Origin of the sequence: Sciscionella sediminilitoris (assembly GCF_000737195.2) — a bacterium.
Taxonomy (GTDB): Bacteria; Actinomycetota; Actinomycetes; order Mycobacteriales; family Pseudonocardiaceae; genus Sciscionella; species Sciscionella sediminilitoris.
In genome coordinates this window covers 57,672-112,887 of the sequence record NZ_JALM01000081.1, presented here as the reverse complement: position 1 = coordinate 112,887, position 55,216 = coordinate 57,672, and the positions used below count along the sequence as shown (strand labels likewise).

Annotated in this window: 54 protein-coding genes (2 of these 54 only partly in view); 26 read left to right on the top strand and 28 right to left on the bottom strand. The window is 69.2% G+C overall.

Annotated features, from left to right (window positions below):
- On the top strand, window positions 1-659 hold the 3' end of the coding sequence (locus AD72_RS27835; RefSeq protein WP_031469581.1) for an MATE family efflux transporter. 718 nt of this gene lie to the left of the window's left edge; 659 of the gene's 1,377 nt are visible here — the last part of the coding sequence; its start codon lies beyond the left edge, outside the window; the stop codon is at window positions 657-659.
- A 38-nt stretch (window positions 660-697) separates the two neighbouring features.
- On the opposite strand, the gene AD72_RS27830 is transcribed toward AD72_RS27835, so the two are convergent.
- Together AD72_RS27830 and AD72_RS27825 are read right to left on the bottom strand one after the other, a co-directional pair.
- Entirely contained in the window at window positions 698-1,129 is a 432-nt protein-coding gene (locus AD72_RS27830) for a nitroreductase family deazaflavin-dependent oxidoreductase (protein ID WP_031469580.1), read from the bottom strand.
- 43 nt (window positions 1,130-1,172) lie between these two features.
- A complete protein-coding gene (locus tag AD72_RS27825) occupies window positions 1,173-2,096 on the bottom strand; it encodes a LysR family transcriptional regulator (RefSeq protein WP_063890808.1) in 924 nt (307 codons plus the stop codon).
- 106 nt (window positions 2,097-2,202) lie between these two features.
- Between AD72_RS27825 and AD72_RS27820 the strand changes: the two genes are divergently transcribed.
- From AD72_RS27820 to AD72_RS27800, 5 genes are all read left to right on the top strand, one after another.
- Window positions 2,203-2,592: a RidA family protein gene (locus AD72_RS27820; RefSeq protein WP_051899093.1), complete on the top strand. Its 390-nt coding sequence runs from the start codon at window positions 2,203-2,205 to the stop codon at window positions 2,590-2,592.
- Complete coding sequence (locus AD72_RS27815; protein WP_031469577.1) at window positions 2,582-3,559, top strand: serine/threonine dehydratase; 978 nt, start codon at window positions 2,582-2,584, stop codon at window positions 3,557-3,559. The genes AD72_RS27820 and AD72_RS27815 overlap by 11 nt, the downstream gene beginning before the upstream one ends.
- A complete protein-coding gene (locus tag AD72_RS27810; protein WP_037347531.1) occupies window positions 3,556-4,533 on the top strand; it encodes a quinone oxidoreductase family protein in 978 nt (325 codons plus the stop codon). The genes AD72_RS27815 and AD72_RS27810 overlap by 4 nt, the downstream gene beginning before the upstream one ends.
- Before the next feature lie 69 nt (window positions 4,534-4,602).
- On the top strand, window positions 4,603-6,039 hold the full coding sequence (locus AD72_RS27805; protein ID WP_037347530.1) for an amino acid permease: 1,437 nt from the start codon (window positions 4,603-4,605) through the stop codon (window positions 6,037-6,039).
- A 65-nt stretch (window positions 6,040-6,104) separates the two neighbouring features.
- Window positions 6,105-6,467: a helix-turn-helix domain-containing protein gene (locus AD72_RS27800; RefSeq protein ID WP_031469574.1), complete on the top strand. Its 363-nt coding sequence runs from the start codon at window positions 6,105-6,107 to the stop codon at window positions 6,465-6,467.
- A gap of 13 nt (window positions 6,468-6,480) precedes the next feature.
- On the opposite strand, the gene AD72_RS27795 is transcribed toward AD72_RS27800, so the two are convergent.
- Window positions 6,481-7,071, bottom strand: coding sequence for a ClpP family protease (locus tag AD72_RS27795; RefSeq protein WP_031469573.1), 591 nt, complete (start codon window positions 7,069-7,071; stop codon window positions 6,481-6,483).
- Window positions 7,068-7,694, bottom strand: coding sequence for a ClpP family protease (locus tag AD72_RS27790; RefSeq protein ID WP_031469572.1), 627 nt, complete (start codon window positions 7,692-7,694; stop codon window positions 7,068-7,070). Before AD72_RS27790 ends, AD72_RS27795 begins: the two co-directional genes overlap by 4 nt.
- Window positions 7,695-7,884: 190 nt before the next feature.
- Here AD72_RS27790 and AD72_RS27785 point away from each other — a divergent pair, with 190 nt between their 5' ends.
- Both AD72_RS27785 and AD72_RS27780 read left to right on the top strand, forming a co-directional pair.
- Window positions 7,885-9,168 carry an NAD(P)/FAD-dependent oxidoreductase gene (locus AD72_RS27785; RefSeq protein WP_031469571.1) on the top strand — a complete coding sequence of 428 codons (1,284 nt, stop codon included), beginning with the start codon at window positions 7,885-7,887 and terminating at the stop codon, window positions 9,166-9,168.
- Between the two features lie 22 nt (window positions 9,169-9,190).
- Entirely contained in the window at window positions 9,191-11,260 is a 2,070-nt protein-coding gene (locus AD72_RS27780; RefSeq protein ID WP_031469570.1) for a prolyl oligopeptidase family serine peptidase, read from the top strand.
- Between the two features lie 39 nt (window positions 11,261-11,299).
- Here AD72_RS27780 and AD72_RS27775 read toward each other — a convergent pair whose 3' ends face one another.
- From AD72_RS27775 to AD72_RS27735, 9 genes are all read right to left on the bottom strand, one after another.
- Complete coding sequence (locus AD72_RS27775) at window positions 11,300-12,550, bottom strand: helix-turn-helix domain-containing protein (RefSeq protein ID WP_031469569.1); 1,251 nt, start codon at window positions 12,548-12,550, stop codon at window positions 11,300-11,302.
- Between the two features lie 126 nt (window positions 12,551-12,676).
- A complete protein-coding gene (locus AD72_RS27770) occupies window positions 12,677-13,384 on the bottom strand; it encodes a class I SAM-dependent methyltransferase (protein WP_031469568.1) in 708 nt (235 codons plus the stop codon).
- A 59-nt stretch (window positions 13,385-13,443) separates the two neighbouring features.
- The gene (locus tag AD72_RS27765; RefSeq protein ID WP_031469567.1) at window positions 13,444-13,782 is read right to left on the bottom strand and encodes a DUF190 domain-containing protein; all 339 of its coding nucleotides are present in this window, start codon (window positions 13,780-13,782) and stop codon (window positions 13,444-13,446) included.
- Window positions 13,783-13,789: 7 nt separating this feature from the next.
- Window positions 13,790-14,101 carry a DUF190 domain-containing protein gene (locus tag AD72_RS27760; protein WP_031469566.1) on the bottom strand — a complete coding sequence of 104 codons (312 nt, stop codon included), beginning with the start codon at window positions 14,099-14,101 and terminating at the stop codon, window positions 13,790-13,792.
- Between the two features lie 71 nt (window positions 14,102-14,172).
- Entirely contained in the window at window positions 14,173-16,242 is a 2,070-nt protein-coding gene (locus tag AD72_RS27755) for an amylo-alpha-1,6-glucosidase (RefSeq protein WP_051899090.1), read from the bottom strand.
- Between the two features lie 2 nt (window positions 16,243-16,244).
- Window positions 16,245-17,282, bottom strand: a complete 1,038-nt coding sequence (locus tag AD72_RS27750) for a glycosyltransferase family 4 protein (protein WP_031469564.1) — start codon at window positions 17,280-17,282, stop codon at window positions 16,245-16,247.
- On the bottom strand, window positions 17,267-17,476 hold the full coding sequence (locus AD72_RS27745) for a hypothetical protein (protein ID WP_156365399.1): 210 nt from the start codon (window positions 17,474-17,476) through the stop codon (window positions 17,267-17,269). Before AD72_RS27745 ends, AD72_RS27750 begins: the two co-directional genes overlap by 16 nt.
- Before the next feature lie 96 nt (window positions 17,477-17,572).
- Window positions 17,573-18,466, bottom strand: coding sequence for a universal stress protein (locus AD72_RS27740; protein WP_031469562.1), 894 nt, complete (start codon window positions 18,464-18,466; stop codon window positions 17,573-17,575).
- Window positions 18,463-19,029 (bottom strand): universal stress protein, encoded by a 567-nt coding sequence (locus tag AD72_RS27735; RefSeq protein ID WP_051899089.1) that lies wholly within the window; start codon window positions 19,027-19,029, stop codon window positions 18,463-18,465. The genes AD72_RS27740 and AD72_RS27735 overlap by 4 nt, the downstream gene beginning before the upstream one ends.
- A 251-nt stretch (window positions 19,030-19,280) precedes the next feature.
- Between AD72_RS27735 and AD72_RS27730 the strand changes: the two genes are divergently transcribed.
- Window positions 19,281-20,048, top strand: a complete 768-nt coding sequence (locus AD72_RS27730) for a GAF and ANTAR domain-containing protein (protein WP_051899088.1) — start codon at window positions 19,281-19,283, stop codon at window positions 20,046-20,048.
- Window positions 20,045-20,785: a GAF and ANTAR domain-containing protein gene (locus AD72_RS27725; protein WP_037347529.1), complete on the top strand. Its 741-nt coding sequence runs from the start codon at window positions 20,045-20,047 to the stop codon at window positions 20,783-20,785. Before AD72_RS27730 ends, AD72_RS27725 begins: the two co-directional genes overlap by 4 nt.
- Here the strand turns inward: AD72_RS27725 and hypD are convergent.
- A complete protein-coding gene (gene hypD, locus AD72_RS27720; protein ID WP_031469558.1) occupies window positions 20,757-21,842 on the bottom strand; it encodes a hydrogenase formation protein HypD in 1,086 nt (361 codons plus the stop codon). The two genes, AD72_RS27725 and hypD, sit on opposite strands and share 29 nt — an antisense overlap.
- A 158-nt stretch (window positions 21,843-22,000) precedes the next feature.
- On the opposite strand from hypD, the gene AD72_RS27715 reads away from it, so the two are divergent.
- Window positions 22,001-22,999 carry a zinc-binding alcohol dehydrogenase family protein gene (locus AD72_RS27715; RefSeq protein WP_031469557.1) on the top strand — a complete coding sequence of 333 codons (999 nt, stop codon included), beginning with the start codon at window positions 22,001-22,003 and terminating at the stop codon, window positions 22,997-22,999.
- A gap of 4 nt (window positions 23,000-23,003) precedes the next feature.
- Here the strand turns inward: AD72_RS27715 and AD72_RS27710 are convergent, their stop codons facing one another.
- A complete protein-coding gene (locus AD72_RS27710; protein ID WP_031469556.1) occupies window positions 23,004-23,483 on the bottom strand; it encodes a CGNR zinc finger domain-containing protein in 480 nt (159 codons plus the stop codon).
- Window positions 23,484-23,585: 102 nt separating this feature from the next.
- Here AD72_RS27710 and AD72_RS27705 point away from each other — a divergent pair, with 102 nt between their 5' ends.
- The 5 genes from AD72_RS27705 to AD72_RS27685 all read left to right on the top strand — a co-directional run bounded on the left by AD72_RS27705 (window position 23,586) and on the right by AD72_RS27685 (window position 29,161).
- Window positions 23,586-24,458, top strand: a complete 873-nt coding sequence (locus AD72_RS27705; RefSeq protein ID WP_031469555.1) for an alpha/beta fold hydrolase — start codon at window positions 23,586-23,588, stop codon at window positions 24,456-24,458.
- 34 nt (window positions 24,459-24,492) lie between these two features.
- Entirely contained in the window at window positions 24,493-25,059 is a 567-nt protein-coding gene (locus AD72_RS27700) for a TetR/AcrR family transcriptional regulator (RefSeq protein ID WP_031469554.1), read from the top strand.
- Window positions 25,060-25,126: 67 nt separating this feature from the next.
- On the top strand, window positions 25,127-26,482 hold the full coding sequence (locus AD72_RS27695) for a dihydrolipoyl dehydrogenase family protein (RefSeq protein WP_031469553.1): 1,356 nt from the start codon (window positions 25,127-25,129) through the stop codon (window positions 26,480-26,482).
- Window positions 26,479-27,630 (top strand): low temperature requirement protein A, encoded by a 1,152-nt coding sequence (locus AD72_RS27690; RefSeq protein WP_051899087.1) that lies wholly within the window; start codon window positions 26,479-26,481, stop codon window positions 27,628-27,630. Before AD72_RS27695 ends, AD72_RS27690 begins: the two co-directional genes overlap by 4 nt.
- A gap of 178 nt (window positions 27,631-27,808) precedes the next feature.
- Window positions 27,809-29,161, top strand: a complete 1,353-nt coding sequence (locus AD72_RS27685) for a nucleobase:cation symporter-2 family protein (RefSeq protein WP_031469551.1) — start codon at window positions 27,809-27,811, stop codon at window positions 29,159-29,161.
- Here AD72_RS27685 and AD72_RS27680 read toward each other — a convergent pair.
- Genes AD72_RS27680 through AD72_RS27665 form a run of 4 tightly spaced genes read right to left on the bottom strand, consistent with a single transcriptional unit; the run spans window position 29,148 to window position 31,565 of the window.
- Window positions 29,148-29,756: a TetR/AcrR family transcriptional regulator gene (locus AD72_RS27680; RefSeq protein WP_037347564.1), complete on the bottom strand. Its 609-nt coding sequence runs from the start codon at window positions 29,754-29,756 to the stop codon at window positions 29,148-29,150. The genes AD72_RS27685 and AD72_RS27680 overlap by 14 nt on opposite strands.
- Before the next feature lie 42 nt (window positions 29,757-29,798).
- Complete coding sequence (locus tag AD72_RS27675) at window positions 29,799-30,563, bottom strand: class I SAM-dependent methyltransferase (protein WP_031469549.1); 765 nt, start codon at window positions 30,561-30,563, stop codon at window positions 29,799-29,801.
- Window positions 30,560-30,946, bottom strand: a complete 387-nt coding sequence (locus tag AD72_RS27670; RefSeq protein WP_231644992.1) for a GNAT family N-acetyltransferase — start codon at window positions 30,944-30,946, stop codon at window positions 30,560-30,562. Before AD72_RS27670 ends, AD72_RS27675 begins: the two co-directional genes overlap by 4 nt.
- Before the next feature lie 10 nt (window positions 30,947-30,956).
- Window positions 30,957-31,565, bottom strand: a complete 609-nt coding sequence (locus tag AD72_RS27665; RefSeq protein ID WP_031469547.1) for a TetR/AcrR family transcriptional regulator — start codon at window positions 31,563-31,565, stop codon at window positions 30,957-30,959.
- Between the two features lie 67 nt (window positions 31,566-31,632).
- Here AD72_RS27665 and AD72_RS27660 point away from each other — a divergent pair, with 67 nt between their 5' ends.
- Together AD72_RS27660 and AD72_RS27655 are read left to right on the top strand one after the other, a co-directional pair.
- Window positions 31,633-32,598, top strand: coding sequence for a patatin-like phospholipase family protein (locus tag AD72_RS27660; RefSeq protein ID WP_051899086.1), 966 nt, complete (start codon window positions 31,633-31,635; stop codon window positions 32,596-32,598).
- Between the two features lie 12 nt (window positions 32,599-32,610).
- On the top strand, window positions 32,611-33,450 hold the full coding sequence (locus AD72_RS27655; RefSeq protein ID WP_031469545.1) for an SDR family oxidoreductase: 840 nt from the start codon (window positions 32,611-32,613) through the stop codon (window positions 33,448-33,450).
- Between the two features lie 11 nt (window positions 33,451-33,461).
- On the opposite strand, the gene AD72_RS27650 is transcribed toward AD72_RS27655, so the two are convergent.
- Window positions 33,462-34,781 carry an MFS transporter gene (locus AD72_RS27650; protein ID WP_051899085.1) on the bottom strand — a complete coding sequence of 440 codons (1,320 nt, stop codon included), beginning with the start codon at window positions 34,779-34,781 and terminating at the stop codon, window positions 33,462-33,464.
- Between the two features lie 136 nt (window positions 34,782-34,917).
- A complete protein-coding gene (locus AD72_RS27645) occupies window positions 34,918-36,141 on the bottom strand; it encodes an ROK family transcriptional regulator (protein WP_031469543.1) in 1,224 nt (407 codons plus the stop codon).
- A gap of 151 nt (window positions 36,142-36,292) precedes the next feature.
- Here AD72_RS27645 and AD72_RS27640 point away from each other — a divergent pair, with 151 nt between their 5' ends.
- The 4 genes from AD72_RS27640 to AD72_RS27625 are packed head-to-tail and all read left to right on the top strand — an operon-like array spanning window position 36,293 to window position 40,857.
- Window positions 36,293-37,453, top strand: coding sequence for a Gfo/Idh/MocA family protein (locus tag AD72_RS27640; protein ID WP_051899084.1), 1,161 nt, complete (start codon window positions 36,293-36,295; stop codon window positions 37,451-37,453).
- A complete protein-coding gene (locus AD72_RS27635; RefSeq protein ID WP_031469541.1) occupies window positions 37,450-38,385 on the top strand; it encodes a sugar phosphate isomerase/epimerase family protein in 936 nt (311 codons plus the stop codon). The genes AD72_RS27640 and AD72_RS27635 overlap by 4 nt, the downstream gene beginning before the upstream one ends.
- Window positions 38,382-39,893: a GMC oxidoreductase gene (locus tag AD72_RS27630; RefSeq protein ID WP_031469540.1), complete on the top strand. Its 1,512-nt coding sequence runs from the start codon at window positions 38,382-38,384 to the stop codon at window positions 39,891-39,893. The genes AD72_RS27635 and AD72_RS27630 overlap by 4 nt, the downstream gene beginning before the upstream one ends.
- A gap of 31 nt (window positions 39,894-39,924) precedes the next feature.
- Complete coding sequence (locus AD72_RS27625; RefSeq protein WP_051899083.1) at window positions 39,925-40,857, top strand: sugar phosphate isomerase/epimerase family protein; 933 nt, start codon at window positions 39,925-39,927, stop codon at window positions 40,855-40,857.
- Window positions 40,858-40,883: 26 nt separating this feature from the next.
- Here the strand turns inward: AD72_RS27625 and AD72_RS27620 are convergent, their stop codons facing one another.
- The 4 genes from AD72_RS27620 to AD72_RS27605 form a co-directional block, all read right to left on the bottom strand.
- Window positions 40,884-44,189 carry a type ISP restriction/modification enzyme gene (locus AD72_RS27620; RefSeq protein WP_037347527.1) on the bottom strand — a complete coding sequence of 1,102 codons (3,306 nt, stop codon included), beginning with the start codon at window positions 44,187-44,189 and terminating at the stop codon, window positions 40,884-40,886.
- Between the two features lie 751 nt (window positions 44,190-44,940).
- The gene (locus tag AD72_RS27615; protein ID WP_031469537.1) at window positions 44,941-46,017 is read right to left on the bottom strand and encodes a nitrilase-related carbon-nitrogen hydrolase; all 1,077 of its coding nucleotides are present in this window, start codon (window positions 46,015-46,017) and stop codon (window positions 44,941-44,943) included.
- Window positions 45,990-46,802 carry an alpha/beta hydrolase gene (locus AD72_RS27610; protein WP_031469536.1) on the bottom strand — a complete coding sequence of 271 codons (813 nt, stop codon included), beginning with the start codon at window positions 46,800-46,802 and terminating at the stop codon, window positions 45,990-45,992. Before AD72_RS27610 ends, AD72_RS27615 begins: the two co-directional genes overlap by 28 nt.
- 70 nt (window positions 46,803-46,872) lie before the next feature.
- Window positions 46,873-47,844, bottom strand: a complete 972-nt coding sequence (locus AD72_RS27605) for an AraC family transcriptional regulator (protein ID WP_031469535.1) — start codon at window positions 47,842-47,844, stop codon at window positions 46,873-46,875.
- Between the two features lie 115 nt (window positions 47,845-47,959).
- Here AD72_RS27605 and AD72_RS27600 point away from each other — a divergent pair, with 115 nt between their 5' ends.
- From AD72_RS27600 to AD72_RS27585, 4 genes are all read left to right on the top strand, one after another.
- On the top strand, window positions 47,960-48,769 hold the full coding sequence (locus AD72_RS27600) for an SDR family oxidoreductase (RefSeq protein ID WP_031469534.1): 810 nt from the start codon (window positions 47,960-47,962) through the stop codon (window positions 48,767-48,769).
- A gap of 4 nt (window positions 48,770-48,773) precedes the next feature.
- Window positions 48,774-49,991, top strand: coding sequence for a styrene monooxygenase/indole monooxygenase family protein (locus AD72_RS27595; protein ID WP_031469533.1), 1,218 nt, complete (start codon window positions 48,774-48,776; stop codon window positions 49,989-49,991).
- On the top strand, window positions 49,988-51,673 hold the full coding sequence (locus tag AD72_RS27590; RefSeq protein WP_031469532.1) for a flavin reductase: 1,686 nt from the start codon (window positions 49,988-49,990) through the stop codon (window positions 51,671-51,673). The genes AD72_RS27595 and AD72_RS27590 overlap by 4 nt, the downstream gene beginning before the upstream one ends.
- A 63-nt stretch (window positions 51,674-51,736) precedes the next feature.
- Window positions 51,737-53,428, top strand: coding sequence for an ABC transporter substrate-binding protein (locus tag AD72_RS27585; protein WP_051899081.1), 1,692 nt, complete (start codon window positions 51,737-51,739; stop codon window positions 53,426-53,428).
- A gap of 5 nt (window positions 53,429-53,433) precedes the next feature.
- On the opposite strand, the gene AD72_RS27580 is transcribed toward AD72_RS27585, so the two are convergent.
- The 3 genes in view from AD72_RS27580 to AD72_RS27570 are tightly spaced (each overlapping or abutting the next) and all read right to left on the bottom strand, a layout consistent with a single transcriptional unit that may run on beyond the window.
- Window positions 53,434-54,159, bottom strand: a complete 726-nt coding sequence (locus tag AD72_RS27580) for an SDR family NAD(P)-dependent oxidoreductase (protein ID WP_231644991.1) — start codon at window positions 54,157-54,159, stop codon at window positions 53,434-53,436.
- Window positions 54,156-54,992 carry a polysaccharide deacetylase family protein gene (locus tag AD72_RS27575; protein ID WP_031469529.1) on the bottom strand — a complete coding sequence of 279 codons (837 nt, stop codon included), beginning with the start codon at window positions 54,990-54,992 and terminating at the stop codon, window positions 54,156-54,158. Before AD72_RS27575 ends, AD72_RS27580 begins: the two co-directional genes overlap by 4 nt.
- On the bottom strand, window positions 54,989-55,216 hold the final stretch of the coding sequence (locus AD72_RS27570; protein WP_231644989.1) for a C45 family autoproteolytic acyltransferase/hydrolase. Its footprint extends 921 nt past the window's final position; the window shows 228 of its 1,149 coding nt (coding positions 922-1,149); the start codon falls outside the window, past its right edge — the gene reads right to left on this strand; it ends in the stop codon at window positions 54,989-54,991. The genes AD72_RS27575 and AD72_RS27570 overlap by 4 nt, the downstream gene beginning before the upstream one ends.

The window sequence follows — 55,216 nt, the reverse complement described above, 5'->3', positions numbered from 1 at the left end:
GGCGCGCCGAGCGGCAGCGGGTGGCCGAGATCGTCCGGCTCGGCACCCCGGCCTGTCTCACCTATGGTTCCGAGGCGGGCATCACCTCGGTGGCCACCCTGGTGATGGGGAACTTCGGACCGGTCGCACTGGCCGCGCACAACCTGGTCAACCAGATCACCTACATCGTGTACCAGTTCAGCATCGGGATCTCCCAGGGCGCCTCGATCCTGGTCAGCCGTTCGGTCGGGCGTGGCGACCGGGCGGAGCCCCGCCGGATCGCGTACCGGGCCTTCGCGCTCGCCGGGGCACTGCAGCTGGTGCTCGCCGCGGTCTACCTGCTCGCCCCGCGATCGGTGCTCGGCCTGTTCCTCGGCTCGAACGACACCGTCGTGTTCGGCACGGCGACGACCCTGCTGCTGCTCGGCATCATCCAGCAGATCACCAAGGGCGGGCAGAACATCGCGGTCGGGTTGATGCGCGGGCTCGACGACACCAAGGCCGGATTCCGCAGCAGCCTGGTCGGCTACTGGGGCGTGGGGGTGCCGGGGATGCTGCTGTGCGCCTATGTGTTCGGCTGGGCGGCAGCCGGGGTCTGGGTGGGGCTCTGCCTCGGATTCGGGGCCACCGCGGTACAGCTGCTCGTGCGGTTCACCCGGGCGGAGGTCCCGCAACGGTAGCCGGTCGGCGGCGGGACCTCCGCCGCCGACCGGGAGGATCACTTCGGTTCGAGCAGGAACACCGGGATACGCCGGTCGGTCTTCTTGCGGTAGTCGGCGTAGGACGGGTAGGCGGCGACCGCGCGCTCCCACCACTCGTCGTATTCGGCGCCCTCGATCTCGCGCGCCACGTAGGTCCGCGTCACGGTGCCGTCCTGCAGCGGGAACTCGGGATGCGCCTTGATGTTGTAGTACCAGGTGGGGTGTTCCGGGGCACCGCCCTTGGAGGCGACGGCCGCGTACTTGCCCTCGTGCTCCACCCGCATCAGCGGCGTGTAGCGCAGCTTGCCGGACTTCGCGCCGCGCAGCGTCAGCAGCACGATCGGGGATCCGAGGATCTCGATTCCCTCGGTGGTTCCGGTCTCGAGGATCTTCTTCGTCTGGTCCTGTACCCAGTCCGTGGGGCTCAGCTCAACGGTTTCGTCTGACATGCCGTGGCCAACACGCTCCGGGCCGCTACTATTCCCGGCCGGTTCAGCGCCGGGCGTCGGGGTGTTCCCTGGCCAGGCCGTCCGCATTGCGCTCGAGCAGCTCGAGTACCCGGCCGATGCCCGGATCACCGCGCGAGGACCGGCGGGTGACCGCGAAGTGGTGCCGCCGGACGGGCTGCTCCAGCGCGCGCAGCCGCACTCCCCGGGGCACCGAATCCGCGGCGAGGCGGGGGACCAGCGCGACGCAGAGGCCCGCGGCCACCAGCCCGAGCTGCACGGCGAAGTCGGTGGCCTCGGCGACGACCACCGGTTCGAAACCCGCGCTCCCGCAGGCGCGCCGGACCATCTCCGCGCAGGCCAGATCGGACTGCGGAACCACCCAGTCGCTCTTGGCGTGCTCATCCAGCCGGGCGGGCCCCGCCGGTCCGGAATCGGCCGTGGTGGCCAGCAGTACCTCCTCGGTGGTCAGCGCGGTGACCATCAGACCGGGCGCCGAGTCCGCGGGGGCGTTGGAATAGGCGTGCGTGATCGCGATATCCGTCTCGCCCGAGGCCAACGCGGCGGTGGCGGCCTGCGGTTCGAGCTCGCGCAGCCGCAGCTCGGGCCCCGCCCCGGCATCCTCGCGCAGCTGGCGCCAGGTCTGCGCCACATAGGAGCGCGCCGCACTGGGGAAGGCGGCGATCCGGTAGGTGCCGGATGTGCCCTCGCGCAGCGTCTCGACCTCCATCTCGGCGACGCTGACCAGGTCGGCGATGTCCCGCCCGTGCTGGGCGAGCACCTGCCCGGCCGGGGTGAGTACCACCCGCCTGCCCTGTCGTTCGGTGAGCCGGAGGCCGACCTCCCGCTCCAGCGCGGCGATCTGCATCGACACGGCGGGCGCGGTCAGGTGCAGCTCCGTGGCGACCGCGGCCATCGTGCCGAGCCGTTGCAGCTCCGCGAGCATCTGCAGTCGCCGAATCTCGAACACATCAGCAGACCTTACGCATTAGCTCAAAAGTCTTCAATAGACCTCGAGGTGTCCGGCGGCCACATTGGTAGCTGTCCGAAAACACCGACCGACCCAAGGAGGGTTCATGGCCATCACCCGCACCACGAGCGGGACCGGTCTGCCGAGCGGATTCCCGTTCAGCCTCGCCGTGCAGTCCGGCACGACCTGCTTCATCAGCGGGATGCCCGCACTCGACGCGGACGGCCGCTACATCGCGGGCACCTTGACCGAGGAGGCCGACCGGGCCTGGGCCAACATCCTCGCCATCGCCGGGGCCGCGGGGCACTCCGCGGCGGCGATCGTGTTCGTGCAGATCGTGCTCGCCGATATCGAGGACTACGCCGCCGTGAACGCCTGGTGGCGCGAACAGTTCCCGGACGTCGCCGGGGCACCGGCGCGGTTCACCTTCCAGGCGGGTGCGCTGCCGTTCGGGGCGAAGATCGAGATCCAGGCGGTCGCCGCCGATGCACACTGACCCCGGGACCGCCACGGTCCCCGTGCTCACCCGGGAGGACATCGAATCCGCGCGGGTTCGGCTCGGCGGCCGGGTCCGCCGCACCCCGACGCTGCACATCGAGGCGGGCGGGTTCGGGGCAGGTGTCGGCGAATTCTGGCTGAAGCTCGAATCGATGCAGCACACCGGCGCGTTCAAGGCGCGCGGCGCGCTGAACAGTGTGCTCGCCGAACCGGTGCCATCCGGCGGGGTGTGTGCGGCCAGCGGTGGCAACCACGGTCAGGCACTCGCCTGGGCGGCGCGCGAGATCGGCGTGCCCGCGGCGGTGTTCGTGCCCGGTACCTGTCCGGAGGTCAAACGACGGCGGCTGCTCGAATACGGCGCGGAGCTGACCGTGATCGGCAAGGCCTATGACGAGTCCCTGACCCACGCCCGGCGGTTCGCGCGGGACCACGACGCGCGGCTGGTGCACCCCTTCGACCAGCTGCTGACGATCGCGGGGGCGGGCACGGTCACCGCCGAGATCTGCGCGGACACCGAAGGACTGGACACCCTGCTCGTCCCGGTCGGCGGGGGCGGACTGCTCGCGGGCGCACTGGCCTGGGTGCGCGGCACCCCGGTCCGGGTCGTGGCGGTGGAACCCGCGAACTGCCGGTGCCTCGGCGCCGCACTGGCCGCGGGCGCACCGGTGGAGGTGGCGGTTTCCGGGGCGGCGGTGGATTCCCTCGGACCGCGGCGTATCGGCTCGATCGCCTTCGGTGCCGCGCGGCGGCACGCGGTGCGGCACGTCGAGGTCAGTGACGAGGCCATCCGGGCGGCGCAGCGGCTGGCCTGGGACCGGCTCCGGATCGGGCTGGAGGGCGGCGGTGCGACCGCGTTGGCCGCGCTCACCAGTGGTGTCTACGTTCCCGCCGCAGGGGAGCGGGTCGGCGTACTGAGCTGTGGCGGCAACCTCGATATCGAAATCCTGATGGGAGACGACACATGAAAGCGCTCCTCCTCGACGCTCCCGGCGAGCCGCCCAGGATCGCGGAACGGCCGGTGCCGCAACGGGTTCCGGGCACGACACTGGTCCGCACGCTGGCCGCCCCGCTGAACCCGATCGACTTCGCGGTGGCCGCCGGGACCTTCTACGCGGGGCACCCGCCGTACCCGTACGTTCCGGGCAACGAGGTGATCGGCGAAGTACTCGAAAGCGATGAGTGGCCCGCCGGGATCACCGTCTGGGCGGGCGGCGGCGGTGCCGGAACCGCGCGCGACGGCGGGACCGCCGAGTACGCCCTCGTCTCCGATGCACAGGTGGAACCGGTCCTGAGCGGGCTGGAACCGGCACAGGCCGGGGCACTCGGGCAGGCCGGGCTCACCGGCTGGCTGGCCACCACCTGGCGGGGCGAGATCCGCCCTGCCGACCGGGTGCTGGTGCTCGGTGCCACGGGCGCGGTCGGGCGAGTGGCCCTGCAGGCGGCCCGGCTCACCGGAGCGGCCCGCGTGGTCGCGGCGGGGCGCACCGGGTCCACGCTCGGCGAGCTGTACGAGACCGGTGCGGACGAGACGGTCGAACTCGGTGACAAGGCCGCGGAATCGGTGCTCGCGGAACGGTTTCGCGCGGCCTTCGAAGGCGGTGGACCGGACCTGATCATCGATCCGCTCTGGGGAATCCCGGCAGCGGCGGCGATCCAGGCCGCTGCCCCGGGCGCCCGGCTGGTCCAGCTCGGCCAGTCCGCCGGGCCGGAGAGCAGCCTGACGAGCGCGGCGCTGCGCGGCAAACAGCTCGACATCCGTGGCTTCAGCATCCTCGCCACCCCAGCCGCGGTCCGCAGGGCCGGATACGGGGCACTCTGCGCCGCGGCGCTCACCGGCACGGTCGGCCTTCCGGTGACCAGCTTCGGCCTGGACGAGGCCGTCCAGGCCTGGCGGTCCCACGGCCGTGCGGGCGCGGGAAAGGTGGTCGTCACTCCCTGACCGGTCATTCGCTCATCCCCACGTGTCCCCGCGCGAGCCACCCGGGCACGCGCGATGGAAGGAGGAGACGTGCACACCGAGCCCCGATCCGATCCATCCGGCGGACTGCGCCGCGGCCTGAAACGCCGCCATGTCAACCTGATCGCTCTCGGCGGCGTCATCGGCGCCGGCCTGTTCGCGGGTAGCGGCGTCGTCATCCACGACACCGGCCCGGCCGCCATCATCGCGTTCCTCATCGCCGGCGCGCTGATGGTGCTCGTCATGCGGATGCTCGCGGAGATGGCCACGGCGAGACCGGCCGTCGGCGCGTTCTACGTGCACGCACGCGAGGCGCTCGGCGACCGCGCCGGGTTCGCGGTCGGCTGGATGTACTGGTACTTCTACGTTGTCGTCGTCGGCCTCGAAGCGGTGGCGGGCGGCCGGATCGTGCAGGTCTGGCTGCCGCAACTGCCGCTGTGGCTGATCTGCCTGGTCCTGATGGGCCTGCTGACCGCGACCAATCTGGTTTCCGCGCGTTCGTACGGCGAATTCGAGTACTGGTTCTCCTCGATCAAGGTGCTCGCGATCCTCGCGTTCCTGGCGCTCGGTGTGCTCTATCTGTGCGGGGCCTGGCCGGACGCTCGCCCCGGATTCGGGAATCTGGTCGCGCACGGCGGTTTCGCCCCGAACGGGATCCTGCCGATCGTGGCCGCGATCGTGCCGTGCGTGGCGTTCTACAGCGGCATGGAGATCGTCACCATCGCCGCCGCGGAATCGGCCGATCCGGTGCGCGCCGTCTCCCGTGCGATGAGCACCATCCTCGTCCGGGTGCTCACCTTCTTCGTCGGCTCGATCCTCGTGGTGATCACCGTGCTGCCGTGGGATTCGGCGGGCACCCTCGCCAGTCCCTACGCCGCGGTGCTCGGCGCGCTGCACATCCCCGGCGGGGAGACGATCATGAACGCGATCATCCTGGTGGCGGTGCTGTCCTGCCTGAATTCCTCCCTCTACACCGGATCGCGGATGCTGTTCGCGCTGACCCGCAACGGAGACGCGCCGCGCGGGCTGACCAGGCTCGGCCGCGGTGGGGTGCCGCGCAGGGCGATCCTGGCCGGTACGGTCCTCGGGTTCGTGGCGGTGATCTTCGCGTATTTCTCCCCGGATCTGGTCTTCCCGTTCATCGTCAATTCCTACGGCGCGATCGCGATGTTCGTGTACCTCATGGTCGCGGTGACCCAGTTGCGGATGCGCCGGGCCCTGGAACGGGAGGGCGCCGGGATCCCGTTGCGGATGTGGGGTTACCCGTGGCTGAGCCGGTGCACGATCCTCGCGCTGGGCGCGGTGATCCTCGGCATGGCGGTGCTGCCCGGCACCCGGGCGGAGTTCCTGCTGAGCCTGCTGACCGTGGCGGTGATCCTGGGCGCGTACCAGGTCAAACTGTGGCGGGCCGGTCGCCGGAACGGACGGGCAGCGGACGGCGGACCCGGACTCGCCGCACCGGTTCCCGGGGAACGGGGCAGCTCGTGAGGGCGCGCGGTTCGCTGGGAGCGGAACCACTGCCCTGCAGGGCCTCCGGGTGCCAGGATGGCGGAATGGCGGACATCCTCTCGTTCCAGCGGCATCGCAACCAGCGGTCGGGCGACCGGACGCACGAGGACGAGCCGGAACCGCTGTGGCGCGAGGTACTCGGTCAGCGCCTCCGGGCGACCAGGGAGGAACACGGCTGCCGCCTGGTGGACATCGCGGAGCGTGCCGGGATCTCGCCGCAGTACCTCTCCGAGATCGAACGCGGCCGCAAGGAGCCCTCGAGCGAGATGATCGCCGCGGTCACCGGCGCCCTCGGGATCGACCTCACCGGCCTGCTCACCGGCATCGTCGGGGACGTGCATCGGCAGCGGAGCACGGGACCCGTTCCCGCGAACCGGCCCGCGGGCCCCGTGCTCATGGCCGCCTGATCCGATCCCCGGCTCAGGGGCGATGGTCCAGGACGTGGTCGGCGAGGCCGTAGCCGACCGCACCCGCCGCGTCGAAGACCCGGTCCCGGTCGGTGTCCCGGCGCAGTTCGGCGATCTCGTGCCCGGTGTGCGCCGAAAGGATCTCCTCCATCTGCGCGCGCACCCGCACGACCTCGTCGGCCTGCAGGATGAGATCCGGGATCGCGCCGCGGCCCTGTGCGGCGGGCTGGTGGAGCACCACCCGGGTGTGCGGCAGTACCCGGCGGTGCCCGGATTCCCCGGCCGCGAGCAGTACCGCACTGGCCGCCACGGCCTGACCGACGCAGGTGGTGGCCACCGGAGCCTTGATGTAACGCATGGTGTCGTAGAGCGCGAGCATCGCGGAAGGATCACCGCCCTCGGAGTTGATGTAGAGGTTGATCTCCAGCTCCGGGTTGTCCTCCTCGAGATAGAGCAGCTGGGCGATCAGCGCGTTCGCCACCCCGGAATCGATCGCGGTGCCGAGGTAGACGATGCGCGCCGAGAGCAGGTGCGAGTAGATATCGGTGATCCGCTCGCCACCCGCGCCCCGGGTGATGACATTGGGGATGGTGTAGGTGCTCATGCGTTCGCTCCCGCCGTCGAGCCGAGGCCCAGCTGATGGGTGCGCACCGGCACCACCTGGCCGAGGTCCTCGACGATGTGATCGATGAAGCCGTACTCGCGGGCCTGTCCGGCGGTGTACCAGCGATCGTGCAGCGAGTCGGAGAAGACACGCTCCAGTGGTTGCCCGGTGTCCTCGGCGATGAGCCCGAGCACCGTGTCCCTGGTGTGCCGCAGATCGTCGGCCTGTACCTCGATCTCCACCGCCGATCCGCCGATCCCCGCCGAACCCTGGTGCATCAGCACCCGGGAATGTGGGAGGGCGAAGCGTTTCCCCGGGGTTCCCGCGGAGAGCAGGAACTGGCCCGCGCTGTAGGCGACGCCGAGCACCAGGGTGGACACGTCACAGGGCACGATCCGCATCACGTCCCGGATCGCGAGCATCGCCGGAACCGAGCCACCCGGTGAGTGGATCCACAGCGCGACGTCCCGGCGGGGATCCTCGCTGGCCAGGGACAGCAACTGGGTGGCGAGCACGGTTCCGTTGTCATCGTCGAGCACACCGTCGAGCACGAGCACGCGCTGGCTGAAGAACCGTTCGCGCATCCGGTGATCGAACAGCGGCTGCTTCTCGTTTTCCGTCATACCGCAGACGATGCCTTCGTCCGGCATGCCTGCGCCCGCTTTGCTGCCCTCAGCAGAACAGCTCTCGGCAGCGCGAGGCTCGGGTGGTCGACGGATGTCGTGTCGTGCGGCGGTGTTGTGCGACATCCGGGCAATGGTGGCGCTTTCCCGCGGCGGGCATGCTCTCCCGGTGGGAAGGAGGCCGGATTCGATGACGGATGTGGTGGTGATCGGTGCCGGGGTGCTCGGCGCCTCGATCGCACTGGAGCTCGCCCGCCGGGACATGCGGGTGACCGTGCTCGACAAGGCAGGCGATGCGGGGCACGGTTCCACGGGGGCCTCGAGCGCGGTGGTGCGGTTCAATTTCTCCACGCTGGTGGGGGTTTCCGCGGCGTGGGAGGCACGGTTCGGCTGGCAGGACTGGGCCGGGCATCTGGGCGCCGAAGTGGGGGAGCTGGCCCGGTTCGAACGCTGTGGGCTCGCGATGCTGGATGTCGACGCGGCACCGCGTTCGGCGTATCTGCCGTACTTCGACGAGGTCGGGGTGCCGTACGAGCAGTGGTCCGCCGCCGAACTGCGCGAGCGGATCCCGGGAATCGACGCGGGCCGGTACTGGCCACCGAAACCGATCACCGAGGACCGGTTCTGGGACGAGGCAACGGAAACGCTCGGCGCGGTCTACACCCCGGACGCGGGATTCGTGACCGACCCGCAGCTGGCCGCGCGGAACCTGGCCGATGCCGCACGCGCGCACGGGGCCGAGTTCCGGTTCCACGCCGAGGTCCGCGCCATCGCCCGGGCCGGGGACCGGGTGCGGGCGGTGACGCTCACCGACGGGACCGTGCTCCCGTGCGCGGTGGTTGTGAACGCGGCGGGCCCGTGGTCCGGGCGGATCAACGAACTCGCCGGGGTGGGTTCGGAGTTCACGGTGCGCACCCGCCCGATGCGCCAGGAGGTCGCGCACCTGCGGGCCCCGCGGGGCGACGGGATCGGGATCGCGGTCGCGGACATGGATCTGGGCACCTATATGCGCGGCGAGTCCGGCGGCGGGCTGCTGGTCGGCGGCACCGAGCCGGAATGCGATCCCTTCGACTGGGCCGATGATCCGGACGGTGTGCACCCGCACCCCACGATGGCGGTGTTCGAGGCGCAGGCGACCCGCGCGGCGCGGCGGTTCCCGGAGCTGGCGGTGCCGAACCGGGCCCGCGGGGTGGTGGGGGTCTACGACGTGGCCGCGGACTGGACACCGATCTACGACCGCACGGACCTCGGCGGGTACTACGTGGCCATGGGCACCAGCGGGAACCAGTTCAAGAACGCGCCGGTGGTGGGGAAATTCCTGGCGGCGATCATCGAGCAGACCGAGCGGGGCATCGATCACGACACGAATCCGGTGCGGTTCACCGGCGAACACACCGGCCGCGTGCTCGACCTCTCCGCGTTCTCCCGGAAACGCCCGTACAACGCGGAGAACTCCGGCACGGTCATGGGTTGATCAGGTGAGGAGCACCGGACGAATGAGTGATACCGAGATTCCGGAGACACGCATCGGCACGGAAACCGATGAGGCGGCCGGGGTGCGGTTCCCCGACCCCTACCGGTGGCTGGAGGCCGACACCGCGGAGGTGAACCGCTGGCAGGACGCGCAGGGCGCGGCGGCGGCCGCCTATGTGCGGGACTGGCCGCACTTCGAGCGGATGCGCGAACTGGTGGAACGGTACGACAGCGAGCGGTTCGGCTCGGTACCGGCGTTCGCGGGTGGGTACTGGTTCCGGATCGAGGCGGTTCCCGGGGCCGAGCGGCCCAGCGTCCTGATGTCCGGGGAACCCTACGGCGAGGGGCGGGTGCTGTTCGACCCCGGGACGGAGAACCCGGCGAAACCGCCGTTCCCGTCCTGGATCTCGCCCGCACCCGATGGCCGCGTGCTCGCCGTCGGGGTGTGCACGGATGGCAGTGAGCGCAACACGATCCGCCTGGTGGACACCGAAACCGGCGCGCTGCTCCCGGATCCGCCGCCGCAGCCCCTCAAGGACAGCTGGACCGGCGGAGCGAAATGGCTGCCGGACTCCTCCGGGTTCTACTTCACCGCGACCGATGCGGACCCGGTCAGCGCGGCACACCGGATCGTGCTGCACCTGCGCCGCGGTACACCCTCCACTGTGGACATCGAGGTGCCGTGGCTGCCCGGGGACGATTACCGCGCCGTGCTCGCCTCGGCCGACGGGCGGCGTCTCGTCGCGGTGCAGGGACTCTTCGATCCCGTTCCGGTGGCGGTGGCGGAACTGACCGATCCGGGCGCGCCGCACTGGCGGCCGTTCGTCACCGATCCCGCGCTGAACCTCGCGGGTTTCCTGCTCGGCGAGGAATGGATCGCGGTCACCGACGCCGGGGCGCCGCGCGGCCGGGTGGTGGCGGTCGGCCTGGACAGCCCGGACCCGAACGATCCGGGCACCTGGCGCACGGTCGTGCCCGAGTCCGAGGCGGTGGTGCGGGCGGTGCGCCCGGTCGGGGATGTGCTCTACGTGCACGAGTTCCTCGACACCTACGCGGGGCTGCGCATCGTGGACCGGGAGGGTACCCCGCGGGGAACGGTGGCGCTGCCCGGCAACGGCGCGCTCGGCGAGCTGCCGTTCGCCATCATGAACATCCTCGGCCCGGTACCCGAGGACCAGCTGGTGTTCTCGTTCAGCACACTGACCAGTTCCTGGGGTACCTACCGGCATCGGCCGGGCACCACCGTGCTGGAGACCCTGCGCGAACCCGCCACCCGGTTGGAGAACTGCGTGGTCGAGGACGGCTGGTCCACCTCGCCGGACGGCACCAGGGTGCCCTATCACCTGGTGCGGCGCCGCGATCTCGCGCTGAACCGGCCACGCCCGGCACTGTTGTGGGGTTACGGCGCGTTCGGCGCGCCCTGGCTGCCCCAGTTTCCCGGTGCCATGGCGGCATTCGTCGCCTCCGGCGGGGTGTTCGTGCACACGCATCTGCGCGGTGGCGGGGAACTGGGCCGGGACTGGTGGGAACAGGGCCGTATGCGGGGTAAGCAGAACGGGTACGCGGACCTGTACGCGATCGCCGAGGACCTGATCGCCACCCGGGTCACCAGCCCGAACCTGCTCGCGCTCTCCGGTGCCTCGAACGGCGGACTGCTGGCCGGGGTGGGTGCGACGCAGCGGCCGAACCTGTTCCGCGCGGTCGTGCCGCGGGTGCCGCTGCTCGACCTCATCGGCGCCTGCCGGGACGGCTACGACCGGTGGGTGATCGACTCGGATTTCGCGCGGGTGGACGATCCCGAGGAGATCCGCCGCCTCGCCGGGTTCTCGCCCTATCATCTGGTGCGTGAGGGCGTGGACTATCCGGCGGTGTTCATCGAGGCGGGGCACACCGATCCGCGCTGTCCGCCGTGGCACGCGCGCAAGTTCGCCGCCCGCATGCAGGCCGCCACCGCGGGGGACTCGCCGGTGCTGCTGCACATCTGGCGCGATTCCGGGCACGGCTGGGCCACCGACCGGGAATTGCTGCTCACCCAGGAGACCGAGTCGCTGGCCTTCCTGGCGAAAGTCCTCGGCCTGACCCCACCGGACTGATCCGCGCGATACCGATCCGCGCGATACCGATCGGCGCGGTCAGGAGACCGAGCGCATCCCGCGCGGATCGGCCGCGGCCGGTTCGTTGCGGTAGGCCGCGGCGAGGGCCCGCAGCTTCAGCCCCAGATGCAGGGTCAGCCGGTCCTCGCCGCGGTTCAGCGCACAGCCGCTGAGCCGCTCGATGCGTTTGAGCCGGTGGTACAGCGTGGCACGGTGCACGGTGAGCTGCGCCGCGGTGCGCGCGACATCCCCCGCGTTGTCCAGGTAGGCCTCCAGGGTGGCGAGCAGCTCGGTGGATCCGTTCTCGAGCGCGCGCAACGCGGGCACCTCCGAAGCGGCGAGCAGGTTGTCCGCGGGCATGGTCAGCAGCAGTTCGTACGGTCCCAGCTCGCCCCATCGCGCGACCGGACCGAGCGAGGGGATCAGCGCCGCCCCGCGTGCGGCGAGGAACGCCTGCCGATAGGAATCGGCGATGTGCCCGATCCGGTCCACCACCCCGCCGATCCCGAGCACCAGCCGCCCGCTGCCGTCGGTGAGCCGGGCGAACCGCTCGGTCAACCGTGCGCAGATCTCGTCCAGTTCCTGGCGCGCGGGCGGTTTCCGCCTGCCGAGCAGCAGCCAGGCCCTGGACCGGTTGGCGGCCATGAGCGCGGACCCCGTGGTGGTCGGATGCAGGTTCCCGGCCTCCTCCACCGCGGACTCCAGCGCGACATCCTCGGAGGCGGCCCCATCCGGGCCGAGCCGCTGCACCCCGATGATCTGGAACCGCACGCCCTCGCTCGGGAACAGCTGCTCGGCCCGCAGATCGTCCACCGCCTGGGAGCGGACCGCGCGATCGGTGGACACCAGCTCCCACAGGATCGCCTCGTGCCGGGCCTTGGTGCGCTCGTGCACGACGAGGCGCCGGTAGAGCACCGCCCCGGCGCGGTCGGCGACCTCCCGCGCGGCCTTGCGATGCCGTTCGCTGAACGAGGAGCCCGAATCGATCAGCCACAGGTAACCGAGCAGCAGCCCGGCACAGCGGATCGGCGCGCACAGCCGGTGCCGCGCCTGCTCCACCGGGGCGGCCAGCTTGCCCGGGCCGGTCCACTGCGCGATGCCCTGCGCGAACACCAGCTCGCGGATCTCCGGCTCGATCGAGCGGTTGAGCACCGAGGAGACCCGCAACTCGTCCTCGTCGCCGAAGTGCCTGCTTGCCGCGAGCAGCCGGAGCGAGGGATCGTCGATCGCCACCGAGCGCTGCAGCCGTTCGGCCAGATCGTCGACGATCTCCTGCAGGTCGTCCGCCATGGCCCGCGCACCTCCTGTCGAACACCGTGCCCGACCCCCACTGTGCACCGGTGCGGCCAGGAAGGCGAGCGACAGATGATGCGTGCAACATACCGATGGTGCGACAGTTGACGCGGATGGCTCCCGTCAGGCGTTCGCCGGGAGCTTGCGCAGGGTGAACCAGAGGAACAGGGGTTCCTTCGCCCACCGCGAGGCGGGACTGTCCGCGTCCACCCCCTCGATGGCGGGTTCGCGGACGGCCGTGACGGCAAGGCCCGCGGCGTTCAGCGCGCCGATGTAGTCCTGCAGCGGCCGGGCCCAGCCGGAGAATCGCATGGTCAGCCCGTCCCGGCTGTCCACCGAGTCGAACCGTTTCTGCTCGAAGTAGCTGCGCCCTTCGGTTTCCATCACCTGCTCGGTGAACGGGTGCACCACGGAGACGAACGCCTCGCCCTCATCGGCGAGCACCCTGGCCAGTTCCCGGGCCGCGCCGGGCAGATCGTCCACATCCATGAGCATGTTGTAGGAGACGACCTTGTCGAAGGCGCCGTCGGCGAAGGGAAGTCCGGTGATCGGCGCGATCCGGTAGGCATCGGCCGAATCCGCCGCACGCGCGGCCTCCACCAGTGCCTCGACCACGTCGACCGCCGTGACCGTGTAGCCGAGGGCGCGCAGCTCGCGGGAAACGCGGCCCTCACCGCAGCCGACGTCGAGCACGTTTCCCTTGCCCGCACCGAGGAACTCGCGCAGCGCGCCGACGTAGTTCCAGAAGACATCGTGCCCAGGTGTCCTGGCCCATGCGATCCACTGATCGGCGACTTCGGTCCAATGCCGTTGATCCCTTACCGTGTCCATGAGCGGCATTCTTGCGTCTCACGCGGGAGGTGTCATCCGCGTTTCGGCCGGTGCCCGCGCTATTCGGCCGGTCGCGCGCCGCGCAGGATCCGCACCTCGCTGAGTACCACCGGGCATCCCGTGATGAGCGGGCCGATCCGGTCCAGGAAGGCCGCGATCCGGTCCGGCCGGTCGATCAGCACCACCTCGACCGGCATCCGTTCCCAGGAGCTCACCAGCCGTTCGGTGTGCAGCGCACCGGATGTGCCGTAGCCCTCGCAGCCGTGCAGCACGGTCGCCCCGGTCAGTCCTTCCCCGGCGGCGCGGTGCACGATCTCGCTGAACAACGGCTTGCCGTGGCAGCGATCGTCGTCGTGCAGGTGGATGCTCGCCCGGGTTCCCGGCTCGCCCGTGTCCATGGTGGCTTCAGTGCTCGAGGAGTTCGACGTGTTCGAGGGTCATCATGCCCTCGAGGGGCAGTTCCTCCAGATCCCGCACGAACTCCGAGACCGGCTCCGCCTCGTCGACGATCGTGATCACCATCGGCAGTTCGTCGTTGAGCCGGAACACGTGTTCGGTGTGCACCCGCCGATGCGTTCCGAATCCCTCGATTCCGTGCTGGACCGTGGCTCCGGCCAGCCCGGCACGCCGCGCCCGGTGCACGATCTCGGCGTAGAGCGGTGCCCCGTGCCAGGTTTCCCTGTCGCTCACGTAGATCGTCAACCGGACGCGTTCCATGGTCTCGCCTCCCGGGTCCGTGCTCGAGGCTCACTTCAAGTGCACCCCGCGTCCGGGCATCAGTCAACTTCTCAGTACAGCCGTGCCGAATCCGCGGTGATCTCCGCGGTGAGTTCCCGGCCGCCGAGACGCAGCCGCTCGACCCGCAGTGGCCGGTACCGCTGCGGGACGGCCGGGGCGAACCGGCGCTGCCCGGTGGCCACCTGCGGATCGAGCCGGAGCAGCGTGCGCAGCAGGGAGAGCGGGGTCGCCGAGGCCCAGGCCTGCGGTGAGCAGGAGGTCGGATAGGGGACCGGTGCGGTGAAATCCGCGCGGTCGAACCCGCAGAAGAGTTCGGGAAGCCGGTGCTGGAAATGGCTGCTGGCGTCGAGCAGGGCGACCGCGAGGCGGGTGGCCTGCTCCACGAATCCGTAGCGGGCGAGCCCGGCCACGCACAGGGCGTTGTCGTGCGGCCAGACCGATCCGTTGTGATAGCTCAACGGGTCGTAGGCGGTCATCGTGGCGGCCAGGGTGCGGATTCCCCAGCCGCTGAACAGTGCGGGCGACCGCAGCCGGGCGGCGAGTTCGGGAGCCCGGCGCCGCTCGGCGATCCCGGTCCACAGACAGTGGCCGATGTTCGAGGCCAGTGCGTCGATCGGGCGCTTGTCCGCGTCCAGGCCGAGTGCGTAGGCGCCGGTCCAGGGCAGCCAGAACTTCTGGTCGAAGCGCCGTTTGAGTCCGTCCGCACGGGTGCGCAGTTCGCGGGCACGGTCCGGATCACCGAAGTCCTCGGCGATCCGGGCGCGAGCGCGATAGGCGGCGTACACATAACCCTGCACCTCGGCGAGCGCGATCGGCGGCCGCGCCAGTGTTCCGTCGGCGTAGGCGATCGCGTCCCAGGAGTCCTTCCAGCCCTGATTGAGCAGGCCGCTCTCGTTCGCGCGCCGGTACTCGACGAACCCGTCACCGTCCCGATCGCCGTATCGCTCGACCCAGTCGATGGCCCGGTCGGCGTGCGGGAGCAGTTCCTCGATCGCGGCCGGGTCCACGCCCCAGCGGTGCAGTTCACCGAGCAGCAGCACGAACAGCGGGGTGGCGTCGATGCTGCCGTAGTAGGCGCGCCCGCCGCCGAGGGTGAGGGTGCTCGTGGCGCCGAACCGCATCTCGTGCAGGATCTTGCCCGGCTGCTCCTCGGTGGCCGGATCGACCCGGTCCCCCTGCTGCGCGGCGAGGGTGCGCAGGGTGCCGAGCGCGAGCTGGTGGTCGAAGGGCAGCAGCAGCCAGGAGGTCAGCAGCGAATCCCGCCCGAACAGCGCCATGAACCAAGGGGATCCCGCGGCGACCACGGCGTTCCCCGGGTGTTCCGGGTCGAACATCCGCAGCGAGCCGAGGTCTTCGACGCTGCGGTGCAGTGTTCGCGCGAGGTCGGGGTCGTTCGTCTGCACCGAGGGCCCGGCCGCTCGCCAGGCGCGCAGCTGACGGGCCGGTGCCGCGTACTCGATCGGGTAACCGCAGGGATGCCGCAGTTCCACGGCCTCCGCGCCATCCTGGAACCGGACCTCGACGCAGGCCCGCCAGCAGCCGCGGGCCGGGATGTGCGCGGTCCAGCGGAGTGTGGTCTCGGCGAGCTCCGGCGTGGGTTCGGCGCCGATCCGGACCTGGACCCGTTTCCCGGCCTGCTCGCGGCGGAACGACAGGGTTCCGTTCGCCGCACTGCTGTGCACCGGTTCGTGGTGGGTCACCCGGTTGTCCTTGACCTCGAACAGATCGGCGAAGTCGGCCCCGGCATGCAGGACCACCGTGGGTTCCACGGGCCGGTGACCGAGGTTGCGCAGTTCGATATCGGTGCGCAGCCCGCCGCCGACCGAATGGCGCAGCAGCACGAGCAGGTGCGGGGAATCGCGGTCGGTGGCCAGCCGCCCGATCACGGTGGCGGTGTAGGGATCGCCGTGCTGGATGCTGAGCGGTTCCGCGGTGGTGCCGTCGACGCGCAGCTCCCACCGGTTGAGCAACCGGGTGTCCCGGACGAACAAGCCGTGCGCGCGGCCCGGCTGGATCCGCCCGGCCTGGTCGGTGATGCAGAACGAGGTGCCCTCGATGAGGGTGAGCGTCGCGGATCCGATGGGCGCGGGCGAGTCCTCCGGCGACCACGGGTTCGCCATCGTCAGCACCTTCGCCGGGGTGAGTGTTCCAGCAGCTCAGTGTAGAGGCGTTCGTGGTCGGCGGCCATGCGGTGCAGCGAGAAGTGCCGCTCGGCCGAGGACCGGCACAGTGGGCGCTCGATACTCGCCAGCTTGTCCACGGCGATGCCCATCTCCTCCTCGTCCGCGCACAAGAAGCCGGTCTCGCCGTCCGCCACGATCTCGGGTGCCGCGCCGTTCGGGAAGGCGAGGACCGGGGTACCCGAACCCAGCGCCTCGGCCATGACCAGACCGAAGGGTTCCGGCCAGCGGATCGGGTTCAGCAGCACCTCGGCCTCCCGGAACAGTTCCAGCCGCCGGGGAAGCGGTTGTTCCACAGGCGGTGCGTCGTCCGGGCCGAGCAGCGGGCGCACCGCCTCCTCGAAATAGGCGCGCTCGGCGGGTTCCCGGATTTTCGTGGCGATGACGAGTTCGCGACCGGCCCGCTTGGCCACCCGCACGGCGTGGTGCACGCCCTTGTCCGCGCACATTCGCCCGACGAACAGCGCATAGCCGCCGGTGCCCGATCCCGGGCGGTACTGCTCGAGATCGATGCCGTGGTGGATCACCGCGCTGATGGGAACCGTGCCCGCGCTGCGGGCCTGGGAGTGCGAGATGGCCACGATGGCGGCGTGCTCGGCGGAGCGGGTGTAGAGCCTGCGGGCCGCGGCGGTGAACGGCCCGTGGTTGGTGGCCACCACGGGCACCCGGGCGTGCGGCGCGCCGAGCAGCGGTCCGAGCATCGTGTGGTCGTGGATGAGGTCCACACCAGCGTTCCTCAGCTCCTCGTAGCCGGCGAGCACGTGCGCCGCCTCGGGAATGCTCGCCCCGATCGGTTCGCAGGCCAGCTCGTACAGGCTCGCGGTGTCCACCGGGCAGGTCGATTCCCCGAGGCTGAACAGGGTGATGTCGTGCCCGCGAGCGCGCAGCCCGCGGGCGAGGTTGTCGATGACGGCCTCGGTACCGCCGTACGCGGGTGGGGGAACCGGGAGCCAGGGCGGAGCGATCAGTCCGATGCGCATGGCGTGCTCGTTCGCACCAGCATTCCCGATTCCCACCACCAGCCGATCGCGCAGGCCGCGCATTCGAACAGCGGTTCACCCTCGGTGCCGGCGTTGAACAGTTCCTGTTCTCCGCATGCCGGGCAACGAGCCGGAACCGCGAAGGCGGCGGGGAAATCGAGTTCTGCCGTGTAACGGTTGTCCATACTGTCCATACCGATCAGCACACCGGATCGGGCACCGGGTGTTGAAGGGGACAATGACCCCGGGTCAAGGGGAAAGAGGCATGTCCACCACCAGGATGGGGGAGTTCAGGCCTTCGGTTCGGGGCGGGCGATCAGGACCGGGCAGGGTGGGTGGTGCAGGAGGTTGTGGCTGGTGGATCCGAGCAGTAGTCCGGTGAATCCGCCGTGGCCGCGGCTGCCGATGACGAGTAGTCGGGCGTTCTCGGCTTGTTCGCGCAGCAGGTGGGCCGGTTTGTCGCGGGCGACGATGCGGCGCACGGTGACTTCGGGGTAGTGCTCCTGCCATCCGGCGAGGCGTTCGGCGAGGATTTCGTCCTGTTCGGTTTCGTGCCATTTCCATTCGGCGACGGCGAGGCTGGCGCGGGCGTAGGCGATGTCGGAGACGTAGTCGGTCCAGGTGTGCACGGCGCGGAGTTCGGTATCCCGTAGTGCGGCTTCTTCGAAGGCCCAGGCGATGGCGGTTTCGCTGGCGGGGGAGCCGTCGATGCCGACGACGACGGGTCCGGTTTCGGGGACGTGATCGTGGATGACGGCGACCGGGCAGTGGGCGTGTGCGGTGGTGGCCGCGCTGGTCGAACCGAGCAGCATTCCGCTGAAGGTTCCGGAGCCGCGGGAACCGAGCACCAGCAGCTTCGCGGTTTCGGAGAGTCTGGTCAGTAACCGCACCGGGTGTTCGCGTTCGAGCACGGTGGAGATCGCCAGTTCGGGATGGTGCTTACGGGCCGCGGTCGTCGCCTCGGCGATGTGGGCGCGGCCTTCGTGCTCGACCGCGTCGAAGTAGACCGATGGCGGTGTGAGGTTCTTGCCGTAACCGGCTTTCGGAACACCGATCGCATGCACGATCCGCAGGGCCAGATTGCGTGCGTTCGCCTGCTCGGCCGCCCATTCGACGGCGAGCAGTGCCGTGGCGGAGCCGTCGATGCCGGCCATGATCGGCGGCGGCCAGTCGAGAGTGCTCATCGCGTTCGTCCTTTCTCGGCGCGGGCATCCGGGGCTTCGCCGGGATTCTCGGCGGTGGCCGATCCGGACGGGATGAGCACGACCGGGCAGTGCGCGTGCCGCACGCAGTACTGGGCAACACTGCCGACGAGCGCATCGGCGAGCCGTCCCCGGCCGTGGCTGCCGAGCACGAGCAGTTGGGCGTGGGCACTGGCGCTCACCAGAGTCTCGGCCGGTTTGCCCTGCAGCAGCTCCGTGCTGACCGGTGAACCGTCCCGGTCTCCGTCCGTGGCGGCGACGGTGTCCTCGAGCCGCTGCCGATAGATGGGGTCGGGTCGCTCCTCGCGCATCGCGGGAAGCCCGCCGAGATCGGGCGGACCGGAGGAGAGGAACTGGGCCATGCGCCAGACGAGCACGGCCCGTATCGGGCACGCACGGCGCCTCGCCTCGGGCAGCGCCCAGTGCAGTGCCGCGAGGCTGTACTGACTCCCGTCGATACCCACGATGATCGGTTTTGTCTGGCTGATCGACATGGTGGCCTTCCCGCTGCGCGATCCCGGACTGTCGAGCGTGCGCTTACCCATGACATTCCGGACAGGGCCGGGTGTCCGCGGCGGCGATGTCTTAGGTCCCCGTCTTGGGTCCCCGGCCGGTTCGCCCCAGTGGGGCCGGGGAACGGGACCGCGCGATGACCTTCGGCTCTACCGGGTGCCGGATCGCGCTGCGACGCTCGGGCGTTGCGGCGAAAGTGGGTCGGTGCACCGATGTGCCGATATGGCTATGCTGATGAGAACCTAGGCAGCTCGGGTTCGGGACCCGCGCAGCGGGACGGACAGTGGTGAAAGACGATCGGGCGACGCGGGTCTGGACGACGATCGCGCTGCGGGCCAGCCGGGAGAACGCGCCGATGTCGGTGCGGCACGCCTGCCTGGCCTGCGCCGAAGCCGCCTCCGCGGGACGGGCGAGTCTGGCGCTGACCGGGCGCCTGGATGCCCTGGTTCCCGAATACGTCACCGACGCTCAGGCCGGCGCGATGGTGGAGTTGCAAGTGACGGTGGGCGAGGGGCCCGGGCTGGAGGCGCTCGCCTCGGGGAAGCCGGTGCTCACCGAGGATCTCGCGGCCCCGGCGAGCGCGCGCCGCTGGCCGGCGTTCGCGCACGAGGCCGTGCTGCTCGGCACCCGCGCGGTGTACAGCATTCCGCTCGCCCTCGGCGCGATCCGGGTCGGGGTACTCGAGCTGTACGGCGAAACCCCGCACGTGCTCCAGAACGGGATCCTGCTGGACACCCTGGTGTACGCCGATACCGCACTGCTGCTCCTGCTCGATGCGCGCAGCGGAATCGTGCCTGCGCTCAACGGTGAGAACCGGGTGCAGGACGCGCCGCCACTGTGGCACGCTGAAGTTCATCAGGCCGCCGGGATGATCTCGGTGCAGTTGGGCATCTCCGTGCTGGACGCCCTGGTGCGCCTGCGCGCCTACGCGTACGGCCATGACCAGAAGCTCGCCGAGGTCGCGCGTTCGGTCGTGGAGCGGCGGCTACGGTTCCGTCCGGACGAGGCCGGAACGCCGGACGATGGCGAGCAGGGAAAGGAAGAGTCATGACCGGGCCGCACTCGTCGATCGCGAAGACCTTCGTGTTACTCGCCGATACTTTGGTCACCGACTTCGATCTGGTCGAGTTCCTCTACCTGCTCGCCGACCGGTGCCAGCAGGTGCTCGAGGTGGACGCGGTCGGCATTCTGCTCGCCGACAACCGCGGACAGCTCAACGTGGTGGCCGCCTCCAGCGAACGGGCGCGGGTGCTCGAGCTGTTCCAGCTGCAGAACGCCGAGGGGCCGTGCCTGGACTGCTACTACACCGGACGGCCGGTCAGCTGCCCGGACCTCGCCGAGGAGACCGAGCGCTGGCCGCGGTTCAGCCAGGAGGCGCTGAGTGCCGGATTCACCGCCGTGCACGCGCTGCCCATGCACCTGCGGGAGGAAGCGGTCGGCGGGGTGAACCTGTTCACCACGGCCCCGGGCAGGCTCGATCCGGAACTGCTCGCGGTCGGGCAGGCGCTCGCGGATGTCGCCACGATCGCCCTGCTGCACGAACGGGTCAGCCGCGATCGGGAGCTGCTCGCCGAGGAACTGCAGTCCACGCTCAACGGCAGGCTTGCCATCGAACAGGCCAAGGGAATCCTCGCCGAACGCCGGGGAATCGGCGTCGACGAGGCATTCGGCGAAATCCGCCGGTACGCCCGCGGTCACGATCGGAAGCTGGTCGAGATCGCCGAGGCGGTGGTCACCGACGATCCCGCCGCGGCCGAGCTCACCGGCCGGACCTTCGGCGAGGAGTAGCGGTGTAGAACGCGGCGCAGGCGCCCCGTGTGGACACCATCGGCGCGCCGAGCGGAGTACGCGGGGTGCACCGGGTCCCGTAGGACGCGCAGTCGATCGGCGGTTTCGTACCGCGCAGGATGTCGCTTGCGATGCAGCCGGAGTGCCCGGTCGTATGGAGCTCACCGAAGCGCAGTTCGGCGTCGTATTCGGCGAATTCCTCGCTCAGCCGCAGGCTGCCGGGCGCGCGCCTTGCGGTGCCGCGCCAGCTCAGCCCGGTCACCCGGAACACCCGGCCGACCAGGTCCCGGCCCGCGAGGGCACCGGACTCGCGTGCCGCGTACCGGTTCTCCACCCGCGCCTGCCCGGATTCGAGCTGATCGGTCGCCGCCGCGATGCCCTCGAGCAGGTCCAGCGGTCCGGGCCCGGTGACCACGATCGGCACCCGGTACCGCGCCGCGATCGGCTCGTATTCGGTCCACCCCATGACGGCGCAGACCTGACCCGCCGCCAGGAAGGCCTGGACCCGGTCGTCCGGTGCTTCGAGGGTGGCGGTGATCGCGGGCGGCACCAGGGAATGGCCCACTAGCACGCGGAAATTGCCGAGTCCGCGCGCCTTGGCGTGCAGCACGGCCCGCGCGTTCGCCGGTGCCGTGGTCTCGAACCCGGCGGCGAGGAACACCACCTCGCGGTCCGGGTTGCCCTCGGCGATGCGGACCGCGTCCAGGGGACGGCGCACGGCGCGCACATCGCCGCCGCGAGCACGGGCACCGAGCAGGTCACCGCGGCCGCCCGGAAGCCGGAGCAGTTCCGGGGCGCCGGTGAGGATCACGTCTTTCCTGGCCGCGATCGCGACCGCCTTGTCGATGGTCTCCGGTGGTAGCGCGCATCCCGGGCAGCCGGGGCCGGGGAGCAGGGTGATGTCCCGTGGCAGGAGTTCGGTCAGCCGCCCGCGGCTCCGGGTGTGGCCGCCGCAGACATCCATGATCGTCCAGGCACGGGTCGTGCTCGATCGCAGCCTCGCCAGCAGCCGCCGCCGTTCGAGCAGGGGGTCGCGGTGGTCATCGAGGTGTTTCATGCGCCCAGCTCCGTATCGGGCCCGCCGAAGAGGAGTCCCACCATGGACCGGCTCCCCGGAGAGCCTGTAGAGCACAAGGTCACCCCGCCGCCGGTATTGCCGTTCCTCCGGTGCCTGCCTAGCCTGGATCGGCAGGATCCGGCGGGACAGGAGGCGGTATGCGCGCCTGGCGAGTACTCCGCCCCGGTCCCGGGGACGAGGGCGAGTTCGCCCTCCAGGACGAGCCGCGCCCACGGCCGGAACCGGGCGAGCTGCTGGTCCAGGTGACCGCATGCGGGGTGTGCCGGACCGACCTGCACGTGCGCGACGGTGATCTTCCGGTGCATCGTCCCGGCGTGGTTCCCGGGCACGAGGTCGTCGGCACGGTGACCGCGCTCGGTGCGGGGGCCCGCGGGTTCGCCGAGGGCGACCGGGTGGGTATCCCGTGGCTGCGGCACACCTGCGGAAGCTGTCGTCATTGCCGGGCGGGACAGGAGAACCTGTGCCCGGAATCGCGGTACACCGGCTGGGACCACGACGGTGGCTATGCCGAGTACGCGACGGTGCCCGCCGCGTTCGCGTTCGCCATGCCGGATGGCTATCGCGATACCGAACTCGCGCCGCTGCTGTGCGCGGGCATCATCGGCTATCGCGCGCTGCGCCGGGTGAGCCTGCCGAAGGCCGGACGGCTCGGTATCTATGGCTTCGGTGCCAGCGCGCATCTGGCCGCGCAGGTGGCGCTGGCCGAAGGGGCCACGGTGCACGTGCTCACCCGCAGTGCCCGGGCCCGCGAGCTGGCGCTCGAACTCGGTGCCGCCTCGGCGGGTTCCGCCACGGAAACACCACCGGAACCACTGGACGGGGCGATCCTGTTCGCTCCCGCCGGGGAACTGGTACCGCCTGCCATGCAGGCCCTCGATCGCGGGGGAGTGCTCGCCGTGGCCGGGATCCATCTCACCGCCATCCCGGAACTGCACTATCAGCGGCATCTGTTCCAGGAACGCGAACTGCGCAGCGTCACCGCCAACACCCGCGCGGACGCCCGGGAGTTCCTGAACTTCGCCCAGCGGAACCCGTTACGGGTCACCACCAGCCCGTACCCGCTACTGCGTGCCGATCGCGCGCTCGCGGACCTCGCCGCGAACCGGGTCACCGGCGCGGCCGTACTCCAGCCGTAGGCATTCACCGGGTGCGTTCGTAGTGGCGGCGCGCCTTTTCCCGGTTGCCGCAGACCGCCATCGAGCACCAGCGGGCGCGGTTGGCTCGGCTGCGGTCGAGCAGGAACAACCGGCACTCCTCGTTGGCGCAGGGGCGCAGCCTGCCGGGCAGTCGTTCCTCGGTCGCGGCCCAGGCGAGCACGATCTGCACGGCCAGCCGGGCATGCGGGGGAGTGCGGACCGTCCAGTGCAGACCGTCCGCGGTGAGCTCCGGAACCTGATGGACGCCGTCGAGCAGTGGATGCAGGACGGCGGGGGAACTGTCCCCGCGCACCACCGCTTCCAGGAGGTCCCGCGCCTCGCGCAGCAGTCCCAGTTCCGCGCGGCTGCCCTCGCCGCCGTGCTCGCGCGCCCACTGCCTGCCGCCTGCCGGGTCGCCGAGCGCGTCCTGTTCCTCCCCGTTGATCAGCGGCCTGCTGTTGAGCAGGTCCAGCAGTGCGTCCATGGTGCGCCATCCTCTAACCAGATCGAATCCATTGACAGGTTAGTGCATCGCGTGCTTGTCTGGCCAGGACCTAACCGGATCACAATTTCGAAGAGGTTAGACATGACTTCGGTGCACCACAGAACCGCCACCGTTCGCGGTCACGAGATCTTCTACCGCGAGGCCGGCCCGGCCGGGGCTCCCGCGATCGTGCTGTTGCACGGGTATCCGACGAGCTCGTTCATGTTCCGCGAGCTCATTCCGCTGCTGGCCGGCGACTACCACGTCATCGCGCCGGATCACCTCGGTTTCGGCCGCTCCGCCGCTCCGGGTGTGGCCGAGTTCGACTACACCTTCGACGCGCTCGCCGGGCTCACCGCGGAACTGCTCGGGCAACTGGGCCTGGACCGTTACGCCATCTACGTCCAGGACTACGGCGCCCCCATCGGCTGGCGGCTCGCGCTCGACCATCCGGAACGGATCACCGCGATCGTCACCCAGAACGGCAACGGGTACGAGGACGGATTCGTCGACTCCTTCTGGAACGACGTCTGGGCCTATGCGGCGAATCCCGGTCCGGACACCGAACCCGCCGTTCGTGCCGCGCTGAGCCGGGATGCCATCCGCTGGCAGTACCTGCACGGCGTGCCCGATCCGAGCGTGGTCAGCCCGGACACCTGGGAGCACGACTTCGCCCTCGTTTCCCGTGCGGGCAACGACGAGGTCCAGCTGGCACTGTTCCGCGACTACCGGAACAACCGCCCGCTGTACCCGCGGCTGCACGAATTCCTGCGTGGCAGCGAAGTTCCGGTGCTCGCGGTGTGGGGCCGCAACGACGAGATCTTCGGCCCGGCAGGCGCGCAGGCCTTCGCCCGCGATGCCCGGGACGCCGAGGTGCACCTGATCGACGGCGGGCATTTCCTGCTGGAGAGTCACCTGGACGTGGTCGCCCGTTACCTGCGCGGTTTCCTCGGCCGGGTGCTCCACACGAACTAAACAGAACGGTATAGGGCCGCGCTAGGGTGGGCGGATGCCGGACGTCATCGACTGGACCCCGAAGGCTCGCGCGGTGCTCGAGGCCGCGGCGGAACTGTTCTACGCGCACGGAATCCACGCCGTCGGGGTCGATGTGATCGCCGAGCACGCGGGGGTCACCAAGAAGACCCTCTACGACCGGTTCGGTTCGAAGGAGCGGTTGGTCGTGGAGTATCTGGCCGAACGGGACCGGCAGTGGTGGGCGTTTCTCGACCGGTACCTGGAACGGACCCGGCCGGATTCGGTGGCCCGGGTCGCCGCGGTCTTCGAAGCGGCGGCACGGTGGGCGTGCGAGCGGGGCCGGAAAGGGTGCGCGATGATCAACGCGCACGCGGAGATCGGCGATCCGGAGCATCCGGCCTATGCGGTGCTGACCGGGCAGAAACGCCGGATGCTCGCGCTGTTCACCGAGCTGGCCACGCGGGCGGGCGCCGACGAACCGGAATCGGCCGGTGCGCACATCATGCTGCTGCACGAGGGCGCGCTCGTCTGCGCGGGTATGCACAGCCTCGAGGACGCCTTCACCCGCGCGGGTAAGGTCGCCGTGGATCTGTTGCGCTGACCGCGCCGTCCGCGGGACCGGGCTAACCTGGTCCGCGAACTCCCGAGAACCGGCAGAGGAGCCGAACATGTCAGAGAACGCGGATGTCGTCGTCGTCGGAATGGGGCCGGGTGGGGAGCATGTCGCGGGCTCGCTCGCCGCGGCCGGGCTGGACGTGGTGGGGATCGATTCCCGGCTGGTGGGCGGGGAATGCCCGTACTTCGGGTGCGTGCCGAGCAAGATGATGATCCGCGCGGGGAACTCGCTCGCCGAGGCGCGCCGGGTGCCGGTGCTGGCCGGGGATGCGCAGGCGCGCGCGGATTTCGCGCCGGTGGCGAAGCGGATCCGGGAAGAGGCCACCACCGACTGGGACGATGAGATCGCGGTGCGCCGGTTCACCGACAAGGGCGGCCGGTTCGTGCGCGGGCGTGGCCGGGTGACCGGTCCGGACACGGTACGCGTCGGGGACCAGGAGTTCACCGCGAAGCGGGCGCTCGTCCTGGCCACCGGAACCGATCCGGCGATACCGCCGATCCCGGGTCTCGCGGATACCCCGTTCTGGACGAACCGGGAGATCGTGAAGGTCGAACAGGCACCGGAATCGATGGTGGTACTCGGTTCGGGGGCGATCGGCATCGAACTCGCGCAGGCGTTCGCCCGGTTCGGTACCGCCGTGGACATCGTCGAGATGGCCGACCGGGTGCTGCCCATCGAGGAACCCGAGGCGAGCGAAGTGCTGGCCGGAGTGCTCGCGGCGGAAGGGATCGGGGTGCACACCGGGCAGGCCGCCGAACGGGTCGCGCACGATGGGAAGCGGTTCACGGTGTCCCTGGGCTCGCGCGAGCTCACCGCCGAGGCGCTGCTCGTTGCGGCCGGGCGCACCGTGGATCTCGCCGGGCTCGGGGTCGGCGCGCTCGGCCTGGACACCGGCGGCAGGGCCCTGGAGACCGACGCCTTCCTGCGGGCCGCCGATGGGGTGTACGCGGTCGGGGACATCACCGGCAAGGGCGCGTTCACGCACATGTCGATGTATCAGGGGCAGATCGTGGTCGACCACATCCTCGGGCGGGACACGATCGGCGCCGAGTACCACGCCGTGCCGCGGGTGACGTTCACCGATCCGGAGGTCGGCGCGGTCGGCCTGACCGAACAACAGGCCAGGGAACGCGGTTACCCGGTGCGCACGGCCACCGCACAGGTTCCCTCCTCGGCGCGTGGCTGGATACACAAGGCGGGCAACGAGGGGATCATCAAGCTGGTCGAGAACACCGACTCCGGGGTGCTGCTCGGGGCGACCAGTGCCGGCCCGCACGGTGGCGAAGTGCTCTCCGCCCTCGCGGTCGCGGTGCACGCCAAGGTCCCGGTGCGGCGGCTGCGGCAGATGATCTACGCCTACCCGACCTTCCACCGCGGCATCGAGGACGCGCTCGGTCAGCTGGCGTGAGCGTCCCCCGGCACGCCAGCTGGCTGGAGCTGTTCTTCGATCTCGTCGTCGTGGTGGCGGTGAATCAGCTCGCGCACCTGCTGCACGGTGGCGCCGCGCACGGCCCCGGCGCGCTGGACATCGTCGCCTTCTTCACCCTGTATCTGGCGATCTGGCTGGTGTGGGTGACCTTCACGCTGTACTCGAGCGTCGTCGCCGAGAAGGTACGCGTGTCGGCGATGTTCGTCGGCATGGCCGGGATCGCGGTCATGGCCGCCGCGGTGCCGCACAGTATGGACGGCCGCGCCGCGGTGTTCGCCGCCGCCTACCTGGCCACCACCGCGATCGGGTCCGGCGCGTTCCAGCGCTCCGGGAAGGTCGTGCTGAGCTGGACCGCGGCTTCCCAGAACGCCGGTCTGGTGCCGTGGATCGTCTCCCTCTGGGTCGGAAACCCGTGGGCGAAGCTGGGACTGTGGCTGTTCGGGCTCGCGCTCACCATGACGGTCAGTGTGTTCGCGAGCCGTGGGGACCACGACGAACTGCTCGCGCGGCTGAACGAACGGGTGCGGCGGCGGGCCGAGCCTCGGCTCCCGGCTATCGAGGCCGCGCAGCTGGACACCCGGCATCTGGGGGAGCGGCTGGGCCTGTTCGTGATCATCGTGTTCGGTGAGGCGATGCTGCAGGGCGTGCGCGCGGTGGCGGGCGTCGGAAACTGGCGGCCGGGCGCCGGTGCGGGCTGGTTGCTGTTGCTCGCCGTGGTCTCCGCGTTCCTGCTGTTGATCACCCTGTGGTGGCTGAACATCCGGTACGGTTTCGCCGAAGAGACCCGGTTCCCGCCCGCGGTGGCGTTGCCCGCGCACTTCGTGGTGATCGCCTCGGTCACGACCGTCGCCGCCGGTCTCGGTGCGGTCGCCGCCGGACCGGCCGCGCACCTCGCCGCGTCCTCGGCCTGGCTGATGTGCGGCGGCACCTCGGCCTTCCTGCTGGTGATCGACCTGCTGGTGGCCCACGCGCGCCGCTGGCCGCTGCGCGTGGCCGCGGTGCTGGTGCCGTTGGCGGCCGCGCTGTCGGCGCCCTGGGTGCCCGCCGCGGTGCTCGTGACCGCGATGGCCGTGGCGGCCGGTGCTCAGCTGCTTGCCTTGCGCACCAAGCGGATCACCGAGGCTTGATCAACTTCGGCGGGCTGTTGACACTGCCCCCAAGTCGCCCTACCGTTCCTGCAGACGAAAAACAAATTCCATATTACAGAATGTTACTCGTTCTGTGGTGACTGCCCGGCACACCGCCGATCCGCGGTGTGCGTCTGACCGACATGCGTTCGTGACCGGTAACAGGCAGGGAGGGCTGATGTCCGTACAACGAGGTACCCGATCGGCGGCCGAACGGCATCCGGTCGATCAAGTCCCACCGCCATGGCAACTGCTCGCCGCCGGCGTGCAACACGTGGCCGCGATGTATGCGGGGGTGGTGGCCCCACCACTGATCATCGGTGCGGCGGTCGGCCTTTCCGCACTCGAACTGAGCCTGCTGATCGGGGCCAGCCTGTTCACCGCGGGGATCGCCACCATGCTGCAGTCGCTGGGCGTCTGGCGCATCGGCTCCCGGCTGCCGCTGGTCAACGGTGTCTCGTTCGCGACCGTCGCGCCGGTGCTGGCGATCGCGAAACAACACGGTGCTCAGCAGGCCCTGCCGATCGTCTACGGCGCGACGCTGATCGGCGGTGTGTTCGTGGTGCTCGCGGCACCGTATTTCGGCAAGCTCACCAGGCTGTTTCCCACCGTGGTCAGCGGAACCGTGATCACCCTGATCGGGCTCTCCCTCTTTCCGGTCTCCATCGGGTGGATCAGCGGGAGCAACGAGAACGCGCCCGATTACGGTGCCCCGCGCAACATCCTGCTCGCCGCGTGCACCTTGCTGATCGTGCTGGTGTGCAACCGCTTCCTGCGCGGTTTCGCGCAACGCATCTCGCTGCTGATCGGCCTTGCCGCGGGCACCCTGCTCGCCTGGCCACTCGGCGCGGTGGACGCGAGTTCGCTGGCCCAGGCGCCGGTGTTCAGTCTGGTCACCCCCTTGCATTTCGGTGCACCACAGTTCGATGTGGCCGCGATCGTCTCGATGCTGATCGTGATGCTCACGGTGATGACCGAGAGCACCGCGGACATGGTGGCCCTCGGCGAGGTGGTGGACCGGCCGACGGGTGAGCAGACCATCGCGGCCGGGCTGCGCGCCGATGGCCTCGCCACCGCGGTGAGTGCGGTGTTCGGCGGGATGGCGTGTTCGGCGTTCGCGCAGAACATCGGATTGATCGCGCTGACCAAGATCGCGAGCAGGTACGTGGTCGCGGTGAGCGGGGTGATCCTGCTGCTGCTCGGGCTCTTCCCGGTCGCCGGTGGGGTGGTCGCACTGGTGCCGCATCCGGTGCTCGGTGGTGCCGGTATCGCGCTGTTCGGTTCGGTCGCCGTCAGCGGTGTGAAAACCCTCGCCTCGGCGGATCTGACCGTGCCGGGCAATGTGCTGATCGTGGCCACCTCGATCGGGATCGGGCTGATTCCCATTGTGGCGCCCGGGTTTTACCACCGTTTCCCGCCCGTGGTGCAGACGGTCCTCGGCTCGGGGATCTGCGCGGGGGCCGTGGTGGCCGTATTGCTGAATCTGTTGCTGCGCGGCGGGAAGCAGCGAGATCCGGTCACGGAGGGCTGAGCGGGCGGGCGCCGCGCAGGAACTGTGCCACCGCCGTCTCCACGAGCTCGTCGAGCAGCTCCCCGGCGATCATGTCCCCGTTGATCATCGTGGTGAGGCCGTGGACGGTCGCGTACAGGACGAGGCCGATCTGTTCGGGATCGCCCGGCGCCAAGGCACCGTCCGCCTGCCCTTGTTCGATCAGTCCGATCAGCAGCCCGAACACCCTTCCCGCCGCCTCGGCGATCCGGGGCGCGTCCCGCCGGTGCTTGCTGGTGTACATCAGCTCGAGCAGTGCGGCATTGTCCGTGGCGAAGTGGGCGTAGGCGGTGACACCCGCGCGCACCCGCGCGGGGAACTCGTCCGCTGCTTCGGCGAGGGCGGAGCCCAGGATGTCGGCCAGGCGCAGGAAACCGTTCTCGGCGAGCGTGTCCAGCAAGGTCTGACGGTCCGCGAAATGCCGGCGTGGTGCGGCATGGCTGACGCCGATCTCCCTGGCGAGGTCGCGGAGGGAGAGCTGGTCGGCGCCGTGCTCGCGCAGCCCGCGTTCGGCCGCGTCGAGCAGCGCGGTACGGAGGTTCCCGTGGTGATACGAGCGCGGTTCGGCTTCGGGCACGGCGCCGAGCATAGCCGCGAGCACCGCGATCCCGGGCAACAGCTACGCCGGGGAAGCGGCGATCAGCAGATCGACCACATAGGTCTCGTCCACCAGCTCATCGGGGAAGATCGCACGCAGCCGCTTGCGTTCCGCGGCGAGAAAGGCCCGGTTCGCCGCCGGTTCGAGCACCAGGAATGCCGACCGGCTGCCGAGGTTGGCCAGATGCGTGTCGAGCGGAACCGTTCGCTGCCAACGAATGTGGCTGCGCCTCACGCGCAGCCCGGTCAGGCCCGCGAGCCGGACGGCCTCGCCGTCGTCCGGGCGCACCGCCGATCGTGCGGGCACCCCGCAGTGGTGTGCGATCCGCTCGTGCTGGGCGCGGATCCACGGCACGTCGAAAGCCGTGGTGTTCCACCAGATCGCGAGCGCGCCGCCCGATCGCAGCACCCGTAAGGCTTCCGGGACAGAACGTGCCGTATCGGTCCACTGCCAGGACTGCGCATAGGTGATCAGCTCCCGCGAGGAATCGGCGAGGGGGAGCGAATTCCCGTCGCCGCGGACGATCGGCACATCCGGAAGGGCCCGGCGGAACTCGGCGGCCATCGCCTCCCCGGGCTCCACGGCGATCAGGTCGGCGCCCCGCTGACACAGGAGAGCCGAGGCGATCCCGGTGCCCGCGCCGACATCGGCCACGCACACGCCCGCCAGCGGCCGGTTCAGGAACTCCTCGATGCCCGCGAAGAGCGCGGCCGGATACGTCGGACGGTTCGCGTCGTACTGGGCGGCGGCGAGGTTGAACGAATGAGCGCGTGAGCTCGCAGTCATCCTCTCATCATGCGGGTGTTCGGTTCGGTGTGGAAACCGAGGTTCCGATAGAACGGCACCAGATCATCTCCCGCGACAAGCAGCGTGTTGCGCGTGCCGTTCTGGCTTGCCCAATCGTGCAACCGCCAGACCATGCGGCGCCCCAGTCCGGTTCCCTGATGTTCGGGTGCGACGACGACGTCGACGAGGAGAAGGTAGAGGGTGGCGTCGCCGACCAGGCGCGCCATGGCGACCGTTTCCGTGCGGTAGTTGCCGATGACCGCAGCGATCGTGGAGGCCAGGGCGGTCCGGCACGCGGGCATGGGCGGCTGGGACCAGCCGACGCTGGCCCGAAGCCGCCGGTATTCCTGGGCGGAAGGGCAGCCGTCGCGCACGTCGTACATGGCTTCGGGGTCACCGGGCCCGCGGTGCTGTGTTGTTCGCCGCCAGATCGGCGAGCGCGTCGAGCAGCACCGTGACCTGAAGTTCCGGATCGAACGCGCGCTGAACGCCGAGGCCGATGCCGAGCGCGAGCAGGCGGGTGGCCACATCCTCGGCGGGCGCGGGCAGCGTGATTCCGAAGGTCTCGGCCTGGCCCCGGAGCAGTTCGGTGAGCATCGTCGTGATGGTCCGGCGTCGCTGGGCGAGGGCGACTCGCACTTCCTCGATGTGCCGGGTGCTGGTGGCGAATTCGACCTCGAGCGCGGTCCAGCCGACGTCGCCGATGTTGGTCTCGGCCCAGCGGCCGAAGGCGGCGAGCCTGTCCTCGAAGGTGTCCGCGCCGACCAGCAGGGTGGCCACGGCGGCGATCCGTTCGTGCTGCACGGCTTCGAGAACGGCGAGGCCGAGTTCGTGTTTGGTGGCGAAGTTGGAGTAGACGGCGCCTTTGCTGTATCCGGCGGCTTCGGCGACCTGGCCGAGTGAGGTCGCGTTGTAGCCGCTGTCCAGGAAGAGGTCTTTGGCGGTTTCGACCAGACGCGCGCGAGTCTGCTCCTGCGTCTCTTTTCTGGTCAGCCGGGCCATGGACACACCGTAACAGTTGGGATACCGTCAACTTTCAAATACCGATGGTTTTTGAATGAGGTGGACGATGAGCGCACCGCGGCGCGGACTCGCGATCGGTTGTGGCGGTACCTTGGGGTTCGCCTGGACCGCGGTCCTGCTTGGCGCCGTGCAGGAGGCTCTCGGCTGGGACCCGCGCACGGCCGAGGTACTGATCGGCACCTCGGCGGGCTCGGAGCTGGTGGCGGCCCTCGGTGCGGGCCGGACTCCGGCAGATCTGCTCGCCGCGCTGGACGGCAACCCGCACGCCGACCCGGTGCTGAGCGCGCATGTCAACCGAGGGCCGGGCCCGGTTCCGCCGCGCCCGGCCCTCGGTTTCCCCGGCGGCGGCCTGTTCGGCATGGGGGTGTGCGCCCGGCAGCCGTACACCGCCGCGGCGGGACTGCTGCCGCTCGGGCGCGGCGATGCGAGCTGGCTGCGCGCCTACGGTGCTGCCCTCGCCGAGCCGGACGGCTGGACCGCGCACCAGCGGACCTGGATCGTGGCCGCGGACGCCGGAACCGGCGAGCGGGTCGCGTTCGGCAGCCCCGATGCCCCACGGGCGGGGCTCGGTGAGGCGATCGCGGCCTCCTGGGGGATCCCCGGCTGGTTCCCGCCGGTGGAGATCGCCGGTCGCCGGTACCTCGACGGCGGCTCGGTCTCCTCGGTCTCGGCCGATCTGCTGCTACCGCTCGCGCTCGACGAGGTGATCGTGCTGGCGCCGATGACCTCCCGTGGTGGCGCGCGGGCGCGCGGACTCTCCCGCGTCGAGCGGATTCTCCGTGCCCAGATGACCAGGGGACTGGATCGCGAGGTCGCGCGGCTCGAGGCGGCCGGAACGCGGGTGATCCGGATCGAGCCCGCGGCGGCGGACCTCGCGGCGATGGGTGCCAACTTCATGCGGGCGCGCCGCCGCGCGATCACGCTCGCGACCGCGCGGCGCACCGCGGCGGACACCGTCGCGGCGGCCATCGGGCACGGCGAACGTCCAGGAACAGGAACCCGACCGAACTGAGGAGTCGTTGGTATGAACCGGTATCCCACGATCGAACTCGATGGTGCACTGGTCGCGGTGACGGGTGCGGCGCGCGGCATCGGTCTGGCCACCGCCCGGGCCTTCGCCGAGCGGGGCGCCTCGGTGGCACTCGGCGACCTGGACCACGAACTGGCCCGTGCCGCCGCCGATGAGCTCGGCCCGCGTGCCTCGGCGCATCGGCTGGACGTCACCGACCGGTCCTCGGTGCGGGATTTCCTTGCCGAGGCGCGGGAATCGCACCAGGCGCCGCTGGCCGTACTGGTGAACAACGCCGGGGTGATGCCGAACGGGGCGTTTCTCGAACAGTCGGACGCGGTCGACGAACTGACCATGAACGTGAACGTGTACGGGGTCATCTACGGAATGCGCGCGGCCGCACCGGGAATGATCGAACGCGGACGCGGGCACATCGTGAACGTCTGCTCGCTGGCGGGAAAATTCCCGGTCAAGGGTCTCGCCGTGTACAACGCGAGCAAGTTCGCCGCGGTCGGGCTCAGCGCGGCGGTCCGGCTGGAACTCGAGAACACCGGGGTGAGCGTGAGTGCGGTCCTGCCGAGCGCGGTCAAGACCGAGCTGTCCTCCGGGATCGACTACGGCCCCCTGCCCGCGGTCGAACCGGAGGACATCGCGGCCGCCGTGGTGCGATCGGTCGGCAGCCGCAAAGCCGAGATCGCTGTTCCCGGTTATGTCGGCGCCGCGCAGGTGCTCTCCACACTCGTTCCGGAAACCGTGATGCGTGCCGTGCGTACCGCCGTCCGGGACGACCGGGCCATCACGGCCGTGGACACCGAGGTGCGCAGTAGCTATCTCGATCGCATCCGCAAGGGCTGATCACCTTGGCATTACCGGGATTCCGGACTCAGCTCCTTCGAAGTCCCGCTGGCCGCACCGGTGTCCGGCCGGTCCCGGAGCCGGCGAATCCGGCTCACCGCGAGGATCGCCAGCAGACACGGCACGATCCCACAGGCGAACAGCACCGAGTAGTTGGTGCCCTCGGGGGAGGCAACGGCCAGTAGCAGCGGGCCGTAGAGCGGAACCAGCGAACTCGGCAACGTCAGCGCGATGTTCACCACGCCCATCTCCCGCGCCGCCTCGTCGTCCGCGGAAAGAAGTTCGGCGGGCAGCCCGAAATGGCCGCAGTAGTATCCGCCGCAGCCGAGCCCGGTGATCGCCGCGCCCAGGTAGAGCCCGGGCATGCTGCGGAACGCCACGATGGTGAACAGCCCGATGGCCAGCAGCAGGCCCGCGAACACCATCGTCTGTTTGCGGCCGCCGAGGCGATCGTTGAGCCAGCCCGCGAGCAGACTGGTCGGAACCGCGAGGCCGTAGGTGATCAGGTTCACCAGGAACGCCACGTGCGGCACCTCGGCGGCCGCGATACCGAGCCCATCGGAGAGGAAGTAGACGAGATAGGTGGAAAGCGTCCCGGTCCCGATGGACAGCAGGAAGATCACCAGGCAGGCCCAGGCGAAGTCCGGATTGCGGCGCGGCCGGACGGCGAAGGTCCGGGCCAGATCGCGCAGTGCCAGCGGCGCCCGGTTCTCCTTGGCGAGGCGCCGGTCGTGCAGCACCGAGCACAGCACGAACACCATGATCGGAGCGGGCAGGGCGGGGAGCACGAACATCCAGAACGGCGGAAGCGCGGAAACCGCCTGTGCGACAAAGCTTCCGAGTACCAGGGAGACGGGGAAACAGATCCCCATCAGCCCACTGACGAGGCCCCGCCGACGCGCCGGGATCTGGTCCGGGAGCAGGGCGACGACGGCGGTGAGGGTGGCGTTGTAGAACGTCTGGGTGATGCACCAGCCGAGCACCACCATGGCCACGGTCGAGGCGAAGGCGACCATGATCAGTCCCGCGGTCCCGGCGAGCACCCCGATGACCAGCCACGGTTTGCGCATTCCGAACCGGGAGGCGGTGCGGTCGCTGAGCTGACCGAACACGGGGTTGGCGATGACCGCGCACAGTGCGCCGAGGCCGAGCGCGAGCGCCAGTCCGCCGACCTTGCCCTGTGGGTCGATCTGCCCGATGCGCAGGGCGACGGTGAGGTTCGCCGGGGTGATGATGGCGAGATAACAGGCGAACAGGGTCGCGATGTAGGCGACCACGAACCCGGTTCCGGGGTGCCGTGTGGACTGTCCGCCAGTGCCCGTGTGCGTCATTGCTTTCTCCCGGGGAAGGATCGATAACGCGTGGCACACAAGGAAATGCGGGCCACGCGGACGCCGCCGCACGGCGACGCTTCCGGCTTTCCCGGGCGTGAGACAAGAAGAATAGTCCGGTGCGCGGCGCGCTGTGTCAAGTCCGGGAGCCGGAAAGCGATCCGATGCCGCCGGGAGAAAGGGTGTGTTCCACCGCGGCCACGATCCCGCCGGCCACACCGGCGAACCGGCCGAGCTTGCTGTGGGTGAGCACCAGATTCCGGGTCGCCAGGGGGAGCGCGCGACGGTAGACGACGCTGCGGATCCCGGCCAGCACATCGTCCCCGGAGGCCGTGATCAACCCGCCGAGCGTGATCGTGCGCGGATTGTAGGAGTGCACCAGCATCGCCACGACCTCGCCGATGGTCTCGGCGGCCGCGCGGATACCGCGCACCACGGTTGGTTCACCGTCGCGCAGCGCCTGCGCCAGATCCTCGATGCTGTGCAGCGCGGGTTGTTCCGGCTGCACCGAGCGCAATACGGCTCCGGCGGAGGCCACGGCTTCCACACAGCCGACGTTCCCGCACTGGCAGACCGTGTCGTCCGCACCGGGAACCCGGACATGCCCGATATCGCCTGCCGCACCGTCGGAGCCGCGGTGGATGCGCCCGTCGGCGAGCACCAGGCCGCCGCCGATTCCGGTGCCGATCTTGAGGAACAGCAGCGGACCGGCATCGGCCGGGCGGGACCGCGCCTCACCCAATGCCATCAGGTTCACGTCGTTGTCCACGAGTACCGCACAGGACAGGCGTTCGCCCATCACCTGGCCCACCGGGAACCGGTCCCAGCCGGGCATGATCGGCGGCCGCACCGGGGATCCGGTCTGCGCGTCGACCGGTCCGGGCAAGCCCATGGCCAGCGCGCTGAGCTCCGCGCGGTCGATACCGAGTTCGCCGAGCAGATCGGTGATCAGCTCGGTGAGCCGGTCCAGTGCCGGTTCCGGCCCCTGCGCCAGATCGAGGGTGATCTGCCGCTCGGCGAGGACGGCCTGGGTGGTGTCCGCGACGGCCAGCCGGCTGGTGTGCACCCCGAGATCCGCGGCGACCACGATGCCCGCGCGTGCGGCGAGGCCGAGGCGTTGCGCGGGCCTGCCCCGGCCGTTGTGCTCGGTGGCACCCAGTTCGACGAGACCGGAGCGCAGCAGCGCGTCGAGATGCCCGTTGAGGGTCGAGCGGGCGAGCCCGGTCGCGCGCAGCAGGGCCACGCGGGTGTTCGCCGAGCCGGAGGCGATCAGCCGGAGCAGTTGACTGCGGATCCGGTCCTCGGCGTGCGCCGGTGAGGTGTCCGGATGGGAGAGTCGCAGGGGGGTCCAGTCGGTCATGGTCCCCGACTGTAGACCAATAATGACGGGATTAAAGACTGAAGATGGCTTTATTTTTGCCTTGAACCGTCAAAAGTCCGAGGGTTAACGTTCCGGTACGACGGAACTGGGCGTGAGACACCCACTCGTCTCGGCACCTGGAAGGAGCTCGATGGAAGAGCGGATTCCCCGGCAGAACGGATCCGGCGGCGCCCGGCCGCGGGGTGCGGCCGTGCTTGGCGCGGGCATGATCGCCGCCGTGCACCGCAGGGCCGCGCTGTTGGCGGGCGCGGAGGTGACCGGAGTGCTTGCCTCGAACCCGGAACGATCCCTTGAGGCCGCCCGGCAGTGGCGGACGACCGGATACCGGGACATCGAAGAGGTTCTCGCCGACGAACGCGTGGACGTGGTGCACATCTGCACCCCGAACGCGAGCCATGCCGAATACGCCGAAGCCGCACTGCGCGCGGGAAAGCACGTGGTGTGCGAGAAACCGCTCGGGGTGAGCCCGGCGCAGGCGCAGCGGATGGCCGAGCTCGCCGCGAGCACCGGACTGGTGGCCACGGTGCCGTTCGTCTACCGGTATCACCCCATCGTCCGGGAACTGCGCGCCCGGTTGCGGGGCGGTGAGCTCGGGGACCGGCTGCTGTTGATCCACGGCAGCTATCTGCAGGACTGGATGCTCTCCCCGGATGCCTCCAGCTGGCGGGTGTTCCCGGAAAGCGGCGGCCCCTCCCGTGCCTTCGCCGATATCGGCTCGCACTGGTGCGATCTGGTCGAGTGGATCACCGGGGACCCGTTCACCGAACTGACCTCCGCGACCTCGGTCGCCGTTGCGGACCGGCCGGGCACCGGCGGCCCGAGTTTCGGGGTGGCGGGATCCGGAACGCGATCCCGGGTGCACACCGAGGATTCCGCCGCGCTGCTGCTGCGCACCGAAAGCGGGGTACTCGCCTCGGCCACCATCTCGCAGGTGGCCGCGGGCCGGAAGAACCGGCTGTGGTTCGAGCTCGACGGTTCCACGGGCAGCGCGGTCTTCGATCAGGAAGCCCCGGAGAGCATCTGGCTCGGCGGGCCGGAGGAATCCCGGATCGTGGTGCGGGACAACGGATCCGGCTCGGCCGAACAACGCAGACTCTCGCACCTGCCTGCCGGGCACGCGCAGGGATACGCGCAGTGCTTCGAGAACTTCGTCGCGGACACCTACGCGGCCATCGACGGCGCCACCCCGGAAGGCTTGCCGGGCTTCGCCGATGGACTGCGTTCGGCGCGAGTGGTGGACGCGGTACTGCGCTCGGTACACGAGGGCGCGTGGACGAAGGTGGAACGATGAAACTCGGAATGCTCACCGCCTGCCTTCCGGAATGGGATCTGGACCGGATCGCAGCCTGGGCAAGCGAAGCCGGTTACGAAGCGCTCGAAGTCGCCTGCTGGCCCGGCACCGGTGGCCGGGACTTCGAGGCCGCACATCTGCCCGTCGCGGAGTTCGGCCCGGAACAGGCCGAACGCACCCGCGCGCTGTGCGAGCGCCATGGACTGGGCATTTCCGCCCTGGCCTACTACGAGAACAACCTGCACCCCGATCCCGTGCGCCGCGACGAGATCCACGCCCATCTGCGGCACACTATCGACGCCGCGCAGGCGATCGGGCTGGACCTCGTCGGCACCTTCATCGGCCGCGACCCGGGCCGCTCGGTGCGGGAGAACCAGGCCGAGGCCGAGGCCGTGTTCGGAGAACTCGTGGAGTACGCGGGTGAACGCGGTGTTCGGCTGATGGTGGAGAACTGCGTCATGGAGGGCTGGCATCCGGACGGGTATCCCGGCAATATCGCCTATTCGCCCGAGCTGTGGGAATGGATGTTCGGACTGGGGCTCTATCTGAACTGGGATCCCTCGCACCTGACGTGGATCGGCATCGATCCGGTGGAGACCATCGCGCCCTATGCCGACCGCATTCCGCACGCGCAGGCCAAGGATGTGGAACTCGATCCGCGCGCCCGGCAGCGGTACGGCTTCTTCGGCAAGGTCGGCAAGTCCGATCCCTGGGAGACCGGCTGGTGGCGCTACCGGGTGCCCGGGCTCGGCCAGGTGGACTGGGACCGGGTGGTGGACCGGCTCGCCGAACACGGCTTCACCGGAACCCTTTCGGTGGAGCACGAAGACCCGGTATGGGGCGGCACTTCCGGGCGCGTCACCCGTGGCCTGGAGATCGCCCACCGCAGGCTGCGCCCGCTCGTGCTCGCCGATCCGGAGGTACCGGCGTGACCACCGAACAATTCGATGTGCTGCTGGTCGGCGGCGGGCTGATGGGGGCTGCGGTGGCCAGCGAGCTGCGCGCCGCCGACCCCGGAATGCGCATCCTGATCGCCGACGGGGGACCGGTGATCGGTGCGGTGCCCGGCCAGCATCTGCACGACGTGGCCGAGCCGGAGATCTGGGAACGGTACAACCACCGGGTCGCTTCCGGGGTGCAGGGTTTCTACACCGGTGTCGAGCCGAGCCCGTCGGTCGGGGAGAGCGTGGCCGACGCGGAACCCGGGATGTATCACCTGAGTTCGCTCGGCGAGTCCGCCGATGACATGCCCGCCGCCTCGCTGGCGTGGAACGCGGGTGGCATGGGGGTGCACTGGACTGCGGCCACACCGAGCCCGTGGGGCGCCGAGATCCCGGATTTCCTGGACGCCGCCGAATGGCGCGGTGATCTGGCGCGGGCCGCCGAACTCCTCCGGGTCAACCCGCTGCCGTTCCCGCCGACCGTCGCGGGCCGGGCCATGGCGGACGCGGTCGGGGCGGTGTTCGCCGGTGCGGACGCCCCGGAGCGGGGTATCCAGCCGATGCCGATGGCGGCCAACCCCGACACCGCGGGCGTGCTGCGCCGCACCGCACCCAATGTCATCTTTGCGCCGATCGCCGATCCCGCACGCGATCCGCGGTGCACGCTGCGGACCGGAATGCGGGTGACCCGGCTGCTGCACGCGGATGGCCGGGTGCACGGTGCCCGGCTCGAGGATGTGCGCAGCGGTGCGATACGAACGGTCCACGCCGCGGCGACCGTGGTGTGCGCGGATACCATCCGCAGTCCGCAGTTGCTGTTCGCCTCGGGGATCCGGCCGCCCGCGCTCGGCCGTTACCTCAACGAGCACGCCTTCCTCACCGGGCGGGTCCTCGCCGATCCGGAACGGCTCGGATTCGATCTGGCGAGCCTGCCCGTCCAGGCCGAGGGCGAAACCATGCTCGAGCACTACTGGCAGCCGCACAGCGGTACACGCCAGCCTTTCCAATTCCAGATCAGCACCCAGGTGCGCACGGCCGAGGACGGAACACATCTGGCCTATCAGGTCGGTCTCGGTGTGTACATCCCCACCGAACTGCGCGCCGAGAACCGGCTGGAGTTCAGCGAGCAGGAGACCGATGCCACCGGGATGCCGCGGATCACGGTCCGATTCTCCTGGAACGAAAGCGATCGGGCACGGATCGAGCAGGGCCGTAAGGTGCAGCGCGAGGTCGCCGAAGCCCTCGGCCCCTTCGATCCGGAAACCGAATCCGCGCTGCTGGATCCCGGATGTTCGCTGCACTTCACCGGAACCATGCGGATGGGCACCGGAGAGGACGGGACCAGCGTCTGCGATCCGGGCTGCCGGGTGTGGGGATTCGAGAACCTGTTCGCCGCAGGCAACGGAGTGGTCCCGACCGCGCTGGTGTGCAATTCCACCCTGACCGGGATGACGACCGCGGTACGCGCCGCCCGGTCGGTGCTGGCCCGGCTCGGCTGACCCGATCCGATCGATTCGCGAGGAGTTTCCCATGACGCTCGACCGTTCCCAGTTCGCCATCAACACCCTGCAGTGGACCGATCTGGCCAGCGGGTGGGAATTCGCCGACCCGGCATTCCTGGCCAAGCAACCGCGCGTGCTGCGTGAGGTCGCCGAATCCGGTTTTACCGCGGTGATGCTCGAAGTGCTGCCCACCCAGACCATCAGCGCCTACCGCACACTCATCGGAGAGAGCGGACTGCGCGTCGCACCCGGCTATCTCTCGGTGCCGCTGCCCGAGGAACACGGCGTCACCTTGGCTCCGGGATCGGCCGAGGAATTCCGCTGGTTCGACGGGATTCGCTGGGGCGCCGACGAGACACTGCTGCTCGGACTCGACACCGTGTTCCTCTCCGCGGAGATGGTCACCGGCGGTGGTATGCCGCGGTTCGACGTCGCCGCGGGGGTCGGGCACGGCTTCGACGCCGGACGGCTCGAGCGGTTCACCGAGACGATCGGGCGTGCCGCCGAAATCCTGACCGCCGAAGGAGTGCGGCCCGCCTTCCACAACCACGTGGGATCCTGGATCGAAACCCAAGAGGAAGTCGAACACGTCCTCGACGCCATCCCGGACACGGTGCTCGGCGCCGGATTCGACCTCGGGCACCTGTACTGGGCCGGTGCCGATGTGCCCGGCATGATGCGCCGATACCGCGACCGGATCGCCGGACTGCACATCAAAGACCTCGACACCGCGCGGGTGGCCGAACTGCGGGCCGAACCCTTGCCCTACTTCGCTTCCACCGGGAACGGATTCTTCCTCGAGCCCGGACTCGGCGGAGTGCCCCTGCTCGACCACCTCCGCGAACTGCCGGAGAACTTCGACGGGTGGATCATCGTGGAGGTCGACCAGCCCTCCATCGAACCGCTCGCCAGCGCCAAGGCCAGCTGGCGGTGGGTGACGGAGAACTTCCCGTCGAATTGACGAGTAGTTGTTTTCGGAAGATTTGGTTAGCTGGTTTCGAACAGTGCGGCCTGGTCGTCGGGCTTAGGGGTTTTCGTTGCTGATTTGGGAACCGGAAGAATCCCAGCTGATGTCAGGTCTTCGGTCGTGATCAAGGGGCCTGCCAGAATCTTGGTCAGCAACTTGTCCTGCTTAGGCGCGAGGGCTACGCATCGCCCCACCACATTGAGGAGCTCGAGTAGTTCAGTGGTCATGGCGGGCGTCCATATAGTGGCGACGATGTCGTCGAGCGGTGAGGAGTGGGATCCGCCAGGGTTCTTCTTCCGGTAGCCGAACCAGTGTTTGATAACTGGCATCCCGGAAACCTCGAAGGCCATGACTTCGGGACTAACTGGCGCGATGATACCGTCGCCGATGTGGAGGGACCGGTTCGATTCGTTGTAGCGAAACCTGTCGGGCATTCGATCCGGTGTATCCGGTATGCCCACCTGTACGGTCGGCCGGTCTGCTGTTGCCTTCATTCGAGGCACGGAAGCTGGACGGTCGGCAGCTGGGTCGACACAGCGTTCCCCGTACGTGTGGAGCCAGAGTACTTCCCGCCCCAAAGCGACCGCTGTGCGCCAGGACGGCCCTCTCTTCGTGAGCGGGATCCTTATTCCAGGTTGTCTTAGCTCATGGGCGAACCGACGTGTGAACCCCTGATGCGCGGTGACAGCGGCGATATATGCCACGAGGTCCTCGGCGCTGACCGCACATTTGAGGTGTTGGGATAGAAATTCGAGCAGTCCAGGGCTGATGTTGGCGGAGCTGGCCGCAGCGTCTCGGTACAGGGGTAGAACACGGCCGCCACGGCCCGAATGGCTATGCATATCCGGGATCAGGGATGAGAAGATCAAAGCGGGACCCGCACTGATCGGGTGCGCGTGTTGTTCTACGACGAAAATTTGCTGGTCGGATTGTGTATACCACAACGGCGGGCGTGGTCGATCATGGAGCCGGAAATCGGGGATCGACCACTTGCGATCAAAGGATCTGTGTGTCGTGCGACATAAGGTGGGACATGGCCCGGTCTCTGCTGCAATGGTGCCGATATGATCGGCCATTCCTGGTATGTGTGCTTTTTCGGAGCCTATTTGACTGTCCCGTGTTTCCTTCAGCATTTCGGCCTTTTCGGATCTTGGGGACCGGATCAGTGTGGCCCATCGTTCGAGGAGCGTCTCTGGTTCGGGCGCGTAGACCCACGTTCGGTTTGGTTTCAAACCCGGAACAGCCCATGGCATGAGGTCGGGGAGAGACGGCATGGAGACCCACATTTCGGATCCGCTTTGATCGAACGGTGCCTGCCAACCGTCTGCGCATCGCTGCCATCGAACGTCGTTGATCGTCAGCAGCTTGAGCGTCTCAATCTTCTCGCTCACTGTTCCTGCAGCGGATGAACGGTGCACTCGTGCTGGGGCCTCCGGATTGGGCCCGCCCCGCCGGATGAACACTGCGAGGCAAATGGGCTGCTGGTTGGCCCGAAAGAATCTGGTGTTCATCGGAGGCTGATGCCCTTCCGGGGTGAGATCGATGATCCATCCCTCGTCGGCCGTGCGGCGAAGGTACTCACGCATCCCGGCAAATCCTGGCCCGGCGAGAAAACCTGCGGAGCAAACGAAGGCGACTACCCCTGATGGGTGCCCAGGATGGGCGTCGAATGCCTTCCACGTGGCCCATCTCCAGAAGTAGACGTACTTGTTCGACAGCACGTACTCATGGCGCCCGTTCCCGGCCTTGCGAAAGGCTTTCAGTCCCGGAGCGTCCTTGCCGGAGCCCGAATTCTCGATCCAAGGCGCTGTGCCGGCCGCCTTGTCAGCGTATGGTGGATTGCCAAGTACCACCATGACCGGCTCTTCGCGTTTGACCTGATTCGCGCCGCGCCGGGATTTGTTGATCGCCTCGTACATGGTTCCCAGCGGCAGCGCCTGTACGTCAGGGTCGTCCAGGGTGTCCGCGAGAAACCTGCGCTCACTGTGTGGTACCTCCGAGCGGTGGCGTCTTTTCAGTAGACTGTGCACCCGTAGTTCGGCGATCGCGTACGGGGCAGCCTGGTTCTCGAAGCCGATCAACCGTCCCGCCAGTTCTCGAAGGTGCGGTGCGACCGCACCAGGGCCTTCATCGGCAGCGATGGTCGTGGCGACCGCGTTGATGACTTCGGCGAGAAAGCTTCCGGTCCCCATGGCCGGATCGACCACGATCACGTCGCGATCGGCGAACCCGAGTCGGCGGCCGAGCTTCTTCCGGAGTACTTCATCCACGAAGCGAGTCATGAACGACACCAGTTCAGCTGGGGTGTAGTAGACACCGCTTCTGCGACGTAGTGCCGGATCGTAGTTGTCGAGGAAGCTCTCGTAGAGCATCGAGTAAGAATCGTCGGGGAATGCTGCCCAATCGACGACGCTCACGACTCTGAGCATTGTCGTGAGCGCGATGCTCAGCTCGTGCTCCTGCTGGTCGGTGAGTATGGTGAGCGCTCGCCCCATCAGTGAATGCTTCTTGCCGAGCAAGCGGGCTATTTCACCAATGGAACGTCCTTGGAAGCTTACGCCTTCCACTCGGGCCAACAGTAGAGCGAAGGTGACTGTCTGCGCGTACTGGTCGGCAAACTGTTCGTCGGTGAGGTTAGGGAAGAGAAGCTGGCGCCAGTCCATTGCCAGGGCGCTGAAGGTCTGCTGCTGGGAACGGCCGGTACGTTCCCGGTCCAACTCGGCGGCAACGTCGTCACGCAGGAGTCGGCAGAGGTTCGACGTCAGACGTATCAGATCCTCGAGCGAGCGAGGCTGTTCTGGTTCCCAAAGAAGGAAGTCGGTTATGACACGAGCGAAAACGCGATTCGGCGCACGCAGCTTCTCGCCTGCGTGGTCGAGCCCTGGTGTCAACCGGGCGACCTCACCCTGCAATTTCCCGAACTTGAAGCGTGCGAACTGCTCGCCGTCGGTGTAGAGAACATTCGGGAGCAGCTTGAACTTCTCCCACTGCTCTTTGTCATGTGCTGAGGGACTTGACCAGGTGTCGGGAACACCATGTCCGGGCTTCTTCAACTCGACGTAACCGATGCGCGCGCTAGCCACGTCTACGGCGTAGTCCGGGCGAAGCGCCAGTTCAGGCAGACGAGCTTCACCGATCATGGTGATGGGAAGCCCGATGCTGTTCGCAATCGCGGCGAGCATCTTCTCGAAGGGACCGCGCAAGTGATCCTCGTGGGAACCGTGGCCTGTGATCAGCTTCCGAGTGACGGCACGACCGAAGTCGGAAACAGCGAAGTTGAGGTCCGGTGCACCATTCGTCCTTGCGACGCGCTTGCTTCGATGCATGCTAGCCCCTTGTCTTTATGGCAGCTCTTTCTCGAAGAAACCTGGTTACAAAAGGAATGTCAGCGGCTGAATGGGTGATTGCAGGCAGATTTAGATAGCAAAAGACATTCACAGTTGACTTTCTTTACTCTTGTATCGCGTGTGAGCCCATGAGATCTCCACTGTGATCCGCAAACTGCATGGTCATCGAGCGAGCTCTGGAGATGACGGCTATGGGTGCTGCGATTATCGAACCATCGGTGTACGGGCCGCATCGAGGTCCGCCTCAGGTGTTTTCGAGGGCTCTCCAGCGGCTGTTTGAGTTAACCAATATGGTCCGAATGGACCAGGCAGTATGTCACCTATTGCAGTAACTGAGGTGGACTTTCCGGTCGAAATCAGTGACCGGACGGTACAATTCAGTTATTCTGGCCCGGGGAGGTGGTAGGTAACGGCTGGGTGAGCGGTCCCGCCATACGATGACCGGAGCCACTCGACGTCGGAGAACTCCAGCAGGCCGACTGGACCCGGCGGTTGTGGGAAGGTGCTCTGGTCCCGCAACTGCTGCCCGCTTTGCCGTCCGCGAAGCGGGCAATGGTCTCCCGTTTCCGTGCGGCCGTATTTCGGTGATGCTTCTGGCTCTGCGTGATCGTCCGGACCGTCAGGCCGAGCGCGCACACGATCTGTGACGTCGCGTTCCGGGGGAGTGCAGCGCCGCGCACCTACGGGCCGCTTGTGGAACATCGGATAGATACACCGTAGCTTGGCGCCGCTACGCCGTCCCCTCGCTCCCCGGTTTCTGCCAGATCGCCCGGTCCTGCAACAACTCGATCTGGCGTTCGGTCACCTCGCGGCGGAATTCCTCGTGATGCGGCGGTTTCCGGTTCAGATAGCGGTTCTTCGGGTAGATCGGGCGCTCGTAGATCAGCTGGCCGAGTTCGGCGCGGATGTCCTTGGCCCAGTTGCTGATCTGCGCGTTGGCCCGGTGACTGCGCAGGGCCTCGATGTCGACGACCCCGCTGACGAAGGTGGAACCGCTGGTGTCGAACTGTTTCCCGACGATCTGGCCGCGGTGGTTCACGATCATCGAGTGCCCGCCGCCGGCGTCGATCGGTTGGGGGCTCTCCGGATAGAGGTGGTAGCCGCCGATGTTCGGGGCGACCACGTACATGTTGTTCTCCAGGGCGCGGGCGCGGTTGGAGACCTCGAAGACGTCGTTCTCGGTGAACGGCACCGGCAGTGATCCGCGGTAGACGACCTCGGCTCCGTTGAGTGCCAGTCCGCGCCCGTTCTCCGGATAACAGCCCTCCATCGCCATCATCACCCCGAGCCTGCCGATCGGGGTGTCGGCGACCGGCCAGAACGCGTCCAGGGTGCGGCCGTACCGTTCGACCCACCAGTCGAACAGGTCGTGCGGGGAGACCGAACGCTCCACCGGAAGGAGCGCGTTCAGTTTGTAGTGCCGCAGCAGGATGTCGCCTTCGGGACCGATGACGAGGCCGAGGTTGAAGAACAGATCCGGCCATTCCGGGTGCCGCGCTTTGGCCTGCGCCAGGATGTACACGTTCCAGGTACGGGCGAGTTCGCCGAGCCGGTCGGTCTCCGGTCCGGGAACGTCGATCGCGCAGTGGTGCGCGTATTCGGTGTGGTCGAGGTCCAGGATCTCGTCGTTGAATCCCTGCAGCGCCCCTTCCGGGATCGCGAGCAGGCGGACCGGGATGTCCAGATTGGACAGCCAGAACGCGGCCTTGGTCAGGCTTTCCAGGTGTTCGAGGTTCTTCTCGATATCCGAACGGGTGCGGATGCCCCAGAAGGTGGGAATCAACCCGACAGCGTTGTACGGCTCCATCCGTGCTCCTCGTTCTCGGTGCTGAGCTGCTGTGCCATCCAGGTTTCGATCCGGGCCGCGAGTGCCTGCCAGCCCGGATCGAGTGTGACGCCGTGACCGGCCCCCGGCAATTCCGCGTAATCCGCGCCGATTCCGTGCGCCAGCTCGCGCACCCGTGGCGCGGGGGTGAGCAGATCGCGTTCCGCGCCGACCACGAAGGTGGGGACCTGCAGCGCCGAGGTGTCCACCTCGAGGGTCCAGCGGGTTGCCTCCCAGACGGCGCGCGGTGATTCCGGTTGCAGGCGGCGGAAATATTCCGCGGCGAGGCGGTCGCCGGTCCCGGAATAGAACAGTTCCCGCGCGGTTTCCGGGGGCGGCGGTCCCCACGGCCGGTCCGGATCCACCTCCAGCTCGACGGGTTCGCCGCCGTAGCCGCTCGGCAGCACCGGGGTGAGCAGCACGAGCCCGGTCAGCCAGGCGCCGGATGAACAGGCGTGGTTCAGCGCGGCGAAGCCACCCATGCTGTGCCCGATCAGGATCGGTGCCGGACCGGCGGCGCGCACCGCGGCGGCCACATCCCCGGTCACCTCGCGCAGGCCACGATGCAGCCATTCCGGGGTGTTCCGGTGACCCGGCTCCTGGTCGTGGTGTGCCCAGTCCACGGCGAGGGAACTCCAGCCGCGGTCGGCGAACCAGCGTTGCCAGTGTGTCCACTGCCAGGAACCGTGACAGCCACCGTGTACGAACACGAGCCTCGGGCGGCCCGCGTCCAGGGCGGTGATGCTCGGACCGTGCGCGTTCACCATGCCCACGACGCTAGGGTGCCCCGGGGATCCGCGACTATCCGCCGAACGCGCCCGATGTCCGGATGGCGCGTCAGCGGCGCAGGGTGACCGAGGGAGACTCGCCGAACCGCTGCCGGTACTGCACGGAGAACCGGCCCTGATGCACGAATCCCCACCGCAGCGCGATATCGGTGACACCGGCCGTGCGCGGATCGGCCGCGGCCAGCGCAGCGCGCACCCGTTGCAGCCGTACCTCGCGCAGATATCCCGTCGGCGTACTGTCCAGGGTGCGCCGGAACCCTTCCTGGAGCGCGCGCACGCTGATACCCACCGCCTCCGCGATGTCCTCGACGGTGAGCCGCTCGGCCGCGTGCGCCTCGATCAGTTCGACGGCCGCGCGCACCACACGCGGTGCCGCCTCCGGGGCTCGCCGGTGCAGCGCCGCGCTGTAGTTGTTCGGCTGTGCCAACAGCAGGCGGCTCATCAGCAGTCGTTCCAGCTCGTGCTGGGCGAGCGGTTCGCCGCCGCGCTCCACTTCCCCGCGCAGCAGGGCGACCACGTTCAGCCAGGGCCGGCAGGCGGTGGTGTCCATGCCGAGCTCGAATCGCAGTGGTTCGGTCACCGGATGATCCAGCAGCGTGCGCAGATGGTTCTCCAGCCGTTCCCGGTCGATCCACACGATCAGCTGCGGATTGCCGGCGCCCCAACGCATCGACAGCATCCGGTCCGGAGCGGGTACCGAAGCGAGGCCGGGGTGCGAGACGATGTGCCGGTCACCGCAGGTGATCTCGGCGCTTCCGGAGAGGGGCAGCTGCACCAGGAAGAAGTCCTCCAGCTGCCCGGGGGCGATCCGCACGGCATCGCCGTAGTCCAGATAGTTCAGCCCCACATCACCGAGCCGCACCGAATGGAACCGGGCCTCGAAGGCCGGTCTGCGCTGTACGGGGAACAGGCCGTGCGGGCAGAACGCGGCGGCGACTGCCTCCCGCGTCTCGTCGACATCGGTGGAGTGCAGCCGCTCGTAACCGGCAAGCGGCAGCGGTTCCGACACTCGCTCCGGCATGGTCAGACGCTCCCGAACACCTCGTCGGCGGCGCTATCTGCACAACCGAAGCGCCGCACGGATAGCAGCGAGTGTAATCCAGGTCATAGCGTTCCCGCAGTAAGGAGGACACGAAATGCCACTACCGCAACAGCAGTCACTTCAGGATCGCAGTGCCCTGGTCACCGGCGGTGCCACCATCATCGGCCGGGCCGTGGTGCGCGCGCTGCACGAGGCCGGGGCGGTGGTCACCGTGGCCGATATCGACGACGCGGGCGGTGCCGAGCTCTGCGCGGCGGTCCCCGGTGTCCGGTTCGCGCACACCGACATCACCGAGGACGCGCAGATCGCCGCCACGGTCGCGGAGACGGTGCGCGCCACCGGCGGTATCGACATCCTGGTCAACCTGGCGTGCTCGTACGAGGAGGACAACGGCGCCGAATCGGACCGGGCGCAATGGCTGCGCGCACTGGACGTGAACCTGGTCGGCGCGGTGCGGATGGCCGCCGTGGCCCGGGAACACCTCGCCGCGGCGGACGGCGGGGTGATCGTGAACTTCGGTTCGATCTCGGCGAGGGTGGCACAGACAGGCCGCTGGCTCTATCCGGTCAGCAAGGCCGCGATCGTGCAGCTGACCAGGAACATGGCCATGGACCTCGCCGCGGACGGGATCCGGGTCAATTCGGTGAGCCCCGGCTGGACCTGGTCCAAGATCATGGATTCGCTCTCCGGTTCCGACCGGGCGCGCACCGACCGGGTCGCTGCCCCGTTCCATCTGCTCGGGCGGGCAGGGGATGCGGAGGAGGTCGCCGCGGTCGTCGCGTTTCTCTGTTCACCGGCCGCTTCCTTCGTCACCGGGGCGGACTGGGCGGTGGACGGCGGCTATTCCGCCATGGGCCCGGAACAGGCGGTGCCCGCGATTCCTGCACTGACCGAGAAGGAGTGATCCCATGCGCAGCATCGTGATCGTCGGAGCCGGGCAGTCCGGGCTGCAGCTCGGAATCGGGCTGCTGGCCGCCGGTTATCAGGTGACCATCGTGTCCAACCGGACCCCGGAGGAGATCCGGACCGGAAAGGTCACCTCCTCGCAGTGCATGTTCGGCAGCGCCCTGATGCGCGAGCACGCACTCGGCCTGAACTTCTGGGACGCCGAATGCCCGCCGGTGGAAGGCATTTCGCTCACCGTTCCGGACGGCGCGGGTGGTGTGGCCATCTCCTGGGCTTCCCGGCTGGATGTGCCCGCGCAGTCGGTGGACCAGCGGCTGAAGATGCCGGTGTGGCTCGCCGAATTCGAACGCCGGGGCGGGCGGGTCGAGTACGCGCAGGCGGGTATCGCGGAGCTGGAGGAGTACGCGAGCCAGGCGGAGCTGGTGATCGTCGCGGCCGGAAAGGGCGACATCACGAGCCTGTTCGAGCGGGACGCGCAGCGTTCGACCTTCGCTGCCCCGCAGCGTGCGCTCGCGCTCACCTATGTCACCGGGATGACCCCGAGGGAACCGTATTCGGCCGTCTGTTTCAACGTGATTCCCGGTGTCGGCGAGTATTTCGTCTTTCCCGCGCTCACCACGAGCGGGCCGTGCGAGATCATGGTGCTCGAAGGCGTGCCCGGTGGTCCGATGGACTGCTGGGGCGAGGTGCGTTCCCCGGAACAGCACCTGGCGACCTCGAAATGGATCCTGGACACCTTTCTGCCGTGGGAGGCGCGACGGTGCGCGGATATCGCGCTCACCGACGAGAACGGCATCCTTTCCGGCCGGTTCCCGCCGACGGTGCGCCATCCGGTCGGCACTCTGCCCTCCGGCGCACCAGTACTCGGGCTTGCCGACGTGGTCGTGCTCAACGATCCGATCACCGGGCAGGGATCGAACAATGCCAGCAAATGCGCCGCCTCGTATCTGGCCAGCATCCTGGCGCACGGGGACCGGCCCTTCGACGCGGAGTTCATGCGGCTGGCCTTCGAACGGTACTGGGACTACGCCCGCTACGTCAGCGCATGGACCAACGCGCTGCTGACCCCGCTGCCGGAACACGTGCTGAACCTGTTCGGCGCGGCGGGTGAGGACGGGCGGATCAGCCACCGGTTCGTGAACGGGTTCGACGACCCGCGGGACTACTTCCACTGGTTCATGGATCCGGATTCCGCCAAGGCCTATCTGGACCGGGTATGACCCGCCGGATCGCGATCGTCGGCGCCGGGCAGTCCGGTGCCCAGCTCGCGCTCGGCCTGGTGGCGCACGACTATCGGGTCACACTGGTCAACGACCGGTCCCCGGAGCAGGTACGCACCGGGCCGGTGACCTCCTCGCAGTGCATGTTCGCCTCGGCGCTGCACACCGAACGCGAACTCGGCCTCGACGAATGGGAACGGTCGTGCCCGCAGATCCGGACGGTCAGCTACCACGGTGAGAGCACCTTCCGTGCCCCGCTGGATCTCCCCGCCCAGTCGGTCGACCAGCGCATCAAGGCAGCCGCGTGGATGGAACGGTTCGCCGCGCTCGGTGGGGAGCTCCGGATCCAGGAGTGCACCGCCGCCGACGTGCACGAGTTCGCCCGCACCCACGATCTGGTGGTGGTGTCCTCCGGAAAGGGCGAGCTGGGCGGGATGTTCGCCCCGGATCCCGCGCGTTCTCCGTTCGCGGGCCCGCAGCGCGCGCTCGCGCTGACTTATCTCACCGGTGCCGAACCCGGTGCGGAGCTCGCATATCACATCGCGGAGGGGATCGGGGAGGTGTTCACCATGCCCGCGCTGACCGCGAGCGGGTGCTGCGACATCCTGGTTCTCGAGGGACTTCCCGGTGGGCCGCTGGATCACTGGGCGGATGTGCGCACCCCGGACGAACACCTGCGCCGTACGTTCGAACTGCTGCGCGCGCATTTTCCCGCGCTGCACGAGCGGTTCGCCGGGACCGGGCTGACCGATGAGTCCGGGGTGCTCCGCGGACGGCTGACCCCGCGGGTACGCAAGCCGGTCGCGAACGAAGCGGCCGGGCGGCCGGTGCTCGGGATGGCCGACGCGATCGTGCTCAACGACCCGATCACCGGGCAGGGCTCGAACAACGCCGCTCAGGCAGCCGCGTTCTATCTGGAGAACATCCTGCGGCGCGGCGCGGACCCGTTCGACGCCGACTGGATGCGCCACACCTTCGAACGCTACTGGCGCGGCTGGGCGCAGTGGGCGGTCGCCTGGACCAACGCGATGCTGCGCCCGGCCCCGCCGCAGGTGCGCGAGCTGTTCACCGAGGCGGCGAACACGCCGCAGCTGGCCCGTGCACTGGTCAACGGCTTCGACGATCCGCGCTCACTGCAGCCCTGGTGGTTCGATGCCGAGGAGGCGCGCCGGTTCATCGCCTCGGCCCGGGCCGAACGGCTCGACCAGCGCGACTACCGGACCGCGCTCGGCCAGTACGCCACGGGTGTGGCCGTGGTGACGACCACGGCACCGGACGGGCGGCGGCTCGGGGTCACCGCGAACTCGTTCACCTCGGTGTCCGTGGACCCGCCGCTGGTGTCCTGGTGCGCGGCGGAGCGGGCGCCGAGCCTGCCGGGCTTCACCGAGGCCAGCCATTTCGCGGTGAACGTGCTCGCGGCGCACCAGCACGATCTGTCCCGCCAGTTCGCCACCAGGGCCCAGGACAAATTCGCCGACGTCGAGCTGGAGGAGGGGATCGCCGGGGTTCCGCTGCTGGCCGGAGTGGTCGCCCGGTTCGAATGCCGCGCCGTGCGGCGGGTTCCCGCCGGGGACCACGTCATCTTCCTCGGCGAGGTGGAACGCTACACCGCGCCCGGCGGGCAGCCCCTTGTCTTCCACTCGGGCGCGTACCACGTCCCCACCCGGCACCCGGACTGTTGAGAAGCTCCGGGCTCGCGCGCATCGTTAGGGTGAGACACGGGCGCGCAAGGAAGCGGAGACACCATGACGGATTCTCGGGACGCGGTGGATCGTGCGGGCGAGCTGCGGCGATGGTTGCAGCCGGAGATCGGCCGGGGCAGCGGCAACGATGAGGCGTACTTCGCCGGACGCGGTGATCTGGTGCGGGTCGCCACCCGGGCCGCCCGCTCACTGCGCGGCGAGACGGTGAGTTTCCTGGATGCGCACGAGGGCGTGGTGCGGCGGGTGGTGGTCGAGGTGTCCGATGCCCAGCGGCGCACCGCCTGCCTGGTGGTGTGCGCTGAGGAACCGCCGTTCGGCCTGACTCCCCGTGAGCTCCAGGTGGCCACCTGCATCGCGGGCGGGCTGAGCAATCCGCAGATCGCCGAGGCGCTCGCCTGTTCGCGGCGCACGGTGGCCACGCATGTGGAGCACGTGCTGGCGAAGACGGGCGTCGCCGCGCGGGCCTCGGTGGCCACCCTGCTCGCCGACCACGATGCCTATGCCGCGCCGTTGCCGAGGGTCCGGCTGACCCTGCCCGCGCGCCTGTCGGCCGTGCTGTGCGGATCCACGCTGCCCAGGGACACCGGGACCCGGCGGCAACGGCCGGTGGTGCTGGGTGCGGTGTACCCGTCCGGGTGCACCGCCGGTGCGGACGCCGCGGCCATGCGCCGGGGTGCGCGGCTGGCGGTGGGGGAGCTGAACGCGCGCGGGGGAGCGGGCGGGCGCCGGGTGGAACAGGTGGCCGTGGAAGCCGCTCCGGACGCCTTGCGGGGCGCGGTCGAGGACCTGGCCGCGCGCGGGGCGGACGCGATCCTGTTCGGCAACTTCCCGATGAAGGTCGCGCACCCGGCGATCACCGAGGCGGCGGCGACCGGAGCCCCGGTACTGCATTCGATGACCGGACAGGCGCTTTCCGATGCGGTGCACGAGGATCCGGCGGGACTGGGCGCGGTGTTCCAGGTCTGTTCCACGGAATCCGCGTACGTGCCCGGGCTGCTGCGGGCGGTGCACGGACTCGAGGCGACCGGCGCGTACCGGCCGCGGCGGCGCAGGCTCGCCGTGCTGCTGCGGGAGAGCACGTATTCGGACCGGGCGGTCGAGCAGGTGCAGCGCAGTTGCGCGGAAGCCGGATGGGAGCTCGGCCTGCTGCGCAGAATCCCGGACCACACCGAGGACTTCACCGAGATCGTGCGCGCGCTCGCGGACGCCGATCCGGATGCCCTTTCGCTGTCGGTGCTTCCCGAACCCACGCTGCGTGCCCTGCTCCGCGCGACGCGGGAACTCGCCGGGCGGATGCTGATCCACGCCGCCTGGTCACCCGCCGCCCCGGAGTTCACCGGCCGGTTCGGTGAGCTCAGCGAGGGGCTGCTGTGGTCCACCGTGATCGGGCACGCGGGCGGTCCGGTGTGCGCGGAGTTCGAACAGCGGTACCGGTCCGCGTACGGCGGTGACCCCGGTCTCGGCGCGGCCGCGGTGCACTACGACATGGTGAACCTGCTCGCCCAGGCGTGGGGCCGGGTCAGCAGGCCGTGGGAATTCCGCGCCGTCCGGGACCACCTGCGCTCGATGACCTGGTTCGGGGTCACCGGCGCGCACCGGTTCGCCGGTCGCGGTCAGCGCGGGCTGAGCAACCCGGACGACACCCCCGATCCGACGCTGGCCCATCCGCATCTGGTGTACCGCATCCAGGGCGGTCGCAGCCGCCAGCTCGCCGCGGGTGCCGTGCCGCGTTGACCGGATCAGCTCAGCCAGGACGGTCCGGACACCGAACCGATGCCATCGCCCCCGTCGACCGGGACAGTCCTGCCGTTGACCCATTCCGCATCCGGGCTGAGCAGCCAGGCGATGACCGCCGCGATGTCCGCGGCACGGCCGAGGCGGCCACGCAGACTGGCGGCCCGAAGGTCGTCCACATAGGACGGTGGAACGGGATTGATCGCCGAGTCCACGTCCACAAAACCGGGAGCCACGGCACAGCAACGGATTCCGTCCCGGCCGTGTTCCAGGGCGAAGCCGCGCACCAAGGCGTCGAGCGCCGCTTTGGAAGCGGCATAGACCGCGGTACCGGCCCGGGCACGCACCGCGGACCCGCTGCTGACGAACACCATCGAACCGGTCCGGCCCGCTGCCGTGCAGGCGCGGACGAACTGCGCGCCCGCGCTCAGGGCCGAGCGGGTGTTCACCGCCATGACGCGGTCGAACAGGTCCTCGTCCGAATCGGCCACCGCCGCGGCCGGGAACACGCCCGCCGCGTGCACGAGTGCGTCGAATCCACCGGCCCGGTCCCAGAGCTCCGCGATATGCGCGGCGACCACATCGCGTGCGGCGAGATCCACCTCGGGTAGATCCGTTCCGGTGACCACACAGCCCGCCGCGCTGAGCCGGTGCACGACCGCGCTGCCGATGCCGCCGCGCGCGCCCAGCACCAGCACCGAGCCCCTTGGTTCGCTGCCCGCCATGGTCATCCGCCCAGGATCAGCGGGCGGAACCGGCGGGCCACGGTGGCGCACTGCGCGAATTCGACACCGAGCCCGGCACAGCCCGTGATGAAGTCTTCGAGGGCGTTCATCCGTGCCCCGCGCCCGATGACCTGCGGGTGCAGGGTGATCGTGGTGACCCCCTGGGTGGCCGAATCGGTCATGTAGCGCACATCCTCGAGGAACCGGGCGAACATGGCGTGCGCGTCCTGCAGTCCGGGCATCACGTAATCCCCGGTGCGGACGAATTCCAGGTGCGGATAGTCGTCCAGGGTCCAGGAAACGGGCAGCTCGACGATCGAGGACGGCGCACCGAAGCGGAACGCGTCATCCGCCGGGCAGTCATCGCCGGACCGGGCGGCGTAGGGCTCGAAATCGGTGCCCATCAAGGAAGAGTCGTACTCGATGCCCAGTTCGGAGAGGATGTCGATGGTGTTGACGGTGAAATCGAAACTCGGTGTGCGATGACCCGCCGGTTGCTTTCCGGTCAGTTCCTCGATCAGCGCCGCGGAGCGCCGGTTCACCGCCAGTTCGGTGCCCCGGTCCAGAATCGAGACCGGTTCGTGCGCGTAGCCGTGCAGGGCGATCTCGTGCCCGGCGTCCACAATGGACGAACACTGGGCCGGGTAGGTCTCCAGGGTGTGCCCCGGGACGAAGAAGGTGGCGGGCACCCGATGCCGGTCCAGCAGGGCCAGGATGCGCGGTATCGCGTGGGCGCCGAACTCGCCGCGGGAGATCGGCCCCGGGGTGGCCAGGCCACGGGAGAGCCACAGCGAGATGGCGTCGAAGTCGAAGGTCAGGCAGACGGTCCCGGTGCTCACGCGGATTCCTCCCGGGTGTCCTCGGGGGCGAACTCGATGGCGGAGGGATGCGGGTCGGTGAAGACCCGGTCGAGCTCCCACCGGGAGTAGGGATGCCTGCTCGGTGGGCCGGGGGCGATCCACAGCACGCGCTCGGTGAGATCCATGACCAGTGAGTAGACCGTGGCGGCCTGCTCGGCGACGGGCATCGCGGGATCGGGATGGCGGCAGATTCCGTCTGGGAA

What these genes read in the sequence shown, in the direction of transcription:
- AD72_RS27830 (WP_031469580.1), bottom strand. Translation starts at nt 1,129, where the DNA reads ATGTCAGACGAAACCGTTGAGCTGAGCCCCACGGACTGGGTACAGGAC.
- AD72_RS27820 (WP_051899093.1), top strand. Translation starts at nt 2,203, where the DNA reads ATGGCCATCACCCGCACCACGAGCGGGACCGGTCTGCCGAGCGGATTC.
- AD72_RS27815 (WP_031469577.1), top strand. Translation starts at nt 2,582, where the DNA reads ATGCACACTGACCCCGGGACCGCCACGGTCCCCGTGCTCACCCGGGAG.
- AD72_RS27810 (WP_037347531.1), top strand. Translation starts at nt 3,556, where the DNA reads ATGAAAGCGCTCCTCCTCGACGCTCCCGGCGAGCCGCCCAGGATCGCG.
- AD72_RS27800 (WP_031469574.1), top strand. Translation starts at nt 6,105, where the DNA reads ATGGCGGACATCCTCTCGTTCCAGCGGCATCGCAACCAGCGGTCGGGC.
- AD72_RS27795 (WP_031469573.1), bottom strand. Translation starts at nt 7,071, where the DNA reads ATGAGCACCTACACCATCCCCAATGTCATCACCCGGGGCGCGGGTGGC.
- AD72_RS27790 (WP_031469572.1), bottom strand. Translation starts at nt 7,694, where the DNA reads ATGACGGAAAACGAGAAGCAGCCGCTGTTCGATCACCGGATGCGCGAA.
- AD72_RS27785 (WP_031469571.1), top strand. Translation starts at nt 7,885, where the DNA reads ATGACGGATGTGGTGGTGATCGGTGCCGGGGTGCTCGGCGCCTCGATC.
- AD72_RS27780 (WP_031469570.1), top strand. Translation starts at nt 9,191, where the DNA reads ATGAGTGATACCGAGATTCCGGAGACACGCATCGGCACGGAAACCGAT.
- AD72_RS27775 (WP_031469569.1), bottom strand. Translation starts at nt 12,550, where the DNA reads ATGGCGGACGACCTGCAGGAGATCGTCGACGATCTGGCCGAACGGCTG.
- AD72_RS27770 (WP_031469568.1), bottom strand. Translation starts at nt 13,384, where the DNA reads ATGGACACGGTAAGGGATCAACGGCATTGGACCGAAGTCGCCGATCAG.
- AD72_RS27765 (WP_031469567.1), bottom strand. Translation starts at nt 13,782, where the DNA reads ATGGACACGGGCGAGCCGGGAACCCGGGCGAGCATCCACCTGCACGAC.
- AD72_RS27760 (WP_031469566.1), bottom strand. Translation starts at nt 14,101, where the DNA reads ATGGAACGCGTCCGGTTGACGATCTACGTGAGCGACAGGGAAACCTGG.
- AD72_RS27755 (WP_051899090.1), bottom strand. Translation starts at nt 16,242, where the DNA reads ATGGCGAACCCGTGGTCGCCGGAGGACTCGCCCGCGCCCATCGGATCC.
- AD72_RS27750 (WP_031469564.1), bottom strand. Translation starts at nt 17,282, where the DNA reads ATGCGCATCGGACTGATCGCTCCGCCCTGGCTCCCGGTTCCCCCACCC.
- AD72_RS27745 (WP_156365399.1), bottom strand. Translation starts at nt 17,476, where the DNA reads ATGGACAGTATGGACAACCGTTACACGGCAGAACTCGATTTCCCCGCC.
- AD72_RS27740 (WP_031469562.1), bottom strand. Translation starts at nt 18,466, where the DNA reads ATGAGCACTCTCGACTGGCCGCCGCCGATCATGGCCGGCATCGACGGC.
- AD72_RS27735 (WP_051899089.1), bottom strand. Translation starts at nt 19,029, where the DNA reads ATGGGTAAGCGCACGCTCGACAGTCCGGGATCGCGCAGCGGGAAGGCC.
- AD72_RS27725 (WP_037347529.1), top strand. Translation starts at nt 20,045, where the DNA reads ATGACCGGGCCGCACTCGTCGATCGCGAAGACCTTCGTGTTACTCGCC.
- hypD (WP_031469558.1), bottom strand. Translation starts at nt 21,842, where the DNA reads ATGAAACACCTCGATGACCACCGCGACCCCCTGCTCGAACGGCGGCGG.
- AD72_RS27715 (WP_031469557.1), top strand. Translation starts at nt 22,001, where the DNA reads ATGCGCGCCTGGCGAGTACTCCGCCCCGGTCCCGGGGACGAGGGCGAG.
- AD72_RS27710 (WP_031469556.1), bottom strand. Translation starts at nt 23,483, where the DNA reads ATGGACGCACTGCTGGACCTGCTCAACAGCAGGCCGCTGATCAACGGG.
- AD72_RS27705 (WP_031469555.1), top strand. Translation starts at nt 23,586, where the DNA reads ATGACTTCGGTGCACCACAGAACCGCCACCGTTCGCGGTCACGAGATC.
- AD72_RS27700 (WP_031469554.1), top strand. Translation starts at nt 24,493, where the DNA reads ATGCCGGACGTCATCGACTGGACCCCGAAGGCTCGCGCGGTGCTCGAG.
- AD72_RS27695 (WP_031469553.1), top strand. Translation starts at nt 25,127, where the DNA reads ATGTCAGAGAACGCGGATGTCGTCGTCGTCGGAATGGGGCCGGGTGGG.
- AD72_RS27685 (WP_031469551.1), top strand. Translation starts at nt 27,809, where the DNA reads ATGTCCGTACAACGAGGTACCCGATCGGCGGCCGAACGGCATCCGGTC.
- AD72_RS27675 (WP_031469549.1), bottom strand. Translation starts at nt 30,563, where the DNA reads ATGACTGCGAGCTCACGCGCTCATTCGTTCAACCTCGCCGCCGCCCAG.
- AD72_RS27670 (WP_231644992.1), bottom strand. Translation starts at nt 30,946, where the DNA reads ATGTACGACGTGCGCGACGGCTGCCCTTCCGCCCAGGAATACCGGCGG.
- AD72_RS27665 (WP_031469547.1), bottom strand. Translation starts at nt 31,565, where the DNA reads ATGGCCCGGCTGACCAGAAAAGAGACGCAGGAGCAGACTCGCGCGCGT.
- AD72_RS27660 (WP_051899086.1), top strand. Translation starts at nt 31,633, where the DNA reads ATGAGCGCACCGCGGCGCGGACTCGCGATCGGTTGTGGCGGTACCTTG.
- AD72_RS27655 (WP_031469545.1), top strand. Translation starts at nt 32,611, where the DNA reads ATGAACCGGTATCCCACGATCGAACTCGATGGTGCACTGGTCGCGGTG.
- AD72_RS27650 (WP_051899085.1), bottom strand. Translation starts at nt 34,781, where the DNA reads ATGACGCACACGGGCACTGGCGGACAGTCCACACGGCACCCCGGAACC.
- AD72_RS27645 (WP_031469543.1), bottom strand. Translation starts at nt 36,141, where the DNA reads ATGACCGACTGGACCCCCCTGCGACTCTCCCATCCGGACACCTCACCG.
- AD72_RS27640 (WP_051899084.1), top strand. Translation starts at nt 36,293, where the DNA reads ATGGAAGAGCGGATTCCCCGGCAGAACGGATCCGGCGGCGCCCGGCCG.
- AD72_RS27635 (WP_031469541.1), top strand. Translation starts at nt 37,450, where the DNA reads ATGAAACTCGGAATGCTCACCGCCTGCCTTCCGGAATGGGATCTGGAC.
- AD72_RS27625 (WP_051899083.1), top strand. Translation starts at nt 39,925, where the DNA reads ATGACGCTCGACCGTTCCCAGTTCGCCATCAACACCCTGCAGTGGACC.
- AD72_RS27620 (WP_037347527.1), bottom strand. Translation starts at nt 44,189, where the DNA reads ATGCATCGAAGCAAGCGCGTCGCAAGGACGAATGGTGCACCGGACCTC.
- AD72_RS27615 (WP_031469537.1), bottom strand. Translation starts at nt 46,017, where the DNA reads ATGGAGCCGTACAACGCTGTCGGGTTGATTCCCACCTTCTGGGGCATC.
- AD72_RS27610 (WP_031469536.1), bottom strand. Translation starts at nt 46,802, where the DNA reads ATGGTGAACGCGCACGGTCCGAGCATCACCGCCCTGGACGCGGGCCGC.
- AD72_RS27605 (WP_031469535.1), bottom strand. Translation starts at nt 47,844, where the DNA reads ATGCCGGAGCGAGTGTCGGAACCGCTGCCGCTTGCCGGTTACGAGCGG.
- AD72_RS27600 (WP_031469534.1), top strand. Translation starts at nt 47,960, where the DNA reads ATGCCACTACCGCAACAGCAGTCACTTCAGGATCGCAGTGCCCTGGTC.
- AD72_RS27595 (WP_031469533.1), top strand. Translation starts at nt 48,774, where the DNA reads ATGCGCAGCATCGTGATCGTCGGAGCCGGGCAGTCCGGGCTGCAGCTC.
- AD72_RS27590 (WP_031469532.1), top strand. Translation starts at nt 49,988, where the DNA reads ATGACCCGCCGGATCGCGATCGTCGGCGCCGGGCAGTCCGGTGCCCAG.
- AD72_RS27585 (WP_051899081.1), top strand. Translation starts at nt 51,737, where the DNA reads ATGACGGATTCTCGGGACGCGGTGGATCGTGCGGGCGAGCTGCGGCGA.
- AD72_RS27580 (WP_231644991.1), bottom strand. Translation starts at nt 54,159, where the DNA reads ATGACCATGGCGGGCAGCGAACCAAGGGGCTCGGTGCTGGTGCTGGGC.